The organism is Brevibacillus sp. Leaf182 (assembly GCF_001423865.2).
Lineage (GTDB): Bacteria > Bacillota > Bacilli > Brevibacillales > Brevibacillaceae > Brevibacillus > Brevibacillus brevis_C.
The window spans coordinates 56,620-114,290 of sequence record NZ_LMPN02000010.1; the positions used below are offsets into that span (position 1 = coordinate 56,620).

Here is a 57,671-nt window from a genome sequence, read left to right on the forward strand (position 1 = left end):
GTTACGCTGGCTTAATGCATGATATCGGGAAAGTAGCCATTCCTGACCACGTCCTTTTAAAAACAGGGAAGCTATCGCCTGACGAGTATGAATGCATGAAAACTCATTCCATTATCAGTGGAAAAATTGTAGAGCAAATAGAAAACCTGTCACATATCAGTTTAGGGGTGCGGCATCATCATGAGCGATGGGATGGAAAAGGTTACCCTGATCAGCTCAAAGGGGAAGAAATCCCGCTGATTGGGCGTATTCTTGCCGTTGCAGATACGTTTGATGCTATGACCTCTACACGTTCCTATCGCAAAGCCATGTCGGCAAAAGAGGCGTACGAAGAAATTCTCCGATGCCAAGGTACACAGTTCGACCCCTCTATTGTTTCGATTTTTAAGAAGGCTTTTGAGGATGGAGCTGTTCAGATTACACAATCAGCGGATTGTAAGGGAAGAGTTAGTAAGGATAGAGAGATTTCCTAGCGCTGGATAGGTTTACTCCTTGCTATCGGCTACTAACTTTGGTATTCTAATTCTACCGTGCTAGACGGGGAGGTTGCGGTGCCCTGTAACCTGCAATCCGCAATAGCAGGGTTGAATTCCTATCCTAGGTTTTCTTATGTGAGGCTGCCTTATGGCGGCGGTGTTGAGGAGCGGGTCCTGTGCAACGCGAACCCATGAATCTGGTCAGGTCCGGAAGGAAGCAGCCATAAGTGGATCATCGCGTGTGCCGCAGGGTAGCCTGCTCTGAGCTGCTACCATAAGTAACGCTCGGATAAGGATTATCGAAGATAGGTGCACGGTACTTATCACGCATGTACAGATAGCATGTTTCCGAAGGGAAGCATGCTATTTTTATTTTGCGATCCAATTATTTTTTGTTGGAAATTGACGATAACTAGCGAAACATTTCCATGCTTTTTAGGTGGATAGAATGAAGGTTTTACGAGTATTTTCACGAATTTTCATAATAGGCGGAAAGGATTTCGTTTCGTTTCTTTCCTTTCAAAATACGTCATAGGCCAGGAGGGACAAGCTATGAGTGCACTTTCTTCGTTACATCTCGTTGGCTCGTCCGGTCGATTGCAGCGGTTCATGCATCAACTGCCTACTGCCGTTTTATTGGTGAATCAAGCGGGTAGTATCGTGGAGGTCAACGAACAACTGCTTCGTATAACCGGATATTCACGCGATCAACTTATCAATAAGCCTATCAGCTCTCTTCTTCCCCATCGAGGTTCGATGGAGCACCTGTATGAGGAATATTTGCGAAAGGAAGAAGAAGTGGGAACCAAAGGCGAGGTCGAACTAGAATGGTGTGATAAACAGGGGAGATGCAGGAACACGTCTGTCATGATCATGGCACAGCAAGCAGAAGAACTTCTGTACATGATCCATTTTCCCCAACTCGTAAAAGAAAGCGATCGGCTTTTGTCGCAACGATTGTTGACCAAACTGACCTATGATACAAGCATGGGCTTGTTTATCCTCGACGAGAAATCGATCATTATCGAAGCCAGTCAGACGGCGTGCAAGCTGCTGGGTATGGAGAGACTGGACGTCATCAATAAACACGTGGATCAAGTATTTAGCGGTATCCCCGAACCGCATCGGTTCATTAAAAAAGAACTTTTGGAAGGCGTAAAGCTGCAAAATGTCGCGACTTCCTGGACCAATGACAACCAACGCTATGAGCTGATTGTCGACGCAAATACACTCCAAGACGAGTCAGGGAAAACAGTAGGGGCGTTTATTCTTTTCAAAGACATAACAAACCTGCGATCCTTCGCCCAAAAGCTCGAACGGAATGAACGCTTGGCGATGATCGGGCAAATTGCTGCTGGTACAGCACACGAGATTCGCAATCCACTTACCTCAATCAAAGGATTCCTGCAAATGTTCCTCAAGTCATTCGCTGACAGTGGCATGGAGAGGGAGAAAACGTACACCGAAATCATGCTCACAGAAATTAATCGCATCAATTCTTTAGTGAGTGAATTCCTACTATTGAGCAAGCCGCGTAATATTCAATATTCCATGGTCGACTTAAATACCGTTTTTGAGGAAATTTTGCCGATCGTCGAGTCACAGGCGAATCTGTACGGAATTGATGTCCAGTTTGCCTCTCGTGGTAAGCTTCCGATGGTCGTCGGGGATAACGAGCTATTGAAGCAAGTGTTCATTAATATCTGCAAAAATGGAATAGAAGCAATGGGAGAGCAAGGGTCGCTTCGGATTTCCCATCATTTCGACCAGGATGGCGACAAAGTGAGTATCGATATCCACGATTCAGGTCCGGGCATCCCGCTTTACATTATTGATAAGATTTTCGATCCGTTTTTTACGACAAAAGAGGAAGGGACAGGGCTCGGATTGTCTGTCTGCCAAAAAATCATTCACGATATTGGCGGTCAAATCCGTGTCTCCTCCAAAGGGTTTGGGACGACCTTCCATATCATGCTGCCGTATTAGGAGTAGAAAGCGTCCCGCACAATTGTGAACGGGGCGTTTTTTAAGTGAGACATGTCCGTTCACTTTGTACGAACGGTGGCAATCGTGTATACTGAATAGGATATAGAAGAGGACTGTGCAGATGGGGAGTGTCATACGAACATGGCTTATACCGCGCTATACCGCGTATACCGACCGCAGACTTTTCAAGACGTAGTCGGACAAGAGCATGTTACGACAACCTTGCGTAATGCTTTACGCGAAAATAGGCTGTCCCATGCCTATTTATTCAACGGTCCCCGAGGTACGGGAAAAACAAGTGCAGCCAAAATTATGGCGAAAGCAGTGAACTGCGAGCAGCCCATAGATGGTGAGCCATGCAATCAATGCGATACGTGTAGAGCCATCTCCAACGGTTCTGTAACGGATGTGCTGGAAATCGACGCGGCATCCAACCGTGGTGTTGAAGAGATCCGCGACATTCGCGACAAAGTGAAATTTGCCCCGAGCGACGTCAGGTATAAAGTGTACATCATCGATGAGGTGCATATGCTGACGACAGAGGCATTTAACGCTTTGTTAAAAACCCTCGAAGAGCCGCCGTCCCACGTCATTTTTATTTTGGCGACGACAGAGCCGCACAAGCTGCCAGCGACGATTATCTCTCGTTGCCAGCGCTTTGATTTTCACCGAATTCCACTGAGAGTGATGGTCGATCTTTTGCAAAGGATTTGCCAATCACAAGGGGTGCAGGTGGAGGAGCAAGCCCTGCAGCTCGTAGCGAAGATGGCTGAAGGTGGAGCCCGTGATGCTCTTAGCTTGTTGGACCAAGCGATTAGCTATAGCAAGGACGAGGTTCGTGCTAGTGATATTATGCAGATTACGGGCACAGTTGCCCAATCTTACTTTTCTGTGCTTGCGCGACATATTGCCGAAAACGATGTTGCACAGGTCATGGAGCAATTTGATACAGTCATGGTGCAAGGGAAGGACCCGGAGCAGTTCCTGCACGATTTCCTCTACTATTACCGCGATATGCTGTTATTGAAGACAGCGCCGCAGCTAGAAGAGATTGTCGAGCGGACCATGATTGATGATCAGTTTGCAGAGGTTGCAAAGCTGTACTCGTTTCCAGTGCTTTACGGAGCGATTGAGACCTGCAATCAGGCTTTGTCGCAATTAAAATGGTCGACCTACGCAAGAGTGCTGGTTGAACTGACTCTCGTCAAAATGTGTCAGCCTAATGCAAATGCGACGGAATCTATAGGAGCCTCACCCGTTAACAGCGAGGAACTGACCGCCATGTCCAATCGTATCCGCGTTTTGGAAGAGCGTTTGGTTCAAGTAATGCAAGGTCAGGTGAGCATTCCCGGACAGCAAAAGGCCGAGGAAACACGCAAGAACGAGCCAAGGCGCATAGCTGCGGCTTCTGGTGGTTCACGAACCCCGATGAATAGAGTCAGGGAAGTCGCGAAGGCCATGGATGAGAATTTGACGAGACAGGTGCGCGGGCAGTGGAGTCAAATTTTGACCGAACTGAAAAAGATCAAGATCCAGTACCAGGCTTGGCTAGTCAATGGTCAACCGGTAGCTGCCGGCAATGAAGCCGTTGTCGTAACCTTCAACAGTGCCATCCATTGCGATAAGACGATGGAGGCAGAGCTTCGGAGCGTGATCGAGCGCGTTATGTCTACCGTGTTGGGTAGGCCCTTGCAGCTCTTGTCTGTCATGGAGGAAGAGTGGCAAAGTGTAGACCAGCAGGTTGGTCAAAAAGACGCTTCTGATGAGCCGGAAGAGGACCCGTTTTTGGCGGAAGCCATCAAGCTCGTCGGAGAAGGTCTTGTTGAAGTCAAAGACTAAATCATACACTCATAACCATTTAGGGAGGATACCTCAATGAAAAACATGCAGCAAATGCAACAAATGATGAAGCAAGTGAAAAAAATGCAGGAAGAAATGCAAAAAGCGCAAGAAGGCTTGAAAGAAAGAATCGTGGAAGGCTCTGCTGGTGGCGGTGCTATCACAGTGAAAATCGATGGACATAAGCAAATCAAAGACATCGTGATCAAGCCAGAAGTAGTAGACCCTGAAGATGTAGAAATGCTGCAAGACCTGGTGCTCACTGCTGTGAACGATGCACTGCGCAAAGCAGATGAAATGGTAGGCAAGGAAATGGGCAAATTTACTGGAGGCATGAACATCCCAGGCCTGTTCTAAAAATTGGGCAGGAAAAGAGGAGTAGGCGATGTTTTATCCAGAACCGGTCTCAAAGCTCATTGATGGTTTTATGAAATTGCCCGGCATCGGTCCCAAAACGGCTGGGCGGCTTGCCTTTTTTGTGCTCAATATGAAAGAGGACGACGTGCTTGATCTGGCAAAAGCATTGGTCAATGCCAAGCGCCAGCTTCATTACTGCTCGGTCTGCAACAATATTACCGATCTCGATCCATGTCATATTTGTCGGGACAAACGTCGTGACGGCTCGATCATCTGTGTGGTGCAAGAGCCGCGAGACGTGGTAGCAATGGAGAAGACGAGAGAGTTTGAAGGGTATTATCACGTTTTGCACGGGGCGATTTCTCCTATGGATGGGATCGGCCCGGAAGATATTCGCATTCCTGACCTGTTGAAGCGCCTCGGTGACGAGCAGGTGAAGGAAGTCATTTTGGCGACCAATCCGAATATCGAAGGGGAAGCGACAGCGATGTACATTTCCCGGCTGATTAAACCTTTTGGCATTCGCGTGACGCGTATCGCGCACGGCTTGCCAGTCGGTGGAGATTTGGAGTACGCCGATGAAGTTACGCTGACCAAAGCATTGGAAGGCAGACGCGACCTATAAAGGAAATTTTTAAATATCATCCGAGAGTGCGATATAGATAGAAAAGAAGACGGGGGCTGCCTGTCTTTTTTTCGTTTTGAGAGGTGGGTGCAGTATGCCGGTTATTCGTATGGAGTTTTTGATAGATGCTCCGCGACAGGTCTGCTTCGATGCTGCCAGAAGCATTGATTTGCATATGGAATCGACCGCCAGCACGAAGGAGAGAGCGGTTGGAGGAGTTACGAGCGGACTGATCAACCTGGGGGAGACGGTTACCTGGGAAGCCATTCACTTCGGTATCAAGCAAAATTTGACGGTGAAAATCACAGAGATGGAGGAACCGCGCTATTTCGTGGATGAGATGGTTTCTGGTGCATTCAAACGGTTTCATCACACGCATGAGTTCATTCCGATAACGGACAATCAGACGAGAATGATCGATATATTTGACTACACATCTCCGCTGGGTATCTTGGGGAAGCTCGCGGATTGGTTGTTCTTGAAGGTGTATATGACGCGGTTTTTGCGGACGCGCAATGAATATCTCAAGCAAGTAGCAGAAGCACAGATAAAAGCTTTGCAATCCGGATAGAAATGCCGGACTTTTTTGAATGGACGAGACATACAGTGAAATAGGAGCGTGAGGAGATGCTGACAGGACCAGGACTGTCGCTTGCGAGTGGGATACGGCGACAAAAGTCCACTCCATGGGCGATCATGCTGTTTATTGGGTATTGGCTCATGTTTGCTGCGGAGTTATCCATGATTCGTTTTCACAAGGGTGAAGACGGAAAATGGGTTGCTACCACTGTCGGGCAACCGGAGGTATGGCTAGGATTACTTGCATTTGCAGTGACGGTATTCAGCTTCATTGCGACTGTTGGTTTCATTGTGAGCTTGCTCCGAGAAAGACGGCAGAAGACGTCATGGCTATGGCAATATGACGAGCTTACAGGGAATGATGTACTGCATATTGTGGCTTGGCTGCATGTGTTTCAAACGGGCGTACTGTTGTTGTATGGGTTTTTACTGGAAGGTACCTTCTTTTCCACCGGTACGATTGGAGGGATATTGGAATCAGCTATCTTCCAACTGTTCCTGTTGATTTTGATTCCGCTGTGGTTTCGTGGACGACTGGGGGAAATCGGCGTTCGCCGACCTGTACAACTAGGCCGGATGCTGTTGATGCTCGCTGCTCTGTTTCTTTTAATTGCACTGGTGCTGGATGCGGTGGTGACGAACCCGATTGCGGACTGGTTTGGACTGTCTCTGTCATCAGAACGAGAGCAGCAGATCGAAAAAGAGATTGTGCAGGCGAAAGAAACGGATATTTTGGCGGCGCTCACCTCACTTCTGGTCATTGGCATATTGGTTCCGATTGCGGAGGAGATTTTGTTTCGTGGCGTGATTCAGACTTATCTGGTTCAGAGAATCGGGCCCATTATGGGTATCTTCCTGAGCAGTCTCTGGTTTGGGCTCCTGCATATGGATCTCGCTCTGTTTGCTCCGCTTTTTGTCATTGGACTTTTACTCGGATTCGTTCGACATCGGTACCAATCGATCTGGGGAGCGGTTTTGTTGCATGCAGTTAACAACATGACAGGAGTACTTTACTACTTTCACTGAGGGGGAAGCTTGCAGGTGAGTAGGTGGAGAAAAAAAGCGCGGTTCGTGGTGGAATGGAATGAGGCGAGCTTGGATATGGCAGTCAATCAGGCGCGAATGGATTGGCAGCATGCCCGCCATCTTGCGGAGATCAGTGAACCGGATGGCGGTTTGGATGATGTCATTTATTATTTGCATGTGACAGAAAAGCGGTATATGTATTTGCTCGGGCAAGCAAAGCGCGAGAGGAATCGCCAACAGGCATAGGAGGAAAAGCCGATGACTACAGGGTGGGTTATAGCACTGATTGTAGTTGGAATATTGCTGGTGATTGCCGCCAGCAAATCTGTCACGGGCCCGATCAGGTGGATTGGATTTGGGATCATGCAAGTCGTGATTGGCGCACTATTGCTGTTTTTCACTAATCTGGTTGGAGAGTTGGCTAACTTCCATATCCCGATCAACCCGGTGACGGCTCTGCTCGTCGGACTTCTCCGTTTGCCTGGATTGGCGGCGTTAATTGTCATCAAGCTATGGGTTATGTAAAGGTGTATCGATTCGGTTATCCATCGGTAAGCAAAAAAGCAACGCCGCGATCCTCGTATTTCACCCGGCTGCGACTTGGCTGACGAAAGGAAGCAAGGAGGGCGAGGAGGCGTGGCAGCGCAACGATCAACGTTCCGGTGATCAAGGTGAGCGCGTATCCTTTCGAAAGCCACACAAAAGCCCCGGCTGCTATCGCCATACTTCCCGCGATTACCGTGAGCTCACTGCCCCGATAGACCGATAGCGGGATGGGAAGTGGATACCCAGCACCCCACCACGGAGAGACGAGCATATCGGCAGTTGTCTTTGGCTTGTGGCCGCGCAGAAGGGCATACAGTCGAAATAAAACCAAATGACAGATTGGTATTACAGGTAGAATCGCTAACGTCACAATCAGCGTATAAGCCGGGACTTGTAGCAAGAATGAGTGCGAAATAAGGGACAAGCCAATTAACAACAGTTGAAAAAGGTAGCCGACGAATCGCCAGCGAAAACGATAGAGCAGCTTGTAGCTATAGATCGTATGGGCGGCGGTTTCCTTCATGAAAAGTCACTTCCTTTTACAGCAGTCTGGATGAATGAAAGTCTGCGTTTCCATTATCGCACAGTCGCAAATCTTGAGAAAGCTCATACAATGAATGAAACAAGCCGTTTGTCTAGCATGACTGGATTGACGGCTTTTTGTTATGGGCAGGATAAAAGGAATGATAGGGGAAATGAATCGGTAGAGCGTGATGTGGAGGGAAAGAAAGCGTGAGGCTATGGGTCATTTCAGAGGAGGTCGTAACCAGATTCGGCAAGGAGCTCGGAGCGTGTGGGATTGTGCTGTCAGTTTACCAAACAGATTCCTCAGATGAAGTTGCCGATGGATTTCTACTGACAAAAGAGACTGATGGCAAGCTTTTGCAGGAAAGGATGCAACAGCAGGGAACGGGGCCATGGCTCACGCTTGTCTACGGAAGCGACGTGCCATACGACTGGGCGAATACTTTACATACTCAGTACGCGCGTACGGGGGAGTATGAGATCATTCGCATGGCGTTATTTACCCACGAGCGAGCTTTGCTTGGAGGGGAACCCAATGGAAGGTGGATGCGGTTCCTCTGTAAGCAGCTTGCTCGCTGCTCACTGGTGACGATGGTATGCGGGATGCGCGAGGTGGATGAAGCGCTTCGTCAATTCCCTCGCTATTTGGCGTGGAAGGAGCGGTTTTATATCGAGCTTGGTGCCAGTTGCGATGAAAAAGGAATTTCTCTGCTGCAAGTCAGTCGCGCGCTCAGTATGGACAAACGAATCGGTCAAGGCTGGCTCTACTCTTCCCGCCAAGACTCTTCCCTCATCGTTCGATGGCTTGAAAAAGAATGCAGGTTCGTTCTACAGAAAGCGAATATACAGCGGATCGTACTTTGGGGAGAGGACTCGCTATGGGAGCATATGTCTTCTGACTGGTTGGCTGAAAAAGACGTTGCAGTGTACACGGGGAAGGACAAGCCAATTCCGAACAAAAGGATGACGGGTTGGACGCTATACGATTCGTGGCAGGATGCTGTAAAGGATGCGGACTTGCTCGTGATCGGAAATGCCGCGGGAACGACCATTGCAGAGCTGCCGTTATCAGAGCTGGTTAACGGAATGAGGCAGTCCTATGTCATTGATGCAGCAGCTTGCTTCCCTGTGCAGGAAGCCCAGTCCTACTTCCAAGCCTACCGAGCTATCGGCGAAAACACGAACGTTTGGGAATGATGCTGACTATAATAGGGTATAATGGTTGGTATATTGAGGAAAAGGGCAGGCGTTTTCACTATGGAAAAAGTTGCTCAGCGATGTATCGTCTGTGAACAGGAGCAGAATGACGGAATCGCCATTTGTGAGCAGTTTATCTGTCAACGGTGCGAACAGGAAATGGTCAATACCGATGTACAGGATGAAAAGTATCCATTTTTTATTCATCAGATGAGACGCATTTGGTTGCGAAAAGATGCGTGAAGAAAGAAGGCATCGGTGCATTCCGGTGTCTTTTTTTTGCTGGACTCATGCATGTCCAAATCATGCTAAAATAGGGGAATAAAAATAAAGGACGTGAGTCGCGCGTGTTGGAGAGAGATGTTGAATTTCGGGAGCGACAAAAGCGTGCGCCCCTTTATGAACAGCTTGAACGGCACGCCAAGCATCGGCCGCATCCGTTTCATGTGCCAGGACATAAAATGGGCCACAGCTTTGACAACCATGCTAAAAAGCGCTTTCAAGACATCTTGGAGCTGGACGTAACGGAAATTAGCGGGACAGATGACCTACATCAGCCACAGGGTGTCATTGCAGAAGCGCAGGCTTTGGCGGCGCAAGCCTTCCATGCGGAACAGACCAAGTTTTTGATCGGAGGAAGTACAGTAGGAAATATCGCTCTCATCATGACAGTATGCAGACCGGGCGACAAGATTCTCGTACAACGCAATTGCCATAAGTCTGTATTCAACGGCATTATGATGGCGAGAGCAACCCCGATCTTTTTAGTGCCTGCTGTCGATCTGGCAACAGGAGTCGCTGCGGGTGTAAGGCGCGAAGATGTAGAGCGTGCGATGCTTGCACACCCCGATGCCAAGGCCGTTTTTTTGACGAATCCGACCTATTATGGAATGGGTATCGATTTGGCGAAAATGGCGGCGACGGTCCATCGGTTTGACATACCGCTTTTGATAGACGAAGCTCACGGTGCCCACTACGGGTTCCATCCTGCCTTTCCGCGTTCTGCTATGCAGGAAGGTGCGGATGCTTCGGTTCAATCGACACACAAAATGGGAACGGCAATGACGATGTCCTCGATGCTGCATATTCAGGGAGAGCGGATTGATCGTGAACGGTTGTTCCGCCATCTCGCCATGCTTCAGTCTTCCAGCCCGTCGTATGTGCTAATGGCCTCACTCGATGTAGCCAGACGTCATCTGGCGTTGGAGGCGAGCGAGGAGTGGAACAGGTTGTTGCCGCTTTTGGACAAGTTTCGGGAGCGACTCGATCGACTGGAGTGGCTGGATTGGCCGCGACTGTCCACGAACAGCGTATACGCTACGCTTGACCCGTTGAAGCTGTTTTTCCACTTGCGAACGGCCCAATTCAGTGGATTTGATTTACAGAAATGGATGGAAAAGCACGGGATTTTCTCGGAGCTGGCGGATGACTCTCATGTACTCCTCGCAGCCTCGACAGGAACCTCCTCCCGTGACCTGGATGCTTTGTGGAAGCTGCTTGAATCGATGGCACCACAAGTAGAACCGGGGGAGGAGCGCGTTCTTTTGACGGGAGTCGTGTCTTCCCATTATTTGCGCGAGCAGGCATTGCCAATGCATGAAGCTGTTGATTGCCCGAGGGAGTCGATTCTTTTGGAGCAGGCTCTGGGACGCATTGTGGCAGAGATGGTGATTCCATATCCGCCAGGGATTCCGGTGCTGGTGCCAGGCGAGCGAATCGATGAAGAAAGTCTGGCGATGCTGAAGGAATTGGCGAGAGGACAAACGCGGTTCCATGGCGTACAGGACGACCAGCTACAAACGATACAGGTTTTACAATAATCTAAGCAACTGGCCTGCTACAACAGGGGTGGAAGGAGTATGGAAGTGGCAACAGGAAAGAAAGGCCGATTTATTACGATAGAAGGCGGAGAAGGGGCCGGGAAATCCACCGTCATCGCCAAGCTGTACGAAGAGCTGAAGGCGCGGGGAGTCGATGTACTTTTGACGCGTGAGCCCGGTGGAATTGATATCGCTGAAAAAATCCGGGAAATTATTTTGAATCCGGCCCACACACAGATGGATGAAAGAACGGAGGCTCTCTTGTATGCAGCAGCACGTGGCCAGCATTTGGCCGAAAAGGTGTTACCTGCCTTAGCAGAGGGCAAGCTGGTACTATGCGACCGTTTTATCGACAGTAGTCTCGCCTATCAAGGACATGCGCGGGGATTGGGCATTGATGCTGTCTATCAGATTAACCGATTTGCTGTCGGTGACTGCATGCCGGAATTGACCTTATTCTTTGATGTACAGCCCGAAACTGGATTGGCACGGATTAATGCCTCCCGTGGACGCGAAGTGAATCGTCTCGATTTGGAAGGAATGCGTTTCCATGAGCTTGTTCGGGAAGGGTATCAACTGGTAATGGAACGCGACCCGGAGCGCTTTGTCGTCATTGATGCCGAGCAGCCGATGGAACATGTATATCAATCAGCCCTACAGGTACTGCTAGACAGATTATAAGGTTCCCTGTACCGCAGAATGATGTACATGCTGTATAATATGTTTAAGCAAAATAACGTACCAAGCCTACGCGTTTTTCATACAATGAAGAAGTCAAATGGGGAATTGATCATGGGAGAAAGGGTGATAGCCGATGAAAATGGTAGTTGCGGTCGTCCAAGATAAAGATAGTGGTCGTCTGTCTCAACAGCTGGTGAAAAAAGGTTTTCGTGCTACGAAGCTGGCTAGTACAGGTAGCTTTTTACGCGCCGGTAACACAACTTTTTTGATCGGTACGTCTGACGAAAGCGTACCGGAAGTAATCGACATCATTGCGCATAATTGCAAATCCCGCAAACAAATGGTCACTCCCGTCTCTCCACTCAGTAATGCTGTAGACTCGTTCATGCCATATCCGCTGGAGGTACAGGTGGGTGGTGCGGCAGTATTTGTATTGGATGTCGGAGAGTTCCACTCATTTTAACGTGGTTCCTTCTCTCTTTTTTCGCAACTTTCGTATATACTTGATCTCACGGGGATAAACCCTGTATTGGATCGGGCGACGGAGGTGGCGATATGAAAATCAGTGATGGGTTACGGCCTAAACTGGACTTGATTAAAACGGCGGATTCACGCAAGAATCCTCAACTGGAAAAGCTGAATTTTGGCACGATGATTCAAGGAGAAGACGAACGTATGTCTCAGGAAAAGCTTACCCGGCTACTGACAGACATAGACAGGCAGGGACAGATTCTTGCTCGTTCCCGCGCCGTTCGTGATTTCTATGCTTATAAAAATCTCGTCAAACAGTTCATGGAAGAGGCTGTGAAGTTCGGCATTGCCTTGGACGATAGACGAGGAATGAATCGGCGTGGCCGCAGCAGGCTGTACAAAATCGTCAAAGAGGTAGATGCAGAGCTGCTCAAACTGACAGATGAGCTCTTGAGCGAGCAGGCACCAACGATTGATTTGTTAGCCAGGATTGGCGAAATCCGCGGCATGTTGATCAATTTGTATTTTTAGTAGGTGTGAAACCATCATGACATGGACCCGTTTTTCTCAGCAGCCACGAGCACAGGAACTGCTGTATCATAGTTTGCGCAACGAACGATTGGCACACGCCTACTTGCTGGCGGGTCCCAAAGGTTCAGGTAAAAAGCAGATGGCCCTGCATCTGGCGAAGTCCCTTTTTTGTACGGAAAGGGAGGCAGACGCCTGCGGGGCCTGTGTTACATGCAGGCGCATAGAGGGTGGCAATCACCCGGATGTGTTGTTTATTACGCCTGATGGGGCTTCGATTAAAATCGACCAGATCCGTTCGCTGCAAAAAGAAATGGCGATGCGCGCCGTCGAGTCGTCACGCAAGGTATATATCATCGAGCACGTCGATAAAATGACGACACAGGCTGCCAACAGTCTGCTCAAGTTTCTGGAGGAACCGCCCGCTGGTGTACTGGCACTGCTTTTGACAGAGCACAGCCATGCGATTCTTCCTACGATTTTATCTCGATGCCAAATCGTTCAATTTTCACCACTTTCTGCAGAATCGATTGCGGAAAAGTTGCGTGCAGAGGGCGTTTTGGCGGGAATGGCGCAGGTTGCTTCCCACATTACGACAAATGTGGAAGAAGCCATGACACTCAGCCAATCAGAATCGTTTGCACAGCTAAGAAATCTAGTGATACAATTGGTGCAGGAGTGCAAACAGCGCAATTCATCTGCACTCTTAACGATCCATGATATGTTGCAAAAGAGCGACAAAAGTAAAGAGGAACTACCCCTCTTTTTAGATTTGCTCATCCTTTGGCTGCGCGATATCCTGTATTTGCAAGTAGGCAGGCATGCCCATCTCATTAACAGCGACCAACAGGATGTGCTGCAAGGACAAGCACTGGTATGGACAAAAGCTGAGCTCTTGCGTGGGATAGATTTGGTCATGGAGACGAAAAATCGGATAGAGCGAAATGCCAACGCACAGTTGGCTCTTGAGCGGTTGGTTCTTCAATTCCAGGAGGGATAACCCTTGTACGAGGTTGTTGGGGTCCGCTTTAAGAAAGCGGGCAAAATATATTACTTCGACCCTGACCGACTGCCGATTGAGCAAGACTGCACCGTCATCGTTGAGACGGCGCGAGGGGTCGAGTTTGGCAAGGTCGTCATTGGCAAAAAAGAAGTGGCTGAGTCTGATGTCGTATTGCCGCTGAAAAAGGTCATTCGGATGGCAGACGAGCGAGATGCAAAACAGGTGGATGAAAACAAGCAAGCCGCCAAGAATGCTTTTGCTGTATGTCAGACGAAGATCAAAGAGCATAAGCTCGATATGAAGCTGGTCGATGTGGAATACACGTTTGACCGCAACAAGATTATCTTTTATTTTACTGCTGACGGCAGGGTTGATTTCCGTGAGCTGGTAAAAGACCTCGCCTCCGTATTCCGTACCCGGATTGAGCTTCGCCAGATTGGTGTACGTGACGAAGCCAAAATGCTCGGCGGGATCGGGCCTTGTGGCAGGTTGCTTTGCTGTTCGACGTTCCTCGGCGATTTCGAGCCTGTCTCGATCAAAATGGCCAAGGACCAAAATCTTTCGTTGAATCCAGCCAAAATCTCTGGTCTGTGCGGCCGGTTGATGTGCTGTTTAAAATACGAGAACGACAACTATGAAAGCTCGAAGGATGAGATGCCAGATGTTGGCAAAATGGTCAACACCCCGATGGGGAATGGACGAGTCGTTTCCGTAAACGTACTTGACCAATCTGTCCAAGTAGAGCTTTCAATCGACAAACGTGTCACCGAATTCGGATTGGATGAGATTGCGATAGGTCTCCCCACCTTTGAATAAAGCGTGGGGGTAGGGGAGAGGTGAGCTAGTGGACAAACGGGAAATCTTCGTCAAGATGGCGAGCATTGAAGAACGTATTGGTGACCTTTATAAAGAAATTGGTGAACTGAAAGACGTCATCGTTGTTTTGATGGAGGAAAACGCCCAATTACTCGTTGAAAACCAGCACCTTCGCAACCGACTAGACAGGAAGAAGACCGGCTCCCAAGCAAAACAAAAGGGAACAAGCCCTGTCGCGAAGGAAAAAGCCAAAAAGGCAGTGGTCGGGGAAGGATATGACAACCTCGCCCGTTTGTACGCGGAAGGATTTCATATCTGCAATGTGCATTTCGGCAGCCTGCGAAAAGAAGGGGATTGCCTGTTCTGTCTCTCATTCCTGAGCGGCGGCCCTCAAAAATAAGCGGTGAGTAACCAGCACCACATGAAAAAGCGACCTGGGCCACGTGTCAGGTCGCTTTTTTCCGGATAGGAATAATAAGACAAGAACAAAAGGGAGTACGAGCCGTAGATGGAACCTGTCACCAACGTGCCGCTTTACGAAACAGAGCGCATCGATGATTTATTGACGCATGAAATGAAAATAATCCAGAGCCACGAAGTGTTTTGCTTTTCGATGGACGCGGTTCTTTTGGCACGATTCGCATCGGTGCCAAAGCGCGGAAAAGTATTGGATATGTGCACGGGCAATGGAGCAATACCGCTCATTATGACCACCCGTACGCCAGAAGCCAGTTTTGATGGAATCGAAATTCAAGAGCGTTTGTTCAGCATGGCGAGCCGCAATGTGACATTGAATGGCTTGAACGAACGAATTACGATGCATCATGGCGATGTGAAGGATGCGGTGTCTTTGTTTGGGCACGGGAATTTTGATTTGATCACGTGCAATCCGCCGTATATGCCTGCGACCAGTGGGGAGAAAAACATCAGCGAGCACTTTGCGATCGCCCGTCATGAGATTATGCTGTCCTTGGAGGATGTCATTCGCGTGGGGAGTCAGTTGCTAAAAACCGGCGGAAAGCTGGCGCTCGTGCATCGATCCACACGTTTGATCGACATCATTTCGCTTATGCGCCAATATGGCATCGAGCCGAAACGGATGCGTCTGGTTTATCCGCGTAGGGAAGCAGAGCCGAATATGGTTCTGATCGAGGGAATAAGGGGTGGAAAGCCGGAGCTGAGAATTCAGCCACCGCTGATTGTGTATGAAAATGGAGAGCAATACTGTGAAGAACTACAGGAAATCTATTATGGCAGACGAGATTCCCTCGAGTAAGAGTCACTATGTCTACATCCTCTCTTGTGCGGATGGGACACTCTACACCGGATATACGACAGAGCTGATCCGCCGCTTGGCTGCTCATAATGAAGGAAAAGGTGCCAAGTATACAAGAGGTCGAGGGCCAGTGGAGCTGCTTTATTGGGAAGAAGGAGCAGACCGTTCCTGGGGTCTCAAGCGTGAAGAGAGCATCAAACGATTAACGCGCAAGAAAAAAGAAGAATTGATTGGAGGGGCCTCCGAATGAATGTGCAACGCAGTTTTGCGTCAGAAGAAGCAGGAGTCCTTTATTTGGTGGCTACACCCATTGGCAATCTCGATGATATGACGGTGCGGTGTCTAAATACGTTGCGTGAAGTCGATGTCATTGCGTGTGAAGATACGCGCCAGACGAGAAAGCTGCTAAATCATTTTCAAATCGAAAAACGTACGGTCAGCTATCACGAGCATAATAAGGAAGCAAGTGGAAATGGGTTGTTGCAGTGGCTTGCAGAGGGTAAGAAGATCGCCTTGGTAAGCGACGCTGGCTTGCCGGCGATTTCCGACCCGGGTGCGGAGCTGGTTCGAGATGCGACCGCAGCGGGATTTTCTGTCATCCCCGTTCCAGGTGCCAATGCGGCGTTGACAGCTTTGATTGCTTCCGGTCTTCCTACTGATCGCTTCCTATTTTGCGGATTTATGGGACGCGAAAACAAAGAAAGACGCGAAGAGCTGGAACGACTGAAGCGATATCCAGAAACGCTGATTTTTTATGAAGCTCCCCATCGAGTGGAAAAGACGCTTGCTGCCATGCGGGAAGCGTGGGGGAATCGGCGAGCTGTCTTGGCAAGAGAACTGACAAAACGCTACGAGGAATTTGTACGTGGGACGTTGGAAGAGCTGCTGGAATGGCTCAGAAGCGGCGAGGTGCGCGGTGAGTTTTGTGTCATTGTCGAAGGGAACACCGGACCGCTGGAAGCGGAAGTCGATGATACCTGGTGGCAATCGCTGAGTATCGTGGAGCACGTGGATCATTACTGCGCACAAGGCATGGGGAAAAAGGAAGCCATCAAGCAAGCAGCCGATGATCGAAACGTATCCAAACGAGATGTTTACAATGAGTATCATCGTGAATAGAGGGTAATGAGTGAGCAAAGCTGGCCGATACGGTCGGCTTTTTCTTTTCGTCATGTCGACAGGGTACGTGAATACGATGGTAAGGGGCGCTGAGGGTGTTTTCGGAAGGAATGGAAGGAGCGATCAGCAGTGAGTATTCGTGATTCTCGTTTTATTGTGAATACAGATGAAAAAGACGATCACTTCATATTTACGCTGCCGGTTACATGGAACAGTAGACCGTACGAATATGCCTGGGCCAAACAGTTTGCCACTCCGAATGACGTTGTGCTTGATTCGGCATGCGGGATATGCCACCCATTCAAATTTTATTTGGCCGATCATTGTCGAGAAGTACACGCTTGTGATCTCGATAATCGGATACTGTCTAAGGAAGCGATCTATCAGGATATTGTGGACGTATTTGGGAGAAGGGTAGCTAGAGCGACTTCAGCAAGTTTTGACCGAGGTTGGACTACAGTTTTCTGGCGATGTATCCTTTGAAATGCCGGCAGATGTGGTCTATTCTGATTTGTATGCGCCCAGGCTGTTCTTCTTCCGAGCGCTGTTGAAGAAAAAATAGCCTTCGTGGGGCTCGTCCCACAAAGGCATGTTTATGTAATCAAATGATATTAGCGTTTAACAGGCATTTCTGTCAGGCAATCTTGGCACACGATTTTACCTTTAAAATGAGATACTTTGTCAGCGTTTCCACAGAAGATACAAGCAGGCTCATACTTTTTCAGGATGATGCGCTCTCCGTCAACGTAGATTTCCAAAGCATCTTTCTCAGCGATACCCAGAGTGCGGCGCAATTCGATTGGAATAACAACACGACCCAATTCATCTACTTTGCGAACGATACCGGTTGATTTCATCATAGTTAAAATCTCCTCCCAAAATCTGTATATGTCGATGCTATTGTTATACACTCATCATTTATCGTCAATATTCGACATTTTCTGTTGGGATAATCATACCAGCCATTCCCAAAGGTGTCAACATGATTTTGACAATTCCTTGAAAAGCAAAATGTTTTTTCAAAACGAAAATGCTGTTAAACCAGTGTTTCTCAAAGTGTTGGAAGTGATCTGGAAATTTTTATGGATAAAATTTACTGGAAGAATTGGGTGTCGAATTAGTCGACGAATGTCGAAACCCAACATGGCGATTCGACAAAAACTCCAAGTTTTCTCTTTTCTTCTTGTATTTTGTAAAGTTGGTGTGAAGCGAGCAATAAAATTCCTCGGGAAAATGAGCTTGCCGAGGATGTTTACAAAACAGGTTGGTCGTGTACAATAGAGGATAAATACAGCAATGGATAGCAAACGACCATGATGGGAAGAGTAAGCCGATCCTCCTTATTTCAGAGAACCGGGGTAGCTGAGAACCGGTATAAGTGAGCAAGCTGAACATGGACCCTGAGTCTTGCAGATGAACAGTGACGGCATTGACCGAGACCTAGTAGTTTGTGACGTAAGCCCACGTTACGGGTAGAGTCATGTTTTGACTCACCAAGTCCGTTTTCCGTGAGGGAACGGAGTATTTGGGTGGTACCGCGAGATAGAGCTCGCCCCAATTTTTTTGGGGTGGGCTTTTCCTTATTTTAATAAACGTAAACAGGAGGGGAATAGTTGCAATGAAACCTACTTATTACATCACAACACCGATCTACTATCCAAGTAACAAACTCCACATTGGTAACGCCTACACCACAATCGCGTGTGATGCTATGGCTCGTTATAAGCGTTTGCGCGGCTATGATGTGTATTACCTGACAGGGACAGATGAGCATGGTCAAAAGCTCCAAGAGCGTGCAGCCGAAGATGGCAAACAACCGCTCGAATTCATCGACCCGATTGTCGATTGGGTAAAGGACCTGTGGCAAAAGCTGGACATCTCATACGACGATTTCATCCGTACTACAGAGCCTCGTCATAAAGAAGTCGTACAAAAAGTGTTCCAGCGCCTGCTCGACCAAGGCGATATTTATTTGGGCGAGTACGAGGGCTTCTACTGTGTACCTTGCGAGGCTTTCTGGACAGAAACCCAAGCGAAAACAGACAACGGATATGCTTGCCCAGACTGTGGTCGCGAAGTGAAAAAAGTGAAGGAGAAAAACTACTTCTTCCGCATGTCCAAGTACCAAGACAGACTGCTTGCGCACATCGAGGCAAACCCTGAATTTATTCAACCAGAGAGCCGCCGCAACGAAATGATTAACAACTTCCTGAAGCCAGGCCTCCAGGATTTGTCCGTATCCCGCAGTACATTTGACTGGGGTATCAAGGTACCGAGCGATCCAGAGCACGTCATTTACGTATGGATTGATGCATTGACGAACTATATTTCTGCTCTCGGCTATTTGTCCGAGGACGACAGCAAATACCGTAACTTCTGGCCGGCCAATGTTCACATGGTTGGAAAAGACATTTTGCGTTTCCATACGATCTACTGGCCAATCCTGTTGATGGCACTGGATATCCCGTTGCCAAAACAAATTTTTGGTCATGGCTGGCTTCTGATGCCGGATGGAAAAATGTCAAAATCCAAGGGCAATGTCATTGACCCGAAGGTTTTGATCGACCGTTACGGTTCTGACGGCGTTCGCTACTTCCTGCTTCGTGAAATCAACTTCGGTCAGGATGGCATCTTCACGCCAGAATCGTTCGTACAACGCCTGAACTACGACTTGGCTAATGACATCGGAAACCTGCTGAGCCGTACCGCTACGATGATTGAGAAATATTTCGACGGTATTGTTCCAGCTCCACAGGATGCAGGAGAGCCGGATGACAGCTTAATTGGCCTCGCGATGAAAACGAAGGAGCTGGTGGAAGAGCACATGGAAGAAATGCGCTTCTCCAATGCACTGGCTCACATCTGGGAGCTGGTGGGACGTACAAACAAATACATCGACGAGACCATGCCTTGGAATCTGGCAAAATCCGAAGAAACCAAAGGTCGTCTGGCAACTGTCATGTACAATTTGGTGGAAAGCATCCGCATTAGCTCCGTGCTGATCCAACCGTTCATGACCAAAGCACCAGCGAAAATTTGGGATCAACTAGGTATTTTGGGCAATGAAGAAGCAACCAACTGGGAATCTGCAAGTGTATGGGGGGGATTGCCTGCTGGAAGCACCGTTAGCCGCAAGGAACTGCTCTTCCCTCGTCTGGATGTTCAAGCGGAATTGGCTTTCATCGACGATTCGACAGCAGAAGCACGTCGCCAAGCGGAGGAAAACAAGAAAAAGCAAGCAGCTTTGAAAGGGGAAGCACCTGTGAGTGAAACAAATACCAACCAAACAGAAGAAGCAACTGACAAACCGGCTGATGCAAAAGAGGAAATCAGCATCGACGATTTTGGAAAAGTAGAGTTACGCGTCGCACAGGTAGTGGAATGTGCCAAGCATCCAAATGCTGACAAACTGTTGGTTCTGCAATTGGATCTCGGCTACGAGAAGCGCCAGGTTGTTTCTGGTATCGCGAAATACTACTCCCCGGAAGATATGGTCGGCAAAAAAGTGATCCTCGTCGCTAACCTGAAGCCAGTGAAGCTTCGCGGTGAGCTGTCTCAAGGGATGATCCTGGCAGCATCAGCAGGAGATCAGTTGACACTTGCGACTGTTGACCCAAGTATGCCAAACGGAGCAATCGTAAAGTAACGAGGGCAAGGAAAGGAAGGACCCATCTTGTTATTTGAAACCCATGCTCATCTAAATGCGAAGGAATTCGATGAAGATCGTGCAGAGGTCATTGCTCGTGCGCAAGAAAATGGCGTCAGTACGATTGTGAACATCGGATTTAACGCTGAGACAATTCCAACCTGCATGGATTTGGCTCATGCGTATGACTTTATTTACGCCGTCATCGGTTGGCATCCACAAGACGCCAAGGACATGACAGACGAACACCTAGAATGGATCGAGGAACTCAGTCGTGATCCGAAAGTAGTGGGATTGGGAGAAATGGGCTTGGACTACTACTGGGATACGTCGCCACGTGATGTGCAGGCAGAGGTATTCCGCAAGCAGATTCGTCTGGCTCGCAAGCTCGACATGCCGATCATCATCCACAATCGCGATGCGCACCATGACGTTCTGACGATCCTCAAGGAAGAGAAGGCAGCAGATGTTGGCGGCATCATGCACTGCTTCTCTGGCAGTTGGGAAACAGCGAAGCAGGCACTCGATATGAATTTTTATATTTCGTTCGGTGGTCCGCTTACATTCAAAAATGCCAAGCAGCCAAAAGAAGTAGCAGCGAAGGTACCGCTAGACAAGCTGTTGATAGAGACAGATTGCCCATATCTCACTCCGCATCCTTTCCGTGGAAAGCGAAATGAGAGTGGATATGTGCGTTACGTCTGTGAAGAAATGGCGAACATTCATGGGTTGTCTTATGAGCAAATGGCACAAATTACCGCAGACAACGCCAGACGTCTTTTTCGCATGAACGGTTAATAAAAACGGGAAATCACGATTCATCACGTGATTTCCCGTTTTTTTTTGTGTGAAGTAACCGGGTTCTACTCTATTTTGTCGACGCATACGATGAACAATGTGTCGAACGATTATTGTCCATCCGACATGGCTTCTCGACAGGTTTCTGCTACCATTCGCCACGCCTATTTTGCTAGTCTGATACCATTATCGTTTCAGCCAAGAGGGAGGGTAAATTTGACAAAGCCGGGAAAGTGAAATACAATCAAAGCCGACCTTGTGAAGTACCGGCCACTTCCAGAATATTAGTGCAATTACATCGACCCTTACCTGGCTAGACAAGAAGAGCCTTGCGCTTTTCTAGGAAAAGGAGTGTGGGAAATGGAGTTACGCGCGATATGGGAAAGGTATAAGAATCGGGGGCTAGTCATGTTTGGCTGCCTTGCTCTTGTGCTCGTTCCCATGATTGGCTATTTCTCTGCCCAGGCTACTCAGCCAAAACAGGTCACTTTTTCGTTGGACGGAGAAAGCAAGACGGTCGCTACAAAAGCCAAGACCGTTGAGCAGTTCTTAACCGAGCGGAACATTACGGTAACGGAAAAGGATTCCCTTCAACCGACACCTGAGACGCAGCTAAAAGACGGAGCACTCATTACTTTATATACGACCTGGTCCATACCAATCCAGGTTGACGGGCAGAAAAAAACGATAGAGACACTTAGTCGTGATGTTGCTGGTGCGTTGAAGGACGGCGGCATCGTGCTAGGTGAGAAGGACCGGGTAGAACCGGCATTGACCGCTACACTTACCAAGGACTCCTCGATCAGCGTAAAGCGGGTTGTTGAGAAAATGGTAAAAGTCGATGAGCGAGTCAACTTTCAAGAAATACGCAAAAATGATCCAGCGCTGGAAAAAGGTAAGACCCGCGTATTACAGAGCGGGCAAGAAGGTAAGGCAATTGCACACTATAAGCTAGTCATGGAAGATGGAAAAGAAGTCTCCCGTGATCTGGTCAAAAGAGATGTACTTGTACCGAAGAAAGATAATGTCGTAGCCGTGGGTACCGCAATCCCAACGTTGCAGAAAAAGGGTCAACCAGATCGGGTCCTGGTTGCTTCAGCAGCGGGTCCGGTCTCGCGTGGTGGAAAAGTGTTTAGGCCGAAAAAAGTACTGAACGGGGTTACCCTGACTGCATATACTCCTTCGGGAGGTGGCAAACACCCAAGCTCTCCAGGATATGGACGCACATCGACAGGGGTAAAAGCCAAGGCAGGTCACACAATCGCTGTAGATCCTAAAGTCATTCCGTATGGATGGTGGGTGTACATTGAAGGTGTTGGGTATCGTCGAGCTGAAGATACGGGTGGTGCCATGAAAGGTGGCAAAATCGACGTATTCGTAGGCACGGAATCCGAGGCGAGGAAATTCGGTCGCAAGCGAAACAAAACTGTATATATCATTGGACCACAGAAGCCTTAGGACAGGAGCGATTGCTCCTGTTCTTCTGTTTCCTCCATGGTTATTGTGATAAGCTGTTTGTTAGTTAGACGATCCTGTTTTACCAAATGTTACATGTATTTTTTGCTTTGGGTACGGTTTTTTTTGGAACACTAGTATTGTACCGACTTTGTACGAAAGTGGGAGCACATGATGAAGATCAAGGAAGTCATCGTGGTCGAAGGACGAGACGATACCGCAGCAATCAAACATGCGGTTAATGCCGATACGATTGAAACTGGCGGTTCTGCCATTCATAAAAGAACGATTGAAAAAATCAGGCTGGCGCAACAAAAACGCGGTGTTATTATTTTTACAGACCCCGATTATCAAGGGGAGCGCATCCGAAAAATTATCAGCAAGTCAGTTCCAGGCTGCAAGCACGCATTTATTACCCAGGAGGACGGGACCAAAAAGGGCGACATCGGCGTTGAGAACGCGACACCTGACGTGATTATTCGTGCGCTCTCAGAAGTACGTACCGAAATGGCGGAAACGGCTGGAGAGATTACCTCTGACGATCTGTTGGCAAATGGCCTGACGTCCGGAGTAGATGCCAAAGAACGCAGAATTAAGCTGGGAGAAGCATTGGGGATCGGATACGCCAACGCCAAGCAAATGCTGCAGCGGCTCAATGCCTTCCAAATCAGTCGAGCAGAATTCGAAGCGGCCATTGCGGCCATCAACAAAGAGAGGGAGTAAGCCATGACCCAAATAGCGGGCAAGGATATTGCCACACCTACGCGCACAAAAGAAATATTGGAGAAGTACGGCTTTGCTTTTAAGAAGAGTTTGGGCCAGAACTTCCTGATAGACACCAATATTTTACATAACATTGTTTCAGAGGCAGACCTTACCAAGGAAAAGGGAGCGATTGAAATCGGGCCCGGTATCGGTGCGCTGACGGAGCAGTTGGGACGAGTAGCCAAAAAAGTGATGGCGATCGAAATCGACCAGCGTCTTCTGCCTATTTTGCAGGACACGCTGTCACCCTATGAAAATATTGAAGTCGTTCATGGGGACGTACTGGAGCTGGATTTGAAGAAGTTAATAGAAGAAAAGATGACAGGAGTGGAAAAGCTGAGCGTAGTGGCGAATCTGCCTTACTATGTGACGACACCGATCCTGATGAAGCTGCTGGAAGAGAGATTGCCTCTCGAGAACATTGTGGTCATGATTCAAAAGGAAGTGGCAGAGAGAATTGCAGCCAAACCAGGAACGAAAGACTATGGCTCTCTTTCAGTCGCAGCTCAATTCTATGCAGACACAGAAGTAGCGATGATAGTGCCTGCAAGTGTGTTCATTCCGCGTCCGAATGTAGACTCGGCAGTGATTCGCTTAAAGGTAAGAGATCGTCCGCCAGTGGAAGTAGACGACCAGGATGTGTTTTTCCGGGTGGTACGCAGCTCGTTTGCACAGCGCCGTAAGACGTTGTTGAACAACCTAATGAACGGACTGTTTCCTAAAACCCAAAAGGATGAAGTAATACAGATGCTCACTGACATCGGGATCGATCCAACCCGGCGTGGTGAAACACTCAGTTTGGACGAATTTGCTCGCCTAGCGAACGAAGGTATGCGCCGCGGACTGATTACGTAAATCGAGTAGACAACCCCCTTATTTTTGGGCGTGATCCCCCAAGAATGGGGGTTTTTGCGTGTTTATGCCCTTTATGCATAAGATTTGACAAATATCTACGTTTTTTATGAAAAAAACCCCGTTGACAAAATATCTGCAGGGTTGCTATAATTTTTTATTTCTTTGACAAAATATAAGTGAGCTGTTATAATAGATGTAAGCGAGGTGGATGGAACAATGGCAAGAAACGCGTTACTTGACATTAAACGCAGTTTAGACGGACACATTGGTGAGCGCATCCTGCTGAAGGCTAATGGCGGTCGCCGCAAAACCGTTGAACGTAGTGGCATCCTCGAAGAAACTTACCCATCTGTGTTTGTGGTAAAGCTGGATGACGACCAACTCTTTGAGAGGGTATCTTACAGCTATGCTGACATCTTGACGGAAACAGTAGAATTGACGGTGTGCCGCGAAAACGAGCACATCCGCATCACATTTGTACAACAGTAGAGCCCTTTTGGGTTCTACTGTTTTGTTTTTTATATCGAAAAGCTCTGAACATTTGGTTGAGGCAATAAAAAGAACGGTATGGAGCACACTAAGCCTGTCAACGAGAAGGAGGGTGCTATGGGTCGCAAACGAGGACTGATGTCAGAGCAGTTTAAGATGGAACTGGCCAAAGAGCTTGGGTTTTACGATACGGTAAAAGCCGAGGGTTGGGGAGGCATCACGACACGGGACGCGGGTAACATGGTCAAGCGCGCTGTTCAGCTTGCTGAGGAAGCATTAGCCGCTAAGCGATTGTAGCGTTTGGTTTGATCGTACGGACGTTTCTCACCATATAAACACTCGTTGACAAGGCCGGGGCATCCCCGGCTTTTTTCTATAAAGAGAGCTGAATTTTCGAAATACCCATAATGATCTCGATCCTATTCTTTTTAATTGATCAAGTGGCATGGGTGAGTTTGCCTATGCTACAATAAGAGACTAGGAAATTTAGAAAGTAGGCAGAGGTGAACTACGTGCGTATCTCGGTCAAAGCTCCGGCCAAAATTAATTTGACTCTCGACGTGCTTGCCAAACGGCCGGACGGTTATCACGAAGTAGAAATGGTGATGACAACCGTAGACTTGGCAGATCGTGTGGACATGACTCTACGCGAAGATGGTGAGATTACGCTGGACTGTTCTGCCAGCTTCGTACCAGATGATATCCGTAACCACGCATATAAAGCGGCAACGCTCATGAAAGAAAAATTTCAAGTACGCCAGGGCGTACACTTGTATATCGACAAGCAAATTCCGGTTGCGGCTGGATTGGCAGGTGGCAGCAGTGATGCAGCGGCAACACTGCGCGGCTTGAACCAATTGTGGAATCTCGGGTTGACCAGAGATGAGCTGGCTAAAATCGGCGCGGAGATTGGCTCTGATGTGCCATTTTGCGTTTATGGAGGAACAGCACTGGCGACGGGGCGTGGCGAACAGATTGCGCATCTGGGAGCTCCTGCATCGTGCTGGGTCATTTTAGCCAAGCCGCCTATCGGAGTATCTACCCCGGATGTATACGGAAACCTGCGTGTGGCTCAGATCGATAATCATCCCGATACCAAACAAATGCTGCAAGCCATCGCTACCCAAGACTTTTCACTCATGTGCCAATCTCTTGGGAATGTGCTGGAGAACGTCACGCTCTCGCTCCATCCACAAGTAAAACAGATCAAGGATCTCATGATCGCTTCGGGGGCAGATGGTGTCCTAATGTCTGGCAGCGGCCCTACTGTGTTTGCTCTTGTGCAAAAGGAAGCGAAGGTACATCGGATTTACAACGCGTTGCGAGGTTTTGTCAAAGATGTGTTTGTTGTCCGAATGTTAGGCGCTCAAGATGGGGAAATACTTGCATAAACCCGTATGGAAATGATACATTAACAGCATAATATTCGGTTTTGGAGGAAGAGCCATGAAGAAATTGCGCAGAAGTGCACGTCTGGTTGACATGACGCAGCACTTGCTCGCCCATCCCCATACGCTGACTCCTCTCACTCTGTTCGCGGAACAATACGGCGCAGCGAAATCATCCATCAGTGAAGACTTGTCTATCATCAAAGAGGCTTTTGAAGTCCAAGGGGTAGGCTTGTTGAAAACGGTGGCGGGAGCGGCAGGCGGAGTGAAGTATATTCCACAGGTCAAAACGGAAGAGGCCCTTCACTTCATGCGCGAACTGATCGGTCAACTCGCTAATCCAGAGAGACTTTTGCCAGGTGGATACTTGTACATGTCCGACATTCTCGGAAATCCACAAACGATGGCGAAGATCGGAAAGCTCTTTGCAACCGCTTATGCGGATAAAAATGTGGATGTCGTCATGACGGTGGAAACAAAGGGGATTCCACTTGCGTATGCGACGGCTATGTTTTTGAATGTGCCTGTTGTGATTGTGCGCCGTGACAACAAGGTGACGGAAGGTTCAGTAGTGAGCATTAACTATGTATCGGGTTCCAGTAAACGAATTCAAACCATGTCACTCGCTCGCCGCGGTTTGGCCGAGCAGTCTCGTGTCCTCATTGTGGACGACTTTATGAAAGCTGGCGGGACATTGCGGGGCATGATTGATCTGTTGCAGGAATTCCGTGCAACCGTAGTAGGATGCGGCGTACTGGTAGAAACGACGGCGGATGTTTCTGAGCGTTTGGTAGATGAGTATGTATCGCTTGCAAAACTTCAGGATGTAGACTTCAAGGGCAAGCAAATCGAAATAGAGCTGGGCAGTTTTTTTGAAAATAGAGGGGAGTAGATAAGTATGGCAATCTCTTTTGTTTCAACTGACAAGGCTCCTGCCGCTATTGGTCCTTACAGCCAAGCTGCGAAGGTAGGTCCATTTCTTTTTGCATCGGGTCAAATTCCGCTGCGTGCAGACGGCACTTTGGTAGAAGGTGACGTCGTGGAGCAAACCCATCAGGTTTTTTCCAACATTCAAGCGGTACTGGCAGAAGCCGGTGGCAACCTGACGAACGTAGTGAAGGCGACTGTATTCATCAAGGATATGAATGATTTTGGTCAACTGAACGAAGTGTACGGCCAATATTTTGGCGATCACAAGCCAGCTCGTTCCACTGTAGAAGTGGCACGTCTGCCGCGTGATGTAAAAGTCGAAATCGAAATCGTAGCTTATATCGAATAGAAAAAAATGGAAAACAGCCTGATGCCACGCGCATTGGGCTGTTTTTGTACTTGCGGAAAATGTTTCCAAAAAATGACATATAAACATATTTATATATTTTTTCAAAAATTGCATAATGATAAGCAGGAATATTTACCCAGCGGGTGGAAATAATCCTAAACGCGTTACATAGATAAAGGGAGTGAACTAGATGGAAGTAACAGACGTAAGACTTCGCCGAGTGAATACGGATGGTAGGATGAAAGCGATTGCATCCATTACAATCGACCATGAATTTGTGGTTCATGATATCCGTGTCATTGACGGAAACAATGGTATGTTTGTAGCTATGCCGAGCAAGCGTACACCAGATGGGGAATTCCGTGATATTGCACATCCGATTTCTTCAACTACCCGTGAAAAAATTCAGGCAGCAGTACTCACAGAATACGACCGCGTAGGTCAAGAGGAAGAAAGCACTATCGAAGCTGGTGCTTAAAAACACACAAAGCACCCTGTCACTTGCGGCAGGGTGCTTCGGCGTCCGTTAACCATAACATTTTTTTAGATCGTTTAAAATAATTTCTCGGTCCATTCCTTCCCCGATGAAGACAGCTACCATTTTCGGTCCGAAATTTTCAAAAGGGAACAATAGCACCTGATTATCGGTATGCTGAAACGAGATCAGCTCGGGCTTTCCGTGGAACTGGACGTAGCCTTTTGCTCGATAGACGTTTTTGGGGAGATCGTATAGAAAGTCCTCGAATTTTTTCGCGTCTACGGGTCCGGTGAATACATAGGAAAACGTTTCGATACTATTGTAGAGAGAGGGTTGGCTTGTTTTTAGGCCAAGGGATTGCTTGAGCCTGTCCATCGTGGACATTCGGCCGATGCTCTTCTGTACGGCAATGGGGCGGTTTGTCTCGTTGTCTGGCGACCGCTCATGAACGGTGCGTTTGACAGACAAAAGCCGGGAGACTTCTATTTCAGCCTGAACAGTAGCGTGTATGGATGCAGTTGGATTGATTTCACTGAGCTTTTGACGAACCCGCTCTATGACATCAGGACTGGTCAAATCGGTTTTGTTCAACAGAAGCAGGTCTGCGTAACGCACTTGGTTTCGAATCGTTTTGACCAGAGTGGAAGTCGAGGAAAATCGTGAGTTGAGGTCCAGAAAACGAGAGGCGTCGACAACACTAATGGTCCCTTTTAACTCCAGTCGATCATACAGCTCTGGATGGGTAATCGTATCGATGACATCAAGTGGATCGGCTACGCCAGTAGTCTCGATGAGGATTCGATCTGGCGCAATGGCGTTCATAATATCTTTCAAGCCCTCCGTCAGCTCGCCCTTGATCGAGCAGCATATGCAGCCATCGAGCATTTTTTTGACAGGAAAGCCGAAGCCTTGCAATTGTTCCCCGTCAATATCCTCCTCCCCCATTTCATTCATCAAGACGACTACTTTCTGGTCTGTGATGCGCAAATGAGTCAGCCATTTTTGTAAAAGGGTGGTTTTTCCGCTTCCTAAATACCCAGTCAGCAAGTATACCTCTGCGCTCATCTTATCCTACCTCCTTCAAATAACCCCTTTCGCCCAACAATATATCACATTTTTATCAGAAAATTAAATGTTGTCTGCCATGTGTCTAACTACTGGCAATGCAAGGAATCAGGGATAATCCTGTATCGATTGTCTTGAAATTCACATATGAATTAGGATATAGTCATTGTGGAACTTCTACGATGGAGGGTTGACATGTCTAAGATCCATGCCGTGGTTCTGGCTGCTGGTCAGGGTACGCGGATGAAATCGAAGCTGTATAAAGTCCTGCACCCTGTGTGCGGAAAGCCTATGGTTCAGCATGTAGTCGATACGATGGCGTCCATGCAGGTTCAGGATATCGTTGTCGTCGTAGGTCATGGTGCTGACGCTGTCCGTGCCAAGCTAGGCGAGGACGTCACTTATGCACTGCAAGAAGAACAGTTGGGAACGGCACATGCCGTTTCGCAGGCAGCGCCGTTTTTACAGGATAAAGAAGGAACTACGTTTCTTTTATATGGAGACGTTCCCCTCTTGTCAGCGACTACGTTGTCGGCCTTGCTGACCTATCACGAGGAGCAGCAAGCGGCTGCAACTGTATTAACCGCCGTATTACCTGATGCAACAGGTTATGGGCGTATCGTGCGCAATGAGGCGGGCGAAGTATTGCGAATCGTGGAACATAAGGACGCTACGGAAGCGGAACGGGCGATCAGAGAAATTAATACGGGCATATACTGCTATGACAACCGAAAATTATGGAAAGCCTTGGCGGAAGTGAAAAATGACAACGCACAAGGCGAATACTATGTAACAGACGTTGTCGGTATTTTGCGTGATGCAGGTGAAAAGGTAGTTGCATACGAAGCGATTGATCCAGAGGAAACAATGGGTGTGAACGATCGTGTACAGCTATCGGAAGCAGAAGCCTACATGAAAAAACGTATTATGACTGGTCACATGCGAAATGGTGTGACAATCATTGATCCAGCTTCTACGTACATCGAAACTGATGTGAAGATTGAGGCAGATACCGTGATCCACCCAGGCTCTTTCCTGCGTGGACAAACAACCGTTGGAGCTGATTGTGTAATCGGCCCCCAAGCGGACCTGACGAATGTGGAAGTAGCGAGTGGCGTGACCATTTCTTACTCAGTGATGGTTGATTCGAGTGTGGAAAGCGACTCATCTGTAGGGCCATTTGCTTATGTTCGACCAGGATCACAGATTGGAAGCAATGCCAAAATCGGTGATTTCGTGGAATTGAAAAATGCGAAAATTGGTGACGGTACGAAGGTTCCTCATCTCAGCTATGTAGGAGATGCGGAGATCGGAGACGGAGTCAACATTGGCTGTGGAACGATTACCGTCAACTACGATGGCGCAGTGAAGCATAAAACAACAGTAAAAGATGGAGCATTCATCGGATGCAACAGCAATCTGGTTGCGCCTGTTACAGTTGGACAAAATGCTTATGTAGCTGCAGGATCGACCATTAATCAAGATGTGCCAGATAATGCGCTTGCGATCGCACGTGAGCGTCAAGTAAATAAAATCGATTACGCGAACAAAATGCCTCGCAAGGGCAAAAAGCAATCATAACGGGAGGTTCTTGAGAAGATCATGGCTAACTACCGCGACCCAAAACTGAAGGTATTTACGTGCAACGCAAACCCGGAACTGGCAAAAGAAATCGCCGAACACATCGGTGTACCACTCGGAAACGCACAAGTAGTGCGCTTTAGTGATGGCGAATGCCAACTCAAACTCAATGAAAGCGTTCGCGGTTGTGACGTATTTGTCATTCAGCCAACATCTGCTCCCGTTAATGAGCATCTGATGGAGCTTTTGGTCATGGTCGATGCATTGAAACGCGCTTCGGCTAAGAGTATTAACGTAGTCATTCCTTACTACGGTTACGCTCGTCAAGATCGTAAAGCACGTGCACGTGATCCAATCACGGCCAAGCTGGTTGCAAACCTGATCGAGACTGCAGGTGCACAACGTGTGATTACGATGGATCTGCACGCAACACAAATCCAAGGCTTCTTCGATATTCCAGTGGATCATCTGTTGGGTGTGCCTATCTTGGGTAAACACTTCTCTGAAAAAGGTCTGAAAGATATCGTTGTCGTATCCCCAGACCACGGTGGAGTAACCCGTGCTCGTAAATTGGCAGAACGTCTGGAAGCGCCTATTGCCATTATTGACAAACGTCGCCCAGAACCAAACGTAGCCGAGGTAATGAACATTGTAGGTAACATCGAAGGCAAAACAGCGATCATCATCGACGATATTATCGATACCGCTGGAACGATCACACTGGCTGCAAGTGCACTGGTAGAAGCAGGCGCGCGTGAAGTATATGCATGCTGCACGCACCCGGTTCTGTCCGGGCCTGCTATCGAGCGTATTGCTAACTCGAAGATCAAGGAACTGATTGTGACCAACTCGATCCCGCTGACCGAAGAACAAATTATCGATAAGATTACCGTTCTTTCTGTAGCGCCAATCATTGGTGAAGCAATCATTCGTGTTCACGAAGAGCTTTCCGTAAGCAAATTGTTCGATTAAAATACCAATCCCCCTATTCGGGGATTGAACTAAACCTCCGATGGACAAGCTAGAGAGGAAACTTTTACTAGCTGTCCGAAGGAGGTTTTTTTGTGGAACAATTACAGGCACAGTCTCGTGAAAAAAAGACAGGTAATGCTGTAAAGGTACTGCGCAAGGAAGGTTGGATTCCTGGTATTATGTACGGCAGCGAAGTGGGCAATCAGCCGATTCAGCTCAAAGGAAGAGAGCTGGATGCTGCCCTGCGTCACCAGACGACGAACAAGCCATTCCGGTTGAATGTAGACGGGGACACGCACGATGTCATGGTTTATGAGCTGCAACGGCATCCTTTGCAGGGGAACATTTTGCATGCAGATTTTAAGAAGATCAATATGAATGAAAAAATACACACGTCCGTTCCTGTCCTCATGACAGGAGATCCAGAGCTGGGTGTGGCTACCCTTATCCGCCACAGTGTGGAAGTGACGTGCTTGCCAGGTAATATACCAGAATCGTTCCTGGTAGATGTCGACGGGTTCAATATCGGCGATGTCGTTTTGGTGGCGGATCTGACGGTCCCACCAGGAGTGGAGCTGGGGCTTGATTCCACGGAAGTGCTGATCAGTGTCTTGCCGGTTAAGGCCAAGTCCGAAGAATCGATTGATGCGGAGCAAGAAGCAGAAGCAGTGGCCGAAAAAGCAGGAACCGCTAACGAATAAAATCACGGCATGAAAAAGAAAGGGCGAGGTGATTTCATCTCTGCCCTTTTCCTTTTGTTCACGTGACCATTCGAGTACAATGGGAAGAGAGTAGGAGGGAATAAGCGTGAAAGTCATAATTGGATTGGGTAATCCAGGCAAAAAATATGAAGACACCAGACATAATGCTGGCTTTATGGCCATAGATAAGATTAGCGACAAATGGGGAATTCCTGTTACGCAAAACAAATTTCGTGCACTCGTGGGCGAAGGCCGAATCGAAGGCGAGAAGGTACTGCTGGTGAAGCCGCAGACGTACATGAATCTCTCCGGTGAATCCGTAGCGGAAGTCCTCAAGTTTTACAAGCTGATTCCGGACGATCTCGTCGTCATCTACGACGATCTTGATTTGCCGACTGGACATCTTCGTCTGCGAGAAAAAGGCAGCGCTGGTGGGCACAACGGCATCAAGTCGATGATTCAGCATTTGGGCACACAGGAGTTTAAACGAATCAAGGTCGGAATCAGTCGTCCTGAACCAGGGCGTAGCGTCAGCGACTATGTTTTGAATACGTTTCCAGTGGCGGAAAGATCCGACATTCAAGAAGCAGTGAGCTTGGCTGCTGATGCATGCGCCATGTGGACAAGAGAGTCGTTTTTAAAGGTCATGAACCATTACAACAGCTTGAAGAAGTAGTATGATTTCCCACCCAATCGTCCATACTAACCGATAGGAACAGTATGGGGGTGGTATGTGCATGAGCATACGCTATACATGTCGTTGCTGCGGCATGAAGATTGCAGAATTTGACGAATCGCAAGTAACAGAAGCGCAGCTCGGGTTTGATTCCTTGACCCCGGAGGAACGTGCTCTTATAATATCGAGAGAACAAAGTGGAGATACGGTCGTCAGCATCACGTGTGACTATTGCCGTGAAGCGCTGATTCAGCATCCAGAGCTTTCACTAGTCGGAAACCCACTTCAATAAGTGGATACGCATTAGGAAGGCTTGCACTGACAAGGCCTTAGCTTGGGGAGCTAAGGCTTCTTTTCGCATGGCTGACCTACGGTTGTTGTGAACGTAAGCGAGGCTCTGATTTTAGTTGACAGAAGAATTAGAGAGGGGATTAGTGAATGCAAGTCATCATTAACCCGATGAAACAGGACACGAACGTCGGGACAATCGTGGCTGGTTTGGAGAAGGGGCTACATGAGCAGCTTGTCTCTGGCTTAGCTGGTTCCGCCCGGCAAGTATTGATGGCGTCATTGCAACAAATGGCAGATCGTCCGGTCTGCGTAGTGACGCATAACATGTACCAAGCACAAAAAGTATACGAAGATTTGATCGAGTTGGTTCCCTCTGATCAGGTGTTGCTTTATCCCGGTAATGAGCTGATTGGCTCTGAGCTTGCCATTGCTAGCCCGGAAATGTTGGCGCAGCGAATCCATGTATTCAACCGTCTGGCCCAAGGCTTTACGGGTTTTTTGGTTGCACCATTTGCTGGCTTGCGTCGCTTGGTCGTTCCCCCGCAGGTATGGAAGGAAGCGCAAATTCAGTTGTCCGTCGGTGATGAGCTCGATATCGAATCCTTTTTACTCCGATGTATTGAGCTTGGCTATGAGCGAGTGGACATGGTTGAGCGCAAGGGAGAAATGAGTATTCGCGGTGGAATTATCGATCTGTATCCGATCGATTCGGAGTGGCCAGTTCGGATTGAGCTTTTCGATGTGGAGATCGACTCGATCCGTACGTTTGACATGCTCTCCCAACGATCATTGGAATCCGTTCAGACGTATATTCTCGGTCCGGCAAAAGAAATGATCGCCTCTACGCCGTTATTGCAGGAATCGGCTGTTCGCTTAGAACAAAAGCTGGGGGAAACCATCGCCAATTTGAAGGATGGGGCTGCCAAGGAAAAAGTCATGGAGCGAATCGGCTCTGATGCGGAGAGAATGAAGCAGGGACAGCGTTTTGCACAGCTTTATTCATACATCTCTGTCATTTACCCGACCGGTGATACATTATTGTCCTATATGCCTTCCGATACCTTGCTGATCGTTGATGAGCCTTCCCGTGTGTTGGATACGGCAGCACAATTGCAAAAAGAAGAAGGGGAATGGCTGACAGGACGCATCATCCAGGGCGAATATATGTCCAATCTCAGCCTGTCGCGCACGTACGACGAGATCGTGTCGACGAAAAAGCGCCAGATCGTATACCTCTCCCTATTTTTGAGACAATCACCGAAGACCCAGCCGCAAAACATCGTAAATCTGACATGTCGTACTATGCAAAACTTCCACGGACAGATGAATGTACTGAAAACAGAACTGGCTCGTTGGAAGAAGTCCCAGGATCAGATTGTCTTTGTCGCAGCTGATTTGGAGCGTGCGAAGCGACTGGAGCGAGTCCTGCATGACTACGAAATGGAAGCGGATGTTTTAACAGAAGCAGTGGAAACGGTGCCTCCGGGGCGTCCTACGATCATTTTAGGAAACCTCCAGACAGGCTTTGAGCTGCCGCTAAATAAGCTGGTTGTTATTACGGAAGGTGAAGTATTTACTGCGAAACAGCGCAAGGCACGCAAAGTTCAGCAGACGATGAACAACGCGGAGCGTATCAAAAACTACCTCGAACTCAAGCCTGGTGATTTCGTCGTCCACGTCAATCACGGGATTGGAAAATACCTCGGAATTGAAACCAAGGAAATTCTCGGAATTCATAAAGATTACCTTCATATTCAATACGCCGCAGGAGACAGTCTGTTTGTTCCGATTGATCAAATCGACCATGTGCAGAAGTATGTGGCGAGCGAAGAGGCACAGCCGAAGATATACAGCTTGGGTGGCAGCGAGTGGAAACGCGTCAAAAACAAAGTCCAATCATCTGTAAAGGATATCGCCGAAGATTTGATCAAACTGTACGCAGCCCGCGAATCGGCTGTCGGTCATACATTCTCTCCAGACACGACGGAGCAGCGTGAATTTGAGGCGATGTTCCCGTATCAGGAAACACAAGACCAGCTCCGCGCGATTTCGGAAGTGAAAGCGGACATGGAGCGTAAACGTCCGATGGATCGCCTCGTTTGTGGGGACGTGGGTTATGGGAAGACAGAGGTTGCGATTCGTGCTGCCTTCAAGGCTGTCATGGACGGAAAACAGGTAGCCGTTTTGGTTCCTACTACGATTCTGGCTCAGCAGCATTACGAGACGTTCCGTGAGCGTTTTGCGGAATATCCGATCCGCGTGGAGGTATTGAGTCGATTCCGTTCGCGCAAAGAGCAGAATGCCACACTAAAAGGACTGAAGGAAGGCACAGTCGATGTCGTCATCGGTACGCACCGTCTGCTTTCCAAAGACCTGACATTCCGCGAGCTGGGTCTGTTAATCGTAGACGAGGAACAGCGCTTCGGTGTGAGCCACAAGGAAAAGCTGAAGCAGATCAAAACGAATGTGGATGTCATGACTCTGACAGCTACACCGATTCCACGTACCTTGCACATGTCGATGCTTGGTGTGCGTGATTTGTCTGTCATCGAAACCCCGCCAGAAAATCGTTTTCCGGTGCAGACGTATGTGATGGATTACAGCCCTGCTCTCGTTCGCGAAGCGATTGAGCGTGAGATGGCTCGTGATGGGCAAGTGTTCTTCCTCTACAACCAAGTACAAGGAATCGAACAGATGGCGGAGCAGATATCTATGCTCGTTCCTGACGCACGCATCGCTGTAGCCCATGGACAAATGAACGAAAGTGAGCTGGAAGGCGTCATTCTCGACTTTTTGGAAGGGAATTTTGACGTATTGGTCAGCACGACGATTATTGAGACCGGGGTGGACATCCCGAACGTCAATACGCTGATTATTTACAATGCAGATAAAATGGGCTTGTCCCAGTTGTATCAGTTGCGTGGACGTGTAGGTCGTTCTAATCGAATTGCGTACGCTTACTTTACGTATCAACGGGACAAGGTGCTAACAGAGGTAGCGGAAAAACGTCTGCAAGCCATCAAGGAATTTACCGAGCTCGGCTCTGGTTTCAAGATCGCGATGCGAGACTTGTCCATTCGTGGAGCGGGTAATTTGCTGGGGGCCGAGCAGCATGGTTTTATTAATACGGTCGGATTCGACTTGTACAGCCAGATGCTGAAAGAGGCCATTGATGAGCTGAAGGGCGAAGTCAAACAAGAAATTGTCACACCTGTGGAGATCAATCTGCAACTGGATGCTTATATTCCGTCGATGTACATTACGGACAGCCGACAAAAAATCGAGATGTACAAAAAGTTTGTCGCGGTGTCTACCTTGGAAGATGTCGACGATTTGGCGGAGGAGCTGCTAGACCGTTTTGGACCAGTTCCGAAGCCGGTTGATAATCTGTTGACCATTTCCCGTTTGCGTGTGTATGCCCTGAAGCACCACATCACCGAAATTAGTCAAAAGAATCCAGACGAGATTAAATTGTTCCTGCACCCTAGTCAGAACAACAACATCGATGGTGGAGCTCTGTTTGCGCTTACCAGTAACTGGAGCAAGAGGGTTGGGCTGTCGGGTGGACAACAGATCACGATTGCTGTTAAAGTAAAGGGGTTAAAAGAAGATGAGGGCGTGCAGTTGGTTGAAAAGCTGCTGCGTCAATTTCACCAGGTGCGAAGAGACACCGGTACGGAGAGCCCTGTGTCTTAACTGACAAAATGGGCTTGCCCGGGAAGGGAGAACCTTATTTATGAAACGTTCTGTAGCGATTCTATCTTCGGCTGTTCTGGTCGTGGCACTCATGACTGGTTGCGGGGGAAAAGCAGAAGAAGCGAAACAAGACTCAAAAACTCCAGCGAATCAGACAGATGGCAGCAATCAAGCTGCTAATGATCCTTTGGTACAATTCCCTAAACTCACTCTGCCTTACACAGCCGACCAGAAAGCTGTCATTGTAGAGTATCAGGGGGGAACTGTAACAGGAAAAGAGTTCGAAGAGTTCCTGCGTGTTATTAACTTCATGAACCCACAACAAGGTACCATGATTGAAATGGCTGATAGCAACACACTGAAAGCTTATTCGCGTGAGTATACAGCTACCAAGGTTTTGGCTGGCCGTTCTGACGATGCTATGAAAAAAGAGTCCAAAGAACTCGCTGAGAAAACCTTCGAGAAAATCAAAACGCAGTACATGGGCTTTTTGGGCAAGGATGAAGCTCAGTTCAACAAGCTCATGGAAGGCCAAGGCGTAACGAAGGACATGATCGTCAATCAGATGGATCTGATCAACCAGTCCATCAATGTGATGAAAAAGAATATCGACGATGCTACGCTGAAGCAAACCTATGACCAAATGGACAAAGCTTCCCGTACGGTTGCTTCTGTTCGCCACATCCTGATCTCTACCGAAAAGCGCACACCAGAAGAGGCGTTGAAAATCTCCAACGACTTGGTAGCGCGCCTGAAAAAGGGTGAAGACTTCGCGAAGCTGGCAACAGAGTTCACAGATGACCCAGGCAGCAAGCAGTCTGGCGGCTTGTACGAAAATGCGGATGTAACGCAATGGGTACCAGAATTTAAAGAAGCATCCCTGACGCAAAAAGTCGGTGAAGTTGGCCCGCCAGTAAAAACTGATTTTGGTTACCATATTATTAAGGTCGAGAATCGCAAAGAAAAGACCTTTGATGAGATGAAAGAACAGCTCCGCGCGAGTTCTTTGGAGAAAGCCTACGATGCTTTCGCCAAGAACGAGCTGGACAAGCTGATTACGAAATTCAACATCCCGCAGTCCAAAAATGATGCTCCGGCGAAGAAATAACAAGTCCGAAGAAAAACAGGGAATTCGTTTCCCTGTTTTTTCGTTTTCTCGCATATTCTTCAAACATGGGCAAATACTATTATCACTCGCTACCACCCGGGGGAGAGTAATTAAAGTAACTGGTAAAAATTGATACCATCACCCATAGTTAAAATTAGAATTTGAGGAAAAAATACAACTAACCTACCACCATTTATTCACTACCCACTTCTCAGGGAAAGCGAGGCAACAAGACATGAAAGCAACTGGTATCGTTCGTCGAATTGACGACCTCGGTCGGGTCGTGATTCCTAAGGAGATTCGTCGTACACTGCGCATTCGTGAGGGCGACCCGCTTGAGATTTTTGTGGATCGTGACGGAGAAGTCATTCTCAAAAAGTATTCACCGATTGGAGAATTGGGTGATTTTGCAAAAGAGTACGCGGACTCTTTGTATGAAAGCATGAATCATACGGTACTGATTTCAGACAGGGATAGTGTCATTGCTGTGGCGGGGGCCTCCAAAAAGGAATACTTGGAGAAACCAATTGGCAGTATTGTTGAGAAATGCTTGGAGGAAAGAAAGACCCGACTGGAGAAAAACACAGGCTCTTATGAAATTTGTCGTGACATGAACGAGACATATGGCTCGTTCGTCGTCGCACCGATTGTAGCAGGAGGCGATCCAATCGGGTCTGTGATCCTCCTCAACAAAAACGAGTCAACCAAGATGAGTGATTTGGAGATCAAAATGTCGGAAACAGCGGCCGGTTTCCTGGCAAAACAGATGGAGCAGTAGAATCGATCAGCAAAAACAGCCTCGTACCCCGGGGCTGTTTTTCTTGTGCCTATGGCCTTGTGGTATAATGAACGAAGTTTTAGGTTGGAGAGGAGAAATTTCACGCACATGGCTCAAGAAAAAGCTTCCGTTCAATTTGTGAAAGGCGCGGCGATACTTGGAATTGCCGGTCTTGTCTCCAAGCTTTTAGGCGCTGTATACCGCATCCCATACCAAAACATTGCCGGAGATATCGGCTTGTACGTATATATGCAAGTATACCCGCTGTACACCGCGTTGTTGATTCTAGCGACAGCGGGTTTCCCCATTGCCATCTCCAAGATCGTTTCAGAGCGTGTCGCTGTCGGGGATGCGATCGGGGCGCGCAGGGCGTTTCGAGTAGCCAGTATATCGCTGGTCGTTCTCGGGATCTTTTTCTTCTTACTGTTATATGGTGGGGCACCTGTTATTGCCCGTATGATGGGTGATGAGCATTTGATTACCCCGCTCCGAGCAGTAGCTTGGTCACTGCCATTGGTGCCGATGGTTGCGATCTTGCGCGGCTATTTTCAAGGGCATCAAAATATGATGCCGACTGGCGTCTCTCAGGTTGCTGAGCAGTTCATTCGCGTGATTTTCATTCTGGTTGCTGCATTTTGGGCGATGAACGTATATCAGGACCCTTACCTGGCTGGTACAGGTGCCGTTTTTGCTGCTTTTCCAGGTGCCATTGCTGCTATTCTCGTCTTGCTTTGGTATTGGAGAGCGGACAAGAAGATGGGGCAGTTGTCCATCGGTCACGTTCAGCAATCGGCAGCGCAATCATGGACCAATCGTCAAATATTACGTCATCTCTTGACCTATGCCGTTCCGATTTGTATGGGCGCACTGGTTCTGCCGCTTGTTCCGCTTGTAGACTCGATGACCGTCGTCAATATGCTGCAATGGAGCGGTACCCCGGAGGACTTGGCCAAGCTATTGAAGGGTGCATTTGACCGTGGTCAGCCACTCATTCAGTTTGGTACGTTTTTCGCCACGTCCTTGTCGTTGGCATTAGTGCCTGCGATCAGTGAAGCTGTTGCCCAGCGTCAGCATCAATTGATCTCTCATCGTTCCGAAGTCGCCATTCGACTGACCTTCCTGTTGGGATTGCCTGCTTCCTTTGGACTGGCTCTGTTGGCTGAGCCGATCAACGTCATGCTCTACGGAGACAGCAACGGTACCGAGGCCCTCGCTGTACAGTCCTTCACAATTATTTTCGCCACAGTGAGTATTGCCAGCGCGGGGATTTTGCAAGGCTTGGGACGCGTGATGCGACCTGCCCGCAACCTGTTTATTGGTGTATTGGTGAAGCTCATCCTCAATCTGGCGCTTGTCCCGTTCTGGGGAATCTCTGGTGCAGCAGTGTCCACTGTTTTAGCTTATATGGTCGCCATGGGACTGAACGTTCTTGCGGTAATCAAATACACGGGAGCACACATTGGATTCCGTCAAACGGTGAAAAAGCCATTTGTGTCCGTCGTGGTGATGTCGATTGTCGTGCTGATTGTAGAGTGGCTCGCGAATACTGTGCTCGGCGGTGCCGGACTTTCAAATCGCTTGTTCTATACGCTGGTAGGTTTGATTGCTGTTGGTTCAGGGGCATTGGTCTATTTGCTGGCGCTTTTGAAAACAGGTGGACTCACGAGAAACGATATTCAATTTTTGCCAAAAGGAAAGCGTATTGCTTCACTGTTAACGAAATATAAGCTCCTCCCAGCGGAGAAAGCCAGAATGAACGAAAAGGAGGCGTGACGAGTGGAAATGAAGAATAAGACCATTACCGTAGTCGGTCTTGGTGCCGGAGATTTGGACCAGCTCCCTTATGGCATCTATCGTACGTTAAAAGCTGCCAAACAGCTTTATTTGCGCACGAAGGAGCATCCGGTCGTAGCCGAGTTGATCGCAGAAGGCATCGCGATTGAGTCCTTTGATGATGTATATGAGCAGCACGATACGTTTTCGGATGTGTACGCCGATATTGTGGAGCGGCTTTTTTCACAGGTAAACGAAGCAGGCAGTCTTGTCTATGCTGTGCCTGGTCATCCTTTGGTGGCGGAACGTACTGTGCAGCTCTTGTTGGCTGAGGGGCCAAACCGTGGCGTAGAAATCGAAATTGGCGGTGGACAGAGCTTTATCGATCCGTTGTTTGCCCGCCTACATATTGACCCGATCGAGGGATTCTCTTTGCTGGATGGGACGGCGCTCGCTGCTCATCAAGTATCTCCGGGTTTGCATACGATTATCGCGCAAGTGTACGATGCTTTTGTGGCCTCTGATGTGAAGCTGACCTTGATGGAAGTGCTGCCGGACGATTACGAGGTGACGGTAGCGACTGCCGTAGGGGTAGCGGGGCAGGAAATCATTGAGACAGTGCCGCTGTATGAACTGGACAGACTCGATCATTTCGGGAATTTGTCCCTGGTGTATGTACCACCGACGAAGGACGAGAAGGTATCGTACCGCCAATTCTCCTACTTGAAGGAGATCGTGGCGATCCTGCGCAGTCCGGATGGATGCCCGTGGGATCGCGAGCAGACACATCAAAGCATCCGCAAAAACTTGATTGAAGAGACGTACGAGGTTTTGGAGACGATCGACGACGATGATCCAGATGCGATGTGTGAGGAGCTGGGTGATTTGTTGATGCAAATCATGCTGCATTCGCAGATGGCAGCCGAAGACGGATATTTTTCGGTAGATGATGTTGTCGCGACGTTGAATGAAAAGCTGGTTCGCCGTCACCCTCATGTATTCGGGGAAAAGAGCGCGAATGATTCCGAGGAAGCGCTGGCGAATTGGCAGGAGATCAAAGCACAGGAAAAAGCAGCAAAAGGCATCGATGTAACGGTTCAATCGCAGTTGGCGGGAATACCGCGTGACTTGCCAGCCCTGATGTATGCGTATAAGCTACAGAAAAAAGCAGCCCAAGTCGGCTTTGACTGGGACGATATTGCAGACGTGTACAAAAAGGTAGAAGAGGAGTACCGCGAGCTCCAAGAAGCATCAGAGGAAGAACGTGCAGGCGAGTTGGGTGATTTACTTTTCGCGGTCGTCAATCTGGCGCGCTTCCTGAAGCTCGATCCGGAGGAAGCACTCGCATTGACCAACAACAAGTTCAAGAAGCGCTTTTCCTATATTGAAGGTAAGCTGCAAGAGGCGGGTCGTACCTTCGAGCAGACAGACCTGCAAGAGATGGACAAATGGTGGGAGGAAGCCAAACATGAGACTTGATAAATATTTGAAAGTGTCTCGACTGATCAAGCGACGCACGCTTGCAAAAGAAGTGTGCGACAAACAGCGTGTGGAAATCAACGATCGCCCTGCAAAAGCATCCAGTAACGTGAAAATCGGCGACAAGCTGGCGATCCGTTTCGGACAAAAAATCGTGTCGGTAAAAGTAGAGGACATCAAGGAAAACCCGCGCAAGGAAGAAGCGGCTTCCCTGTATACCGTCATTGGCGAAGTTCCCGTTCCGCGTGATGAAAAAGAAGAAGACGCCTACCTCAAAGGGTAAGGTGCGCACGAAAAGAGACTGCCTGGATGGCAGTCTTTTTTTAGGCTTTTTTTCCAATCAGAGGATATAATGAGAGTACCTGAAGGCATTTCCGAAGGGATGTGTGCTGTATGCAACAAAACGGAGTTCGAACGGGCTACTTTTTGTCCATTTCGCTTCTGCTATCATCTATCCTGTACTTTTTTGCCTCGAACTGGCCGCTCATGGTCAGGGAGCAAAAGATTGGCGTCAGCGTAGCAATCCTCGTTCTTTTTTATTTGTTATCCTATGGACTACGTTTCATCAAACGACATACGTTTTTGAGCAATTGGCTTCTGGTGGCTGGAGGATTGGCCTTTGGCATCAGTGTGGCTTTGTTGGGGCAAATATATAATTCACATGCCGATAGCTATATGCTGTTCGTCGTATGGCTTATTCCGAATTTGCTATTCGCGATTTTGACGCGGTATCAGCCATTCTATGTCATCAGCTATGTCCTCGCTCATTTGGCGATTTACTTCTTTCTCCATCCATCCGTCATTCGTGTAGCGCGTGAAGACGAGTGGTGGTTCATGATTTTTTGGTTGATTGCGTTGGGAAATATGGTTTTGTTCTGGCTAACCACGACAGGAAGACTACATTCTAAACCGATCTACTACTTATCTTTTTTGACCTTTTCCATCAGTCTTTTCTGGTCATCTTTCACGGATGTATACGGTCCGCTTCCAGAGCTTTTATATGTCCTGACGGGCGGAATCCTGTTTGTCACGTTTTTAAAATGGGTGCCGAGTCGCGGGTTTCTGATTGTGACGGCCTCGCTGCTCTCGCTGTTTGTGCTCGTTCAATTCATATCCTACATGGTGAAGTATTTCTCAGAGGGCTTCTTTGTTTTAATGTTGCTGCTGACCGCACTCATTGTTTGGGGGGCAGTTGCAGGGATTAATTGGCTGCGCAAGGAATCTGCGTATCAAAAAAGCAAATGGGTGGTGTTTTTTCAAGAGGCATTCACGGTTCTCGTCACGACTATCGCCGCATCTATTGGAGCCATTTCGATAGCAGGTCTGCTTTTTCTTATCATAGAAGAAGAAACGGTTATTGATTTACTGTTTTTTCTTTCATTAATTGGCTTTATTGGCCCTGTGGTGTTTATGAGCAGGATGAATGCAACGGTACGATATACGCTGCTCACAATGGGGTATATATTGGGTGTCGGTTCTGTTCTGTTTTTAGAAGGAGTTTACTGGATCGTTTTCCTGTTGGTACTGTTATTCGTGTGGAAAGCTGTCTCAGCCATTCCGGCGCGGCTTTTGACACAGCTAACCTTTTTAGTCGTCCTGGCTACGAAGCTGGATGAGTACCTGCCTTCTTTTGAATATGTGCTCTTGATCATATTTACTACGCAGTTGGCGATGCATTACGTAAAGCAATTGCCAGTCGTTTTGCAAAACAGCTCGTTGGTGTATGCCTTACTCTCGTTTTTGATCCTGACAGAGAAAGGGTTTCAATCGGGCTTCGTGAATGTGGGAGTGAATCTGGCTTATTTCGCAGTCAGCACGTATTTGTTGTACCGGACATTGCATCAGCAAAATAAGGTGAGATTCGGAATCGTGCTCGGTTTCTGGTTTGCCTTTCTCCTCATGAAGTACTACGACATGCTATGGAGCCTGCTGCACAAATCACTGAGCTTGCTTTTGCTCAGCCTGGTGTTTTTCATCGTTACCCTGTGGTGGGATCGAAGGTCGAAAATCGAGTGGCCGAGAAGCGAGCCTTCCCTTTTTGTGAGAAAAGCGCTTGTGTTGCTTCCTGTCATTTTGCTGCAATTTGTTTTGATTGGCTATCAAGTATGGAGCAGTGAGACGATCCTGGCCAACGGAAAGACGGTGAAACTGGAGCTGGTCCCCATCGATCCGCGTTCGTTGCTGCAAGGTGATTACGTTAGACTTGGCTACGCCATATCTACACTGGATCAGGAACAGGTTGACTCAGGGGATAAGATTCGGGTTGTACTGCGCCAACAAGCAGATGGTTTGCACAGCTACAGTGGCTTTTATGAGATCGATGGTAAATGGAATCGTACCTATGAGCCACAGCCATCAGATGTAGTGATTAATGGAAACACGATCGGTATCAATCAAGTGGAATACGGCATAGAAAGCTATTTTGTCCCGGAAGGAACCGGACTTGAAGTGGAGCGGAATGCCAAATACGCTATCGTGAAAATTGGCGAGAAAGGCGATGCCATCCTGGAGAGCCTCTCGAACCAGTAGATAGCACCGAAGAAAGAAGCTGCCTGTGTCATCGGGCAGCTTCTTTTGCGTGAGGAAGTAACCGTTCTTTCTTTGGAACCCATGTGCAACACGGAAATATCATTCGTTACCAGTCTGTAACCCTTTCCTGCCGAACATTTCCTATCATAGTAAGGAATTGTAGAGAAGGAGGCGTTACCGTTGAAAAAAAGCGTAAACAAAGGGATCTCAGTGCTTCTGGCCACTACGGTGTTGGCAAGTCCACTGATGCTCGAGCCAAAAGCGGCTTATGCTCTCTCTATTGAGGATGTTTCTGCAGACGATTCAGATGTGGATGAGGAAACAGAATATACGATTGAGTTTGAAATCAATAAGGAATTAACAGCAGGGGATAGTATCTACGTTAGATTCCCTTCAGATTATTCGGTAGATAAAAAGCTGAGAACATCAGACATCACGCTTGAAGATGACGATGATGATGAGATCTCGATCGACAGTGTATCCGTCAGCAAAAATGTAGTTGAGATCGAAGTCGATGAAAGGATCAGAAAAGGCACTGTTCTCACATTGACTATTGATAACATCACCAACCCGGAAGACAAGGGCAGCTATGAGATCGAAGTAAAAACGAGCGAGGAAAATAGCTACAAGGGTAAAAAAATCAGCATCGGCAAATCTTCGAGCAGTAGCAGTAGCAGCAGCAAGGGCGACTTCGAGGCATCTCAGAGCAGTAAAAATGCCGAGGACGGAATCTCTTTAACGCTCGGAAAATTTAATCTCTCCTCAAAAAGCAAGCTGAAAGAGGGGAAATACATTTACGTCAATTTCCCTTCAAGGGACATGCTGCCAAAGAGCATCAGCAAGTCTGAGGTGAAGGTAAACGGGTACAAAGCAGATCATGTCTCCAATCTCGATGACGACTCCATTCGGATTGAAATTCCGAGTGGTGCAGATGGCGATAGCTACATAAAACTAGAATTTACTTCTTCAGCGGGAATAGTAAACCCATCCAAACCAGACAAGTATTATTCGTATGAAATTGAATATGACAGCAAGAAATACAAGTCAAAAGATGTAGAGATTACAGGCATAAGCAATACGCCATTCACCGTTTCTTTGTCGGACAGTTCAGCGGGAGCACGCACGAGCTATACGTTTGAAGTGGATCTTTCCTCCAAGCTGGGATCGAACGCAGAAATCGAAGTTGAATTCCCAAGTGGAGTAACTGTTCCGCCGATTCTTACCAGCAATAGCGTCACCGTCAATGGTTCTCAAGTGACGAATGTAAGCGTGTTGGGAAATAAGATTTATTTCCGCACGCCATACGGATTCAATAGCACAAATCGCGCGAGCATCAAGTTTGCCTTCGAAGGCTATTTGACCGCTCCGAAAACAGCGGGAACATATACCGTGACGGCCAAAATCGACAACAAGACGTATAAGTCGAAGGAATTTCAAGTTTCTGGAGTGACTCCACCAGTCGCGGTGGATAATACATTGGCAACGGTTGGGCTGACGAGAGCGACTGCCTCTACTCCTGCTGGTATTTCCATCGGTATCAAAGCCATGGGTGCTCCGATTGTGCGCAATCAGGGCTTCATTGAAGTCGTACTTCCAGTTGGCTTCCGTGTTCCAGCCTACTTGCCAGCGAACACTGTAACGGTGAACGGTGTGGCTGCTAGCTTTGTTGGTGTGCGCGGACAAAATCTGATTATTATCCCTGCCCAGGATATTCCGGCAAGAACAGCAGCTCAGGTCAATATCGCCGAGACAGCTGGCATTGTGAATCCGGCTACGCCAGGTGTGTACAGCATCGGCGTATACAACTCCGAGGAGAGAGGCTTGCTCTTCTCTCGTCCAGCGACCATCGTGTCTCTGAATGGCGTAAGCTTCAAGCAGAACGTCGCTTCGTTTACGAAGGCTGGTAAAACCACTAAACTTGCAGTGGCACCGTATACCGTAAATGGCAACACGCTGATGCCAACTACGTTTTTCCGTGATGCCCTCGGGTTTTCGGTCAGTTACACCAAAACGTCAGCCAAAGTCGTGAGCGGCAATACGGTCATGCAATTCAAGGTCGGTTCAAACGTAGCGACCATCAATGGCAAAAATGTAACGCTGCCTGCAGCCGTTCAGTTGAAAAACAACGTTCCTACCCTGCCTCTTAAAACCATCACGGAGCGTACCGGTTACAAAATCATCTATGTGAACGGGAACTACACCGTTTACAAGTAAAGACAGTCTGGCAACCCCGTATTTATACGGGGTTTTCTTTTGTTCTAACAGGACATCCCTCCCCATACGATAGTACAAGAAGGGTACGTGAGGAGGGAGTAATCATGAACGATCACACGAGACGGCCACGTCATGAAGTCGTGATGATTAATCGTCGCAGCTTAGCGATATCGGGAGTAAAAAACGTCGAAAGCTTTGACAGCGAAGAATTCCTCTTGGAGACGGACGGCGGCTTTTTAACCATACGAGGCCAAAACCTGCATATGAAAAATTTGAGTCTGGAAACCGGAGAAGTAGCGATCGAGGGGCTCGTTCACGAGATGGCCTATCTGGAGCAAGGGCAGGCCGGCGATCGGTCGAGAGGATTCTTCGGCAAGTTATTCAAGTGAACATCGCCATCCAGTTACAGACGGTATTGGCCATGTCGACGTGTGGTGCACTGATGGGTATGGGATTCGATACGTATCATGTATTTAAGGGCAAGGCCAGACTGCCACTCTGGTTGGTCTTTTTCTTTGACATCCTTTTTTGGGTGGGCAGTATGGGCGCTGTCTTCTTGATTTTGGTGAAAGTGAATGACGGGATTATTCGGTTTCCGATATTTTTTGGAATGTTATTTGGCGCGTGGTTGTACTTCTTAATAGGTAGTAAGAAGTATATCCTTTTCTTGCACCGCGTGATAAAATTCTGTCAGTGGTTTTACCGTACGGTCGTAAAAATTATAGACATCCTGCTTGTACGTCCTGTGCTCTTTCTTTTCCGAGTGATCATCATGGTGCTGACGTTTTTGTATTCCGTGTTGCTCGCGATTCTCGGCTTTTTGTGGAAAGTGACGCGTTTTGTCACCTCTCCTTTTGCCAGATGGGGTCAACATTTGGGGAAAAAAATGTATGGAAAAACAACAGGATTTTGGACCAATTGGAAGAATTGGTTTCACTCAAAGAGAAAGCGGGAGTAGATTCGAGGTGGCGTACTGATGAAGGAAGCAAGAACCTCTTCCATTAACCGAAAAGGGCAAAGAAGGAGAATGCGTCTCTTTTTCTTTGTGATCCTGTGCTTTTTCGTCTGGACTAGCTATACCTTGTTTTTGCAAAGTGGCGAGTTGTCCAAGAAGGAGACAGAGCTGGAAGCCCTGAAGCAAGAATCAGCGGTCTTGCAGCAAAAACAAGAGGATCTGACCTATGAAGCAAGTCGGTTAAACGATCAGGAGTACTTGGCAGAGCTGGTCCGTAAGCGAATTTTGTTTACCAAGCAGGGCGAAAGCATCTATATCATTCCGGATTGAGTATACAGCTGATCTTCAACGAGAGGGAGGCATTCCACATCATGGAGATCGAGGTCGGGAGCATACTGGAAGGGAAAGTCACGGGTATCACCAAATTCGGAGCGTTTGTTCAGCTACCAGGCGATGTGACCGGACTGGTCCATATTAGTGAAATTGCTGACGTCTATGTCCGGGACATCCATCAATTTTTAAAAATGGGAGACACGGTAACAGTAAAAGTCCTCAGTCTTCGTGAGGGCAAAATTGGTCTTTCTATCAAAAAAACAATGGAAAAGGAACGGCCACCCCGTTATCAGCGGGAGCGACGTGAAGGCTTTGAAGAAAAGCTGAACCGCTTTTTGAAAGAAAGTGAAGACTGGCAGTCCTCCTTGAAGAAAAGCGTAGAGAAAAAGGGCCGCGGTCGATCTTTTTGATTCGGAAAATTATGACTTTTCTTTCTTTATGAAAAGCGCACTTTGACTGTAAAAATAGGAAGGTCATTTCGAAGTCTTGACGAATAAAGTATCCTAAGCCCGTTTCGCAAAGCGCGAATCACCTGTCAGCCGACGTTATCCGCCATAACGTCGGTTTTTTTTGTCCATTTGCGTTACTGAATTTGTCGCACGATTCTGTGAATATTCATTGGATTTTTGACAAATTTTACAATGCCCCCTCCGTATAATGGAGAAACACATTGACCAAGAACGGGGTGGAGCGAAATGATTGCGAACAAAAACGTAACACAAGCCGGACAGGCTTGGACGCGGCAAGTGTCCGATCGAATGGGTACCACTGCCCAGACGTGGGGAGAAAAAGTAGCAGATTTCATAGAGAAGTGGAATGTTCTCCCCATCCTCATGGGCTTCTTATTAGGACGAGCTCTAATCGTGGAGGAGCTAACCCCCTTTGCTATACCGTATTTCATTGTCATGTTTTATATTCGTCGAGATTGTTTGCTTGTCACGGGGATGGCTCTTATTATCGGCGCTTTTACCCAGTCGGTGCCTGTTGGGCTGGAAACCGCCTTGAGTGTGATACTTGCCTTGTTTGCCTGCAAACTGATGAATAAAATGCGCAAGAAGGATTTTTCACGGACGCCTTTGCTGGTCGTCGTGACGATTTTCATCAGCCGTCTGTTGTATGCGGTTCTGACCAATCAGGTAACGACCTACGAGCTTGTGATGGTAGCAGTGGAAGCAATTCTTGGCTTTGTACTGACGCTCATCTTCATCCAGTCCTTATCGATCATTCATTTGGCGAAGCCTTACGAGCCTCTCAAAAATGAAGAGATCGTTTCGTTAGTCATTTTACTGGCTTCCTTGATGACGGGTACTGTGGATTGGATGGTCGAGGGCATTTCGATGGAGCATGTACTTACACGCTATTTGCTGCTCGTCTTTGCATTTGTCGGTGGTGGCACGATCGGTGCGGCTGTTGGTGTGGTCACAGGTCTCATCCTCAGTTTGGCTAATGTGAGTGCTCTTTTACAAATCAATTTGCTCGCTTTTTCCGGTCTTCTGGCAGGCTTGCTAAAAGAAGGCGGCAAAGTGGGCGTTTCGGCAGGATTGTTGATCGGTACGGCTATTCTTGCGATTTACGGCGGAGCAGAAGAGACACTCTACTACTCCTTGATTGAAACCTCTCTGGCTATTGTGCTCTTCATTCTGACTCCTGCTGCTCTTTGGAAAAAAGTAGCCCGATTTATCCCCGGGACTCCTGAGAATTTACAGTCCCATCAAGAATACATGCGCAGAGTCCGCGATGTGACAGCGGGCAAAATCCAGCAATTCTCCGATTTGTTTACGCAACTCTCCCATAGCTTTGCCCAGACTGCCGATCCTGAAGAAATAGAAGAACAGGCCGATGCCTTCCTCAGTCGGGTATCTGAATTCACCTGCCAGAAATGCTGGAAAAAAGAACAATGCTGGGAAAAAGATACGCAGTCGACCTATGAGGGAATGCGCTTTTTAATGGAAAAAGTGTACGAGAACGGTACCTTGGCTGGCGTTACACCGCCGCGTGATTGGGAGCGAAAGTGTGTCAAAACCGAAAAGGTCATGACTGTAATGGAGCAGGAATACGATCGACAGCAGTCGTTTGACCAACTGAAAAAGCAGGTAAAGGAAAGCCGGATGCTCGTAGCTGACCAGCTATCGGGAGTCTCGCGAGTCATGAGTGATTTTGCCCGGGAAATACAGCGGGAGGGAATGGAACTGAGCTTTCAGGAAAAGCAGGTCTCACAAGCGTTGGAGGGCTTGGGGCTGTCGGTACGCCGCGTAGAAATACACAGCTTGGAAGAAGGGAAGGTCGATATCGAAATCAGTCAGCCGACTTGCTATGGCCGCGATGAATGCGCGAAGATCGTGGCTCCCATGCTCACGGAGATTTTGGGGGAAAACATTGTGGTTCGCGAGCGGCATTGTGAAGCGCAAAAAGACGGTTCATGCACGATGTGCCTTGCTTCCGCCAAAACGTATGAGATCGATATCGGGGTCGCAGGTGCGGCCAAAGACGGCAAGCTATTATCCGGTGACAGCTTCCGCACGATGGATTTGGGTAATGGAAAAATGGCGCTGGCGATCAGCGATGGAATGGGAAATGGCGAGCGGGCATCCATAGAGAGTCAATCCGCCCTCGATATGCTCCAGCAGCTTCTGCGATCTGGTATGGACGAAAAAATTTCGATCAAAACCGTTAATTCCGTGCTCGCCCTGCGCTCCAAGGAGGAAATGTTCGCGACGGTGGACTTGGCTCTGATCGATTTGCAAACGGCTCATACCCGTTTTGTAAAAATCGGCTCTACCCCGAGCTTTGTCAAAAGAAATAAAGATGTCATCACGATCACCGCGAACAATCTGCCAGTGGGGATTTTGGAAGAAATCGAGGTGGATGTCGTATCTCGTATGCTCAAGCCAGGTGATTTGCTCGTCATGATGTCCGATGGCATCTATGAGGCGCCTCGCCATATTGAGAACAGGCAAGCGTGGATGAAGCGAATCATCAGCGAACTGGAGACAAATGATCCACAGGAGGTCGCTGATTTACTGTTAGAAAAAGTCATTCGCCAGCATTCTGGACAAATTGTTGATGACATGACCGTGTTGGTAGCGCGAATTGACCGATTTGTACCGCAGTGGGCTGCCATCGCAGTGCATGGAATGGAGAAGCTCGAGCGTCCACGGATTGTAAGTTAGGAGTATGTTTTCTCTATTACCCGTCGATACTGTTGCTAAAAATATCCTGCGAAGTGAAGTGGAAGAACGTTCGCTACACGGAGCTGGGACTGACAAAACAGATCGAATGGGGAGATTATTGTGAAAGAAGCGACACTTCGTCAAATACTGGTAGTGACAGACGGCTGCTCCAACTCGGGGATGAGTCCCGTTGCTGCGGCGGCACTGGCAAGGGAGCAAGGAATTACGGTCAATGTGATTGGCGTAATCGACAAGAGTGAGCTGGGTGAAAAAGGGGAAAAGGAAATTAGGGATATTGCGGAAGCGGGTGGTGGACTCTGCGACATCGTGTACCCCCAACAGCTTGCGCAAACGGTACAAATGCTAACGCGAAAAGCAATGACACGCACCATTCATCAAGTGGTCAATAAAGAATTAAAAGAGATTTTGGGCGATTCCGGAATAGAGGAGCTAGCGCCTGATAAAAGAGTGCAGGTTGCCGGAATGGTTGACGAGTTGGGTGAAAAAAGCAGCTTGAACGTTGTGATGCTGGTGGATACCTCAGGAAGTATGAAGCCAAAGCTGTCGGCTGTCCAGCAAGCGATACACGATTTCAGTATTAGTCTGCATTCGCGGAGTGGACAAAGCAGGATGGCGGTCGGTTCATTTCCGGGGAAACAAAAGCATCTCGATATCCGCATTCCATGGACAGAAAAGGTCGAGCAGGCCCATCAGATTACGAGTGATTTGGCGATGAGCGGAATTACTCCTACAGGACCCGCCATCGTAGAGGCAATTGCCCTGTTTGAGCAGGACAAGCTCCCACGCTCGCTGCAAGAGCGTTATATCGACCAAGACGAAGAGGACGACTCGAACGGAATGCTGCGTGACCATGTCTTTTAAGGCAGCCACCCCCGACCTGCCCAAGCACTTTACTGGCAAGTGGAACAAAAAATCGTACCACGTCTTACGGGAGTTGGGGCGTGGTGCGAACGGGACCGTGTACCTGGTATCCCAAGGTGGCGTACAGCGCGCGGTTAAGGTCGGTGTGGAAGGCATAGACATTTTAATGGAAGTGAATGTGTTGAAAAGCACACAGCAGGGGCGGGATTCCAAAGTGGGACCGCTCCTGTGCGACGTGGACGATCTCGTTGTAAACGGGAAGGCCTGTACGTTTTATGCCATGGAGTATCTTCAAGGCTTGCAATTGGATGAATATATCAAGCAAGAGGGTACGGATTGGGTGGCCGTGATGATGGTTCAATTGCTGGCGCGACTGGATGTTTTGCACCAGCATGGCTATATTTTTGGAGATTTGAAACCGCAGAATGTGATGGTTACCCAAACGGACAAGCAGGTTCGCTTGATTGATTTCGGTGGAGTGACCAAGCTGAGCAACGCCGTTCGGCAGTTTACAGAAGAGTATGATCGAGCTTTTTGGCATGCAGGTGATAGACGGGCTGAAGTTAGTTATGACCTGTTCTCGACAGCCGTGATGATGGTGCGTCTGACGGTTGGAGCGGAAACGTGGAAAAACAGCCTTGGTGACCCACGTCACACGATATTGCTCTGTGATATAATACGAAAAAGTGACAGCCTGTATCCTTACCGGGAGCCTTTATTGAAGGCGTTTCACGGTAAGTTTGCGACCGCGAAAGAAATGCGAGCGGAGCTGTTGGCAGTCTTGCGAGATAGCATGAGCGCCAAGCAGCAAAAGCCGCAAAAGAAACCGCGGACGAAAGGGAGTGCAGGAGCGGGTATTAGCGGTCTTTTTGTCGCCTCGTTACTCCTGTTGGCTGGCACTTTGTATTACGCATGGTTTATGTGAAGGATGTGACGGTTCGTGTCCTCAGATTTGGTGATGGATACTTGCTTGTTGGCAGGCTCGATTATTTTGAAAAACGGTGGAGAGACATACCGGACGGAAGAGACAATGGCATTGATTGCAAAGGCAGCGGGGATGGATGATGTCAACAGCTCAGCTACGCCTACGAGCATCATCCTGTCCTTTCGTTGCAGTGGACTCGATCATACAAGAATGGTTCGTACCCCCAAACGTACGACCAACCTCAATAAAATTACGCTCGTGAATGATGTTTCCCGACAGTTTGTCGGTGGGAAAATTAATTTGGAGCAAGCCTATCGGACGCTGCGTGAGATCGATCAGAAAAAGCAGATCTATCCGAAATGGTTGCAGCATCTAGCAGCCGCTACGGCCAGCGGCTCCTTTTCTATGCTTGCAGGGGGAGATTGGGGCAGTCTGATTCCTTCTGCGATGGCCGGGTTGATTGTGAACCTGAGCCAGGAATATTTAGAACAGTTTGTCCGGATGAAGTTTTTTACGGAGTTCTCTGCCGCTTTACTAGGAGGACTTTTCGCGTTGTTGACCGTGACGATCTTTCCGCAGTTGCATTTAAGCATCATTATTATTGGTGCGATGCTTCCGTTGTTTCCGGGGATCGCCATCACTAACTCGCTTCGGGATTTGATGGCTGGTGATTTGGTTGCAGGTGTTTCACGCGGAGTAGAAGCCATGCTGACAGCTGTCTCCGTAGCGGTAGCCACAGCCATTATTCTTTCGTTTACGAGGTGAGTACGATGTTGTTACAAGGATTGGCGCTTAGCTTCGCCTCTTCAGTAGCGTGGTGTGTGCTGTTCAATGTGCCGGTTCGAACAATCGTAGCGGGTGGTTTCGCCGGAGTGATCGGTTTTCTCGTCTACTCCATTCTTCCTATCTACGGTGCAGAGGTCTTGTTGTCGACGTTTGTTTCAGCTGCTGCTGTCTCTTTGCTCAGTCAGCTCTTATCTATTATACTGCGGGTCCCTTCTACGAATTTTAGCGTCGCGGGCATTATTCCACTGGTACCGGGATCGTTGGCTTACAAAGCCATGCTTGCCTTCGTGAATAATGATTATGTCGGAGGGATTACACTGGCGACCAAGACTTTGATGGTGGCTGGCGCGATTGCTTCTGGACTTATATTTGGAATTTCGGTTCTGACGATTTGGAAAGGAGCCCGCTATGCTGGCAAGCGTGCGCAACGAGATTGAGTCCGAGGGGCTTTTGCTTCCAGGTGAGACCGTTGTTGTCGGAATTTCCGGCGGCAACGATTCTACTGCACTGTTGCATATATTGACTTCTCTCAATAAACAATACCAGTATCATTGGAAGCTGCATGCTGTCCATCTGAACCACGGCTTTCGTGGGGAAGAAGCCAGACAGGACGCACTCTATGCAGAAGAGCTGTGTCGTGAACTCGACGTGGTCTTCCACCTGTTTGAATATGACGTTCCCGCATATATGGAAAAAACGGGACTGGGCGGGCAAGAAGCAAGTCGCGACATTCGCTATCGGCTGTATCGAGAGGTAGGTCTGGCGCAAGGAGCGACCAAGCTGGCATTGGCCCATCATGCTGACGATCAGGTGGAAACGATTCTCTTTCGTTTTGTGCGAGGCAGCAGGCTGCATGGACTGACAGGGATGCCGAAGCGAAGAATGCTTGCGGATTGCCCGATTGAGCTCGTGCGTCCGCTCTTGCATAAAACCCGTCAAGAACTGGAAGGCTACTGTCGGGAACATCAACTCGTCCCCCGTGAGGATAGCAGCAACCAATCGCGCAAGTATACGCGCAATCTGTTGCGTCTGGATGTCATGCCCATATTGGAAAAAGTGAATGACAAGTATCGGGAGCATATCTTGGCTACTGCAGCGGCAATCCGTCAGGACGAAGCGCTTTTAATGAGGCTGGCGATTGAGCAGTTGAAAGAGGTAACGATTGAGAAAAAATCTGAAGCATTTTTGATGGACAATGACAAGTTTCAAACTTGTGACGTTGCTTTACAAAGGAGAATGATTACTCTAATATTAAGTTATCTCTCAAAACATACCGAATGGTCTTCGCAACATGTGGAGACCGTTTTGCACATGCTAGGGGGAAGTCGCCCTTCTGCGGAATTGCATTTGCCGAATGACCTGGTAGTCGACCGGGTGTATGAGCGAATCACATTTCGTCGTAGAGAGCGACAGGATCGCATACATACGTATAGTTACGAGCTCGCCGTTCCCGGTGTAACCTGGATCGACGAGAGCAAGGCCACGGTACATATTACTTACCTGGAAGGTCCCATGGATTGGGAGCGACTTCCGGCGAATGAAGCGGTGTTTGATGCCGATCAGTTGCCAGGATCGCTGTATTTGCGTAACCGAAAACCTGGAGACCGCATCACCCTGTTTGGCTCAGCAGATGGAAAGAAGCTAAAGGATTTATTGATTGATGCCAAATTTCCGCGAGCTTGGCGTGACAGACTTCCGCTTTTGACGGCGGGCGATGAGGTGATTTTGGTACCAGGTGTGCGCCGTTCCGCCGTAGCGCCTGTCAATGGACAGACCAGGCGTTTTCTACACGTGCGGGTAGAGTTTGGAGAAGATTGGCGGGAGGTTTTTTCATGAATCAAGACATCGAGAAGATTTTGCTATCAGAAGAGGATATCGCGGTAAAAGTTCGAGAATTGGGTGAGACGCTGGCTGCAGAATACAAGGATAAAAATCCTTTGGTCATCTGCGTGCTGAAAGGCGCAGTCATTTTCATGGCTGATCTGATCCGTCACATGAACATTCCGTGCGAAATGGACTTCATGGCAGTTTCCAGCTACGGAAGTGGAACAGAGTCCTCTGGCATGGTGAAAATCTTGAAGGATCTCGATACATCTGTGCAAAACAGACACGTACTGGTTGTAGAAGACATCATGGACAGTGGACTGACACTGAGCCGCTTGGTAGAGCTGTTGCGCCATCGGGAAGCTGCTTCTGTAAAAGTGGTGACTCTCTTGAATAAACCAGAGCGTCGCAAGGTGGATATTTCACCGGATTACAAGGGTTACGATGTTCCAGACGAATTCGTTGTGGGATATGGCTTGGACTATGCTGAGCACTACCGTAATCTGCCTTATATCGGTGTATTGAAGCCTGAGGTCTACACGAAGTAGGTTTGTTGTGGAGACCGTACTTTCTATGATAAAATGTGAAAAGTGTCTGTTCGTGAGAGGAGGTAAGGAATGAATCGCTTTTTTCGTAATACCGGGTTCTACCTACTGATTTTTCTTGTCACGGTCGGGATCGTGAATTTCATCCTCTCCGGTACTGATAAGGTTGGGAAACTTACATATCAGGAATTCCGGGTACAGCTAAAAGCTGACAACGTCACTGAGTTGGCGCTTCGACCAGAGAATGGTACTTACAGGGTCGAGGGTACGTTGGCAAAAGCTATTCCGGGACAGGAAAGCAACAAATTTTTTACCAATGTTCCTTTGTATGACTCAGATGTTGTTAAGCTAGTCGAAGAGAAAATCGATGCACAAAAGGTGAAGAATGTAGCGTTCAATCCTGCGGAGGGCAACAGCATTTGGCTCACGTTCTTGACCTCTATCATTCCTTTTGTCATCATCTTCATCCTGTTTTTCTTTCTTCTGAACAATGCCCAAGGTGGCGGAAGCCGAGTCATGAACTTCGGTAAAAGCCGCGCGAAGCTTTACAACGAAGAAAAGAAACGCGTTACCTTTGACGACGTAGCAGGAGCGGACGAAGAAAAGGCTGAGCTGGAGGAAGTCGTTGATTTCCTGAAAGACAACCGCAAGTTCAATGCGGTTGGCGCTCGTATTCCAAAAGGGGTACTGCTCGTAGGTCCTCCGGGTACAGGTAAAACCTTGCTCGCTCGCGCTGTTGCAGGCGAAGCTGGTGTACCGTTCTTCAGTATCTCCGGTTCTGACTTCGTGGAAATGTTCGTTGGGGTGGGTGCATCCCGCGTACGTGACCTGTTTGAAAATGCGAAGAAAAATGCTCCTTGCATTATCTTTATTGACGAGATTGACGCCGTGGGTCGTCAACGCGGAGCTGGACTCGGCGGCGGCCACGACGAACGCGAGCAAACTCTCAACCAGTTGCTCGTAGAGATGGACGGTTTTGGTGGAAACGAAGGGATCATCATGATCGCTGCGACCAACCGACCTGACATTCTCGACCCAGCTCTCTTGCGTCCGGGACGTTTTGACCGTCAAATTACAGTGGATCGTCCTGATATCAAAGGTCGTGAAGCGGTATTGAAGGTTCATGCCCGCAACAAGCCGATTGGCGAAGACGTGAAGCTGGAAGTGATTGCTCGTGGTACATCGGGTTTCACGGGTGCAGACTTGGAGAACTTGCTAAATGAAGCGGCTCTCTTGACTGCCCGTAGAAACAAAAAGCAAATCACGATGACGGAAGTAGATGAAGCGATTGACCGCGTGATTGCAGGTCCAGCGAAGAAGTCTCGCGTAGTGAGCGAAGACGAACGCCGTCTGGTTGCCTTCCAT

Annotated in this window: 60 protein-coding genes, 1 other RNA gene, 1 pseudogene and 1 other annotated feature (2 of these 63 only partly in view); of the genes and pseudogenes, 59 read left to right on the forward strand and 3 right to left on the reverse strand. The window is 48.3% G+C overall.

The window, feature by feature from the left end:
- The 10 genes from ASG16_RS01220 to ASG16_RS01265 all read left to right on the forward strand — a co-directional run.
- Window positions 1-473: the 3' end of an HD domain-containing phosphohydrolase gene (locus tag ASG16_RS01220; RefSeq protein ID WP_056495997.1), read on the forward strand. It extends 1,288 nt beyond the left edge of the window; only the last 473 of its 1,761 coding nucleotides appear in the window; its start codon lies off the left edge, out of view; its stop codon occupies window positions 471-473.
- Between the two features lie 55 nt (window positions 474-528).
- Window positions 529-793, forward strand: an RNA gene (gene ffs / locus ASG16_RS01225) — signal recognition particle sRNA large type.
- Between the two features lie 235 nt (window positions 794-1,028).
- Window positions 1,029-2,462: a PAS domain-containing sensor histidine kinase gene (locus tag ASG16_RS01230; RefSeq protein ID WP_048035547.1), complete on the forward strand. Its 1,434-nt coding sequence runs from the start codon at window positions 1,029-1,031 to the stop codon at window positions 2,460-2,462.
- Between the two features lie 141 nt (window positions 2,463-2,603).
- Window positions 2,604-4,301 carry a DNA polymerase III subunit gamma/tau gene (gene dnaX / locus ASG16_RS01235; protein WP_056495994.1) on the forward strand — a complete coding sequence of 566 codons (1,698 nt, stop codon included), beginning with the start codon at window positions 2,604-2,606 and terminating at the stop codon, window positions 4,299-4,301.
- Window positions 4,302-4,346: 45 nt separating this feature from the next.
- Window positions 4,347-4,658 (forward strand): YbaB/EbfC family nucleoid-associated protein, encoded by a 312-nt coding sequence (locus tag ASG16_RS01240; protein WP_026134079.1) that lies wholly within the window; start codon window positions 4,347-4,349, stop codon window positions 4,656-4,658.
- 28 nt (window positions 4,659-4,686) lie between these two features.
- Window positions 4,687-5,283 (forward strand): recombination mediator RecR, encoded by a 597-nt coding sequence (recR, locus tag ASG16_RS01245; protein WP_012683846.1) that lies wholly within the window; start codon window positions 4,687-4,689, stop codon window positions 5,281-5,283.
- Between the two features lie 94 nt (window positions 5,284-5,377).
- Entirely contained in the window at window positions 5,378-5,854 is a 477-nt protein-coding gene (locus ASG16_RS01250; RefSeq protein WP_056495992.1) for an SRPBCC family protein, read from the forward strand.
- A 56-nt stretch (window positions 5,855-5,910) separates the two neighbouring features.
- Window positions 5,911-6,888, forward strand: a complete 978-nt coding sequence (locus ASG16_RS01255; protein ID WP_056495987.1) for a CPBP family intramembrane glutamic endopeptidase — start codon at window positions 5,911-5,913, stop codon at window positions 6,886-6,888.
- A gap of 15 nt (window positions 6,889-6,903) precedes the next feature.
- Complete coding sequence (locus tag ASG16_RS01260) at window positions 6,904-7,134, forward strand: DUF2508 family protein (RefSeq protein WP_056495984.1); 231 nt, start codon at window positions 6,904-6,906, stop codon at window positions 7,132-7,134.
- Window positions 7,135-7,146: 12 nt separating this feature from the next.
- Window positions 7,147-7,413 carry a pro-sigmaK processing inhibitor BofA family protein gene (locus tag ASG16_RS01265; protein ID WP_007719887.1) on the forward strand — a complete coding sequence of 89 codons (267 nt, stop codon included), beginning with the start codon at window positions 7,147-7,149 and terminating at the stop codon, window positions 7,411-7,413.
- A 16-nt stretch (window positions 7,414-7,429) separates the two neighbouring features.
- Here the strand turns inward: ASG16_RS01265 and ASG16_RS01270 are convergent, their stop codons facing one another.
- On the reverse strand, window positions 7,430-7,957 hold the full coding sequence (locus ASG16_RS01270) for a hypothetical protein (RefSeq protein WP_056495981.1): 528 nt from the start codon (window positions 7,955-7,957) through the stop codon (window positions 7,430-7,432).
- A 209-nt stretch (window positions 7,958-8,166) separates the two neighbouring features.
- On the opposite strand from ASG16_RS01270, the gene ASG16_RS01275 reads away from it, so the two are divergent.
- From ASG16_RS01275 to ASG16_RS01335, 13 genes are all read left to right on the forward strand, one after another.
- Window positions 8,167-9,156 (forward strand): hypothetical protein, encoded by a 990-nt coding sequence (locus ASG16_RS01275; RefSeq protein ID WP_056495978.1) that lies wholly within the window; start codon window positions 8,167-8,169, stop codon window positions 9,154-9,156.
- A 60-nt stretch (window positions 9,157-9,216) separates the two neighbouring features.
- Window positions 9,217-9,399, forward strand: coding sequence for a sigma factor G inhibitor Gin (locus ASG16_RS01280; protein ID WP_007719893.1), 183 nt, complete (start codon window positions 9,217-9,219; stop codon window positions 9,397-9,399).
- 104 nt (window positions 9,400-9,503) lie between these two features.
- Window positions 9,504-10,976, forward strand: a complete 1,473-nt coding sequence (locus ASG16_RS01285) for an aminotransferase class I/II-fold pyridoxal phosphate-dependent enzyme (RefSeq protein WP_056495975.1) — start codon at window positions 9,504-9,506, stop codon at window positions 10,974-10,976.
- A 39-nt stretch (window positions 10,977-11,015) separates the two neighbouring features.
- Window positions 11,016-11,657 carry a dTMP kinase gene (tmk, locus tag ASG16_RS01290; protein WP_056495972.1) on the forward strand — a complete coding sequence of 214 codons (642 nt, stop codon included), beginning with the start codon at window positions 11,016-11,018 and terminating at the stop codon, window positions 11,655-11,657.
- Between the two features lie 133 nt (window positions 11,658-11,790).
- On the forward strand, window positions 11,791-12,120 hold the full coding sequence (gene darA, locus ASG16_RS01295) for a cyclic di-AMP receptor DarA (RefSeq protein WP_007719896.1): 330 nt from the start codon (window positions 11,791-11,793) through the stop codon (window positions 12,118-12,120).
- Window positions 12,121-12,212: 92 nt separating this feature from the next.
- Entirely contained in the window at window positions 12,213-12,659 is a 447-nt protein-coding gene (locus ASG16_RS01300; RefSeq protein ID WP_056495969.1) for a YaaR family protein, read from the forward strand.
- A 16-nt stretch (window positions 12,660-12,675) separates the two neighbouring features.
- A complete protein-coding gene (gene holB, locus ASG16_RS01305) occupies window positions 12,676-13,656 on the forward strand; it encodes a DNA polymerase III subunit delta' (protein WP_056495967.1) in 981 nt (326 codons plus the stop codon).
- 3 nt (window positions 13,657-13,659) lie between these two features.
- The gene (locus ASG16_RS01310) at window positions 13,660-14,475 is read left to right on the forward strand and encodes a PSP1 domain-containing protein (protein ID WP_048035555.1); all 816 of its coding nucleotides are present in this window, start codon (window positions 13,660-13,662) and stop codon (window positions 14,473-14,475) included.
- 28 nt (window positions 14,476-14,503) lie between these two features.
- Window positions 14,504-14,875: a DNA replication initiation control protein YabA gene (gene yabA / locus ASG16_RS01315; protein WP_012683858.1), complete on the forward strand. Its 372-nt coding sequence runs from the start codon at window positions 14,504-14,506 to the stop codon at window positions 14,873-14,875.
- Window positions 14,876-14,983: 108 nt separating this feature from the next.
- Window positions 14,984-15,751 carry a tRNA1(Val) (adenine(37)-N6)-methyltransferase gene (locus ASG16_RS01320; protein WP_048035556.1) on the forward strand — a complete coding sequence of 256 codons (768 nt, stop codon included), beginning with the start codon at window positions 14,984-14,986 and terminating at the stop codon, window positions 15,749-15,751.
- Window positions 15,726-16,001: a GIY-YIG nuclease family protein gene (locus ASG16_RS01325; RefSeq protein ID WP_007719905.1), complete on the forward strand. Its 276-nt coding sequence runs from the start codon at window positions 15,726-15,728 to the stop codon at window positions 15,999-16,001. Before ASG16_RS01320 ends, ASG16_RS01325 begins: the two co-directional genes overlap by 26 nt.
- Window positions 15,998-16,870, forward strand: coding sequence for a 16S rRNA (cytidine(1402)-2'-O)-methyltransferase (rsmI, locus tag ASG16_RS01330; RefSeq protein ID WP_056495964.1), 873 nt, complete (start codon window positions 15,998-16,000; stop codon window positions 16,868-16,870). The genes ASG16_RS01325 and rsmI overlap by 4 nt, the downstream gene beginning before the upstream one ends.
- 129 nt (window positions 16,871-16,999) lie before the next feature.
- The gene (locus tag ASG16_RS01335) at window positions 17,000-17,353 is read left to right on the forward strand and encodes a hypothetical protein (RefSeq protein WP_241970668.1); all 354 of its coding nucleotides are present in this window, start codon (window positions 17,000-17,002) and stop codon (window positions 17,351-17,353) included.
- 128 nt (window positions 17,354-17,481) lie between these two features.
- Here the strand turns inward: ASG16_RS01335 and ASG16_RS01340 are convergent, their stop codons facing one another.
- Window positions 17,482-17,730: an AbrB/MazE/SpoVT family DNA-binding domain-containing protein gene (locus tag ASG16_RS01340; RefSeq protein WP_007719913.1), complete on the reverse strand. Its 249-nt coding sequence runs from the start codon at window positions 17,728-17,730 to the stop codon at window positions 17,482-17,484.
- Window positions 17,731-18,174: 444 nt separating this feature from the next.
- Window positions 18,175-18,430, forward strand: a binding site (T-box leader).
- Between the two features lie 58 nt (window positions 18,431-18,488).
- Here ASG16_RS01340 and metG point away from each other — a divergent pair.
- From metG to spoVG, 11 genes are all read left to right on the forward strand, one after another.
- Entirely contained in the window at window positions 18,489-20,516 is a 2,028-nt protein-coding gene (metG, locus tag ASG16_RS01350; RefSeq protein ID WP_056495958.1) for a methionine--tRNA ligase, read from the forward strand.
- A 27-nt stretch (window positions 20,517-20,543) separates the two neighbouring features.
- A complete protein-coding gene (locus ASG16_RS01355; RefSeq protein WP_056495955.1) occupies window positions 20,544-21,314 on the forward strand; it encodes a TatD family hydrolase in 771 nt (256 codons plus the stop codon).
- 360 nt (window positions 21,315-21,674) lie between these two features.
- Entirely contained in the window at window positions 21,675-22,772 is a 1,098-nt protein-coding gene (locus tag ASG16_RS01360; protein WP_056495952.1) for a resuscitation-promoting factor, read from the forward strand.
- Window positions 22,773-22,943: 171 nt separating this feature from the next.
- A complete protein-coding gene (rnmV, locus tag ASG16_RS01365) occupies window positions 22,944-23,492 on the forward strand; it encodes a ribonuclease M5 (protein ID WP_056496133.1) in 549 nt (182 codons plus the stop codon).
- A 3-nt stretch (window positions 23,493-23,495) separates the two neighbouring features.
- Window positions 23,496-24,389, forward strand: a complete 894-nt coding sequence (gene rsmA / locus ASG16_RS01370; RefSeq protein WP_056495949.1) for a 16S rRNA (adenine(1518)-N(6)/adenine(1519)-N(6))-dimethyltransferase RsmA — start codon at window positions 23,496-23,498, stop codon at window positions 24,387-24,389.
- Window positions 24,390-24,605: 216 nt separating this feature from the next.
- The gene (gene veg / locus ASG16_RS01375) at window positions 24,606-24,878 is read left to right on the forward strand and encodes a biofilm formation stimulator Veg (protein WP_005830485.1); all 273 of its coding nucleotides are present in this window, start codon (window positions 24,606-24,608) and stop codon (window positions 24,876-24,878) included.
- 117 nt (window positions 24,879-24,995) lie between these two features.
- Window positions 24,996-25,175, forward strand: a complete 180-nt coding sequence (locus ASG16_RS01380; protein WP_048035564.1) for a small, acid-soluble spore protein, alpha/beta type — start codon at window positions 24,996-24,998, stop codon at window positions 25,173-25,175.
- Between the two features lie 215 nt (window positions 25,176-25,390).
- Window positions 25,391-26,269, forward strand: coding sequence for a 4-(cytidine 5'-diphospho)-2-C-methyl-D-erythritol kinase (gene ispE / locus ASG16_RS01385; RefSeq protein WP_056495946.1), 879 nt, complete (start codon window positions 25,391-25,393; stop codon window positions 26,267-26,269).
- A gap of 55 nt (window positions 26,270-26,324) precedes the next feature.
- Window positions 26,325-27,158: a pur operon repressor gene (gene purR, locus ASG16_RS01390; RefSeq protein ID WP_007719934.1), complete on the forward strand. Its 834-nt coding sequence runs from the start codon at window positions 26,325-26,327 to the stop codon at window positions 27,156-27,158.
- 6 nt (window positions 27,159-27,164) lie between these two features.
- Complete coding sequence (locus ASG16_RS01395; RefSeq protein WP_007719935.1) at window positions 27,165-27,545, forward strand: RidA family protein; 381 nt, start codon at window positions 27,165-27,167, stop codon at window positions 27,543-27,545.
- A 190-nt stretch (window positions 27,546-27,735) separates the two neighbouring features.
- Complete coding sequence (spoVG, locus tag ASG16_RS01400; protein WP_007719936.1) at window positions 27,736-28,023, forward strand: septation regulator SpoVG; 288 nt, start codon at window positions 27,736-27,738, stop codon at window positions 28,021-28,023.
- 48 nt (window positions 28,024-28,071) lie between these two features.
- Here spoVG and ASG16_RS01405 read toward each other — a convergent pair whose 3' ends face one another.
- On the reverse strand, window positions 28,072-29,088 hold the full coding sequence (locus tag ASG16_RS01405) for a CobW family GTP-binding protein (RefSeq protein WP_056495942.1): 1,017 nt from the start codon (window positions 29,086-29,088) through the stop codon (window positions 28,072-28,074).
- A gap of 195 nt (window positions 29,089-29,283) precedes the next feature.
- Between ASG16_RS01405 and glmU the strand changes: the two genes are divergently transcribed.
- From glmU to ftsH, 25 genes and pseudogenes are all read left to right on the forward strand, one after another.
- A complete protein-coding gene (glmU, locus tag ASG16_RS01410) occupies window positions 29,284-30,669 on the forward strand; it encodes a bifunctional UDP-N-acetylglucosamine diphosphorylase/glucosamine-1-phosphate N-acetyltransferase GlmU (RefSeq protein ID WP_056495939.1) in 1,386 nt (461 codons plus the stop codon).
- A gap of 21 nt (window positions 30,670-30,690) precedes the next feature.
- Entirely contained in the window at window positions 30,691-31,641 is a 951-nt protein-coding gene (locus ASG16_RS01415; RefSeq protein WP_007726399.1) for a ribose-phosphate diphosphokinase, read from the forward strand.
- 92 nt (window positions 31,642-31,733) lie between these two features.
- A complete protein-coding gene (locus tag ASG16_RS01420) occupies window positions 31,734-32,342 on the forward strand; it encodes a 50S ribosomal protein L25 (RefSeq protein WP_056495936.1) in 609 nt (202 codons plus the stop codon).
- Between the two features lie 106 nt (window positions 32,343-32,448).
- Window positions 32,449-33,018: an aminoacyl-tRNA hydrolase gene (gene pth / locus ASG16_RS01425; protein ID WP_056495933.1), complete on the forward strand. Its 570-nt coding sequence runs from the start codon at window positions 32,449-32,451 to the stop codon at window positions 33,016-33,018.
- A 61-nt stretch (window positions 33,019-33,079) separates the two neighbouring features.
- On the forward strand, window positions 33,080-33,310 hold the full coding sequence (locus ASG16_RS01430) for an anti-sigma-F factor Fin (protein WP_007726431.1): 231 nt from the start codon (window positions 33,080-33,082) through the stop codon (window positions 33,308-33,310).
- Between the two features lie 146 nt (window positions 33,311-33,456).
- Window positions 33,457-37,005, forward strand: a complete 3,549-nt coding sequence (mfd, locus tag ASG16_RS01435; RefSeq protein ID WP_056495930.1) for a transcription-repair coupling factor — start codon at window positions 33,457-33,459, stop codon at window positions 37,003-37,005.
- A 40-nt stretch (window positions 37,006-37,045) separates the two neighbouring features.
- On the forward strand, window positions 37,046-38,113 hold the full coding sequence (locus ASG16_RS01440; protein WP_048035571.1) for a peptidylprolyl isomerase: 1,068 nt from the start codon (window positions 37,046-37,048) through the stop codon (window positions 38,111-38,113).
- 235 nt (window positions 38,114-38,348) lie between these two features.
- Window positions 38,349-38,891: a stage V sporulation protein T gene (spoVT, locus tag ASG16_RS01445; protein WP_048035572.1), complete on the forward strand. Its 543-nt coding sequence runs from the start codon at window positions 38,349-38,351 to the stop codon at window positions 38,889-38,891.
- A gap of 108 nt (window positions 38,892-38,999) precedes the next feature.
- Complete coding sequence (locus tag ASG16_RS01450) at window positions 39,000-40,664, forward strand: putative polysaccharide biosynthesis protein (RefSeq protein WP_056495927.1); 1,665 nt, start codon at window positions 39,000-39,002, stop codon at window positions 40,662-40,664.
- Between the two features lie 9 nt (window positions 40,665-40,673).
- On the forward strand, window positions 40,674-42,143 hold the full coding sequence (yabN, locus tag ASG16_RS01455; RefSeq protein ID WP_056496130.1) for a bifunctional methyltransferase/pyrophosphohydrolase YabN: 1,470 nt from the start codon (window positions 40,674-40,676) through the stop codon (window positions 42,141-42,143).
- Window positions 42,133-42,426, forward strand: a complete 294-nt coding sequence (locus ASG16_RS01460) for an RNA-binding S4 domain-containing protein (protein ID WP_012683879.1) — start codon at window positions 42,133-42,135, stop codon at window positions 42,424-42,426. The genes yabN and ASG16_RS01460 overlap by 11 nt, the downstream gene beginning before the upstream one ends.
- 110 nt (window positions 42,427-42,536) lie before the next feature.
- Window positions 42,537-44,672: a GDYXXLXY domain-containing protein gene (locus ASG16_RS01465; RefSeq protein ID WP_056495924.1), complete on the forward strand. Its 2,136-nt coding sequence runs from the start codon at window positions 42,537-42,539 to the stop codon at window positions 44,670-44,672.
- Window positions 44,673-44,852: 180 nt separating this feature from the next.
- Window positions 44,853-46,886: a copper amine oxidase N-terminal domain-containing protein gene (locus tag ASG16_RS01470; RefSeq protein WP_056495921.1), complete on the forward strand. Its 2,034-nt coding sequence runs from the start codon at window positions 44,853-44,855 to the stop codon at window positions 46,884-46,886.
- A 104-nt stretch (window positions 46,887-46,990) separates the two neighbouring features.
- Complete coding sequence (yabP, locus tag ASG16_RS01475) at window positions 46,991-47,275, forward strand: sporulation protein YabP (RefSeq protein ID WP_007726414.1); 285 nt, start codon at window positions 46,991-46,993, stop codon at window positions 47,273-47,275.
- Window positions 47,272-47,844: a spore cortex biosynthesis protein YabQ gene (yabQ, locus tag ASG16_RS01480; RefSeq protein WP_048035576.1), complete on the forward strand. Its 573-nt coding sequence runs from the start codon at window positions 47,272-47,274 to the stop codon at window positions 47,842-47,844. The genes yabP and yabQ overlap by 4 nt, the downstream gene beginning before the upstream one ends.
- Window positions 47,845-47,862: 18 nt before the next feature.
- A complete protein-coding gene (locus ASG16_RS01485) occupies window positions 47,863-48,171 on the forward strand; it encodes an FtsB family cell division protein (RefSeq protein ID WP_007726411.1) in 309 nt (102 codons plus the stop codon).
- 41 nt (window positions 48,172-48,212) lie between these two features.
- Window positions 48,213-48,584, forward strand: coding sequence for a S1 RNA-binding domain-containing protein (locus ASG16_RS01490; RefSeq protein ID WP_056495918.1), 372 nt, complete (start codon window positions 48,213-48,215; stop codon window positions 48,582-48,584).
- A gap of 285 nt (window positions 48,585-48,869) precedes the next feature.
- Window positions 48,870-51,344, forward strand: coding sequence for a stage II sporulation protein E (gene spoIIE, locus ASG16_RS01495; RefSeq protein ID WP_056495915.1), 2,475 nt, complete (start codon window positions 48,870-48,872; stop codon window positions 51,342-51,344).
- 120 nt (window positions 51,345-51,464) lie between these two features.
- The gene (locus ASG16_RS01500) at window positions 51,465-52,226 is read left to right on the forward strand and encodes a vWA domain-containing protein (protein ID WP_048035579.1); all 762 of its coding nucleotides are present in this window, start codon (window positions 51,465-51,467) and stop codon (window positions 52,224-52,226) included.
- The gene (gene prkT, locus ASG16_RS01505; RefSeq protein ID WP_241970669.1) at window positions 52,216-53,151 is read left to right on the forward strand and encodes a serine/threonine protein kinase PrkT; all 936 of its coding nucleotides are present in this window, start codon (window positions 52,216-52,218) and stop codon (window positions 53,149-53,151) included. Before ASG16_RS01500 ends, prkT begins: the two co-directional genes overlap by 11 nt.
- A 15-nt stretch (window positions 53,152-53,166) precedes the next feature.
- Entirely contained in the window at window positions 53,167-53,916 is a 750-nt protein-coding gene (locus ASG16_RS01510; RefSeq protein ID WP_017246958.1) for a threonine/serine exporter family protein, read from the forward strand.
- A gap of 5 nt (window positions 53,917-53,921) precedes the next feature.
- Window positions 53,922-54,374 (forward strand): threonine/serine exporter family protein, encoded by a 453-nt coding sequence (locus ASG16_RS01515; RefSeq protein WP_048035582.1) that lies wholly within the window; start codon window positions 53,922-53,924, stop codon window positions 54,372-54,374.
- Window positions 54,346-55,773 carry a tRNA lysidine(34) synthetase TilS gene (gene tilS, locus ASG16_RS01520; RefSeq protein ID WP_056495911.1) on the forward strand — a complete coding sequence of 476 codons (1,428 nt, stop codon included), beginning with the start codon at window positions 54,346-54,348 and terminating at the stop codon, window positions 55,771-55,773. Before ASG16_RS01515 ends, tilS begins: the two co-directional genes overlap by 29 nt.
- Window positions 55,770-56,309, forward strand: a complete 540-nt coding sequence (hpt, locus tag ASG16_RS01525; protein WP_048035584.1) for a hypoxanthine phosphoribosyltransferase — start codon at window positions 55,770-55,772, stop codon at window positions 56,307-56,309. Before tilS ends, hpt begins: the two co-directional genes overlap by 4 nt.
- A 69-nt stretch (window positions 56,310-56,378) precedes the next feature.
- Window positions 56,379-57,671: pseudogene (gene ftsH, locus ASG16_RS01530) on the forward strand (ATP-dependent zinc metalloprotease FtsH) (it continues 659 nt past the right edge of the window).

Bases quoted from the DNA above. Each gene is read 5' to 3' on its own strand.
- ASG16_RS01230 (WP_048035547.1), top strand. From the start codon at position 1,029: ATGAGTGCACTTTCTTCGTTACATCTCGTTGGCTCGTCCGGTCGATTG.
- dnaX (WP_056495994.1), top strand. From the start codon at position 2,604: ATGGCTTATACCGCGCTATACCGCGTATACCGACCGCAGACTTTTCAA.
- ASG16_RS01240 (WP_026134079.1), top strand. From the start codon at position 4,347: ATGCAGCAAATGCAACAAATGATGAAGCAAGTGAAAAAAATGCAGGAA.
- recR (WP_012683846.1), top strand. From the start codon at position 4,687: ATGTTTTATCCAGAACCGGTCTCAAAGCTCATTGATGGTTTTATGAAA.
- ASG16_RS01250 (WP_056495992.1), top strand. From the start codon at position 5,378: ATGCCGGTTATTCGTATGGAGTTTTTGATAGATGCTCCGCGACAGGTC.
- ASG16_RS01255 (WP_056495987.1), top strand. From the start codon at position 5,911: ATGCTGACAGGACCAGGACTGTCGCTTGCGAGTGGGATACGGCGACAA.
- ASG16_RS01265 (WP_007719887.1), top strand. From the start codon at position 7,147: ATGACTACAGGGTGGGTTATAGCACTGATTGTAGTTGGAATATTGCTG.
- ASG16_RS01270 (WP_056495981.1), bottom strand. From the start codon at position 7,957: ATGAAGGAAACCGCCGCCCATACGATCTATAGCTACAAGCTGCTCTAT.
- ASG16_RS01280 (WP_007719893.1), top strand. From the start codon at position 9,217: ATGGAAAAAGTTGCTCAGCGATGTATCGTCTGTGAACAGGAGCAGAAT.
- tmk (WP_056495972.1), top strand. From the start codon at position 11,016: ATGGAAGTGGCAACAGGAAAGAAAGGCCGATTTATTACGATAGAAGGC.
- darA (WP_007719896.1), top strand. From the start codon at position 11,791: ATGAAAATGGTAGTTGCGGTCGTCCAAGATAAAGATAGTGGTCGTCTG.
- ASG16_RS01300 (WP_056495969.1), top strand. From the start codon at position 12,213: ATGAAAATCAGTGATGGGTTACGGCCTAAACTGGACTTGATTAAAACG.
- holB (WP_056495967.1), top strand. From the start codon at position 12,676: ATGACATGGACCCGTTTTTCTCAGCAGCCACGAGCACAGGAACTGCTG.
- ASG16_RS01320 (WP_048035556.1), top strand. From the start codon at position 14,984: ATGGAACCTGTCACCAACGTGCCGCTTTACGAAACAGAGCGCATCGAT.
- ASG16_RS01325 (WP_007719905.1), top strand. From the start codon at position 15,726: ATGGCAGACGAGATTCCCTCGAGTAAGAGTCACTATGTCTACATCCTC.
- rsmI (WP_056495964.1), top strand. From the start codon at position 15,998: ATGAATGTGCAACGCAGTTTTGCGTCAGAAGAAGCAGGAGTCCTTTAT.
- ASG16_RS01340 (WP_007719913.1), bottom strand. From the start codon at position 17,730: ATGATGAAATCAACCGGTATCGTTCGCAAAGTAGATGAATTGGGTCGT.
- metG (WP_056495958.1), top strand. From the start codon at position 18,489: ATGAAACCTACTTATTACATCACAACACCGATCTACTATCCAAGTAAC.
- ASG16_RS01360 (WP_056495952.1), top strand. From the start codon at position 21,675: ATGGAGTTACGCGCGATATGGGAAAGGTATAAGAATCGGGGGCTAGTC.
- rnmV (WP_056496133.1), top strand. From the start codon at position 22,944: ATGAAGATCAAGGAAGTCATCGTGGTCGAAGGACGAGACGATACCGCA.
- rsmA (WP_056495949.1), top strand. From the start codon at position 23,496: ATGACCCAAATAGCGGGCAAGGATATTGCCACACCTACGCGCACAAAA.
- veg (WP_005830485.1), top strand. From the start codon at position 24,606: ATGGCAAGAAACGCGTTACTTGACATTAAACGCAGTTTAGACGGACAC.
- ASG16_RS01380 (WP_048035564.1), top strand. From the start codon at position 24,996: ATGGGTCGCAAACGAGGACTGATGTCAGAGCAGTTTAAGATGGAACTG.
- purR (WP_007719934.1), top strand. From the start codon at position 26,325: ATGAAGAAATTGCGCAGAAGTGCACGTCTGGTTGACATGACGCAGCAC.
- ASG16_RS01395 (WP_007719935.1), top strand. From the start codon at position 27,165: ATGGCAATCTCTTTTGTTTCAACTGACAAGGCTCCTGCCGCTATTGGT.
- spoVG (WP_007719936.1), top strand. From the start codon at position 27,736: ATGGAAGTAACAGACGTAAGACTTCGCCGAGTGAATACGGATGGTAGG.
- ASG16_RS01405 (WP_056495942.1), bottom strand. From the start codon at position 29,088: ATGAGCGCAGAGGTATACTTGCTGACTGGGTATTTAGGAAGCGGAAAA.
- glmU (WP_056495939.1), top strand. From the start codon at position 29,284: ATGTCTAAGATCCATGCCGTGGTTCTGGCTGCTGGTCAGGGTACGCGG.
- ASG16_RS01415 (WP_007726399.1), top strand. From the start codon at position 30,691: ATGGCTAACTACCGCGACCCAAAACTGAAGGTATTTACGTGCAACGCA.
- ASG16_RS01430 (WP_007726431.1), top strand. From the start codon at position 33,080: ATGAGCATACGCTATACATGTCGTTGCTGCGGCATGAAGATTGCAGAA.
- mfd (WP_056495930.1), top strand. From the start codon at position 33,457: ATGCAAGTCATCATTAACCCGATGAAACAGGACACGAACGTCGGGACA.
- ASG16_RS01440 (WP_048035571.1), top strand. From the start codon at position 37,046: ATGAAACGTTCTGTAGCGATTCTATCTTCGGCTGTTCTGGTCGTGGCA.
- spoVT (WP_048035572.1), top strand. From the start codon at position 38,349: ATGAAAGCAACTGGTATCGTTCGTCGAATTGACGACCTCGGTCGGGTC.
- ASG16_RS01450 (WP_056495927.1), top strand. From the start codon at position 39,000: ATGGCTCAAGAAAAAGCTTCCGTTCAATTTGTGAAAGGCGCGGCGATA.
- yabN (WP_056496130.1), top strand. From the start codon at position 40,674: ATGAAGAATAAGACCATTACCGTAGTCGGTCTTGGTGCCGGAGATTTG.
- ASG16_RS01460 (WP_012683879.1), top strand. From the start codon at position 42,133: ATGAGACTTGATAAATATTTGAAAGTGTCTCGACTGATCAAGCGACGC.
- ASG16_RS01465 (WP_056495924.1), top strand. From the start codon at position 42,537: ATGCAACAAAACGGAGTTCGAACGGGCTACTTTTTGTCCATTTCGCTT.
- yabP (WP_007726414.1), top strand. From the start codon at position 46,991: ATGAACGATCACACGAGACGGCCACGTCATGAAGTCGTGATGATTAAT.
- ASG16_RS01485 (WP_007726411.1), top strand. From the start codon at position 47,863: ATGAAGGAAGCAAGAACCTCTTCCATTAACCGAAAAGGGCAAAGAAGG.
- ASG16_RS01490 (WP_056495918.1), top strand. From the start codon at position 48,213: ATGGAGATCGAGGTCGGGAGCATACTGGAAGGGAAAGTCACGGGTATC.
- spoIIE (WP_056495915.1), top strand. From the start codon at position 48,870: ATGATTGCGAACAAAAACGTAACACAAGCCGGACAGGCTTGGACGCGG.
- prkT (WP_241970669.1), top strand. From the start codon at position 52,216: ATGTCTTTTAAGGCAGCCACCCCCGACCTGCCCAAGCACTTTACTGGC.
- ASG16_RS01515 (WP_048035582.1), top strand. From the start codon at position 53,922: ATGTTGTTACAAGGATTGGCGCTTAGCTTCGCCTCTTCAGTAGCGTGG.
- tilS (WP_056495911.1), top strand. From the start codon at position 54,346: ATGCTGGCAAGCGTGCGCAACGAGATTGAGTCCGAGGGGCTTTTGCTT.
- hpt (WP_048035584.1), top strand. From the start codon at position 55,770: ATGAATCAAGACATCGAGAAGATTTTGCTATCAGAAGAGGATATCGCG.